This is a genomic window from Nostoc sp. (assembly GCF_036916975.1).
Classification (GTDB): domain Bacteria; phylum Cyanobacteriota; class Cyanobacteriia; order Cyanobacteriales; family Nostocaceae; genus Nostoc.
This window is the reverse complement of the sequence record NZ_JBALFF010000095.1, coordinates 1-42,385: the sequence shown is the minus strand read 5'-3', so window position 1 is coordinate 42,385 and position 42,385 is coordinate 1. Positions and strand designations below refer to the sequence as shown.

30 protein-coding genes and 3 pseudogenes are annotated in these 42,385 nt (G+C 41.5%); 15 read left to right on the top strand and 18 right to left on the bottom strand.

The window, feature by feature from the left end; all coding sequences use genetic code 11:
- Positions 1 to 358: 358 nt before the first annotated feature.
- Complete coding sequence (gene psaK, locus V7K73_RS24055) at positions 359 to 619, top strand: photosystem I reaction center subunit PsaK (protein ID WP_334883737.1); 261 nt, start codon at positions 359 to 361, stop codon at positions 617 to 619.
- 267 nt (positions 620 to 886) lie between these two features.
- Positions 887 to 1,573, top strand: a complete 687-nt coding sequence (locus V7K73_RS24050; protein ID WP_334883733.1) for a hypothetical protein — start codon at positions 887 to 889, stop codon at positions 1,571 to 1,573.
- A 548-nt stretch (positions 1,574 to 2,121) separates the two neighbouring features.
- On the opposite strand, the gene V7K73_RS24045 is transcribed toward V7K73_RS24050, so the two are convergent.
- The 4 genes and pseudogenes from V7K73_RS24045 to hemN form a co-directional block, all read right to left on the bottom strand.
- Positions 2,122 to 2,862, bottom strand: coding sequence for a DUF3891 family protein (locus tag V7K73_RS24045; RefSeq protein ID WP_334883731.1), 741 nt, complete (start codon positions 2,860 to 2,862; stop codon positions 2,122 to 2,124).
- Positions 2,863 to 3,255: 393 nt separating this feature from the next.
- Positions 3,256 to 3,948, bottom strand: a complete 693-nt coding sequence (locus tag V7K73_RS24040; RefSeq protein ID WP_334883729.1) for a manganese catalase family protein — start codon at positions 3,946 to 3,948, stop codon at positions 3,256 to 3,258.
- A gap of 172 nt (positions 3,949 to 4,120) precedes the next feature.
- Positions 4,121 to 4,421: pseudogene (locus V7K73_RS24035) on the bottom strand (GlsB/YeaQ/YmgE family stress response membrane protein).
- A gap of 666 nt (positions 4,422 to 5,087) precedes the next feature.
- Complete coding sequence (gene hemN / locus V7K73_RS24030; RefSeq protein ID WP_334883727.1) at positions 5,088 to 6,470, bottom strand: oxygen-independent coproporphyrinogen III oxidase; 1,383 nt, start codon at positions 6,468 to 6,470, stop codon at positions 5,088 to 5,090.
- Positions 6,471 to 6,939: 469 nt separating this feature from the next.
- On the opposite strand from hemN, the gene acsF reads away from it, so the two are divergent.
- Positions 6,940 to 8,034, top strand: a complete 1,095-nt coding sequence (gene acsF, locus V7K73_RS24025) for a magnesium-protoporphyrin IX monomethyl ester (oxidative) cyclase (protein WP_334883725.1) — start codon at positions 6,940 to 6,942, stop codon at positions 8,032 to 8,034.
- A gap of 202 nt (positions 8,035 to 8,236) precedes the next feature.
- On the opposite strand, the gene V7K73_RS24020 is transcribed toward acsF, so the two are convergent.
- The 5 genes and pseudogenes from V7K73_RS24020 to V7K73_RS24000 all read right to left on the bottom strand — a co-directional run bounded on the left by V7K73_RS24020 (position 8,237) and on the right by V7K73_RS24000 (position 15,524).
- Positions 8,237 to 9,730: a radical SAM family RiPP maturation amino acid epimerase gene (locus tag V7K73_RS24020; RefSeq protein ID WP_334883723.1), complete on the bottom strand. Its 1,494-nt coding sequence runs from the start codon at positions 9,728 to 9,730 to the stop codon at positions 8,237 to 8,239.
- A gap of 320 nt (positions 9,731 to 10,050) precedes the next feature.
- A complete protein-coding gene (locus tag V7K73_RS24015) occupies positions 10,051 to 10,536 on the bottom strand; it encodes an NHLP leader peptide family RiPP precursor (RefSeq protein ID WP_334883721.1) in 486 nt (161 codons plus the stop codon).
- A 415-nt stretch (positions 10,537 to 10,951) separates the two neighbouring features.
- Positions 10,952 to 11,299, bottom strand: a pseudogene (locus V7K73_RS24010) (magnesium transporter CorA family protein); the annotation flags it as partial.
- 61 nt (positions 11,300 to 11,360) lie between these two features.
- Positions 11,361 to 13,418, bottom strand: coding sequence for a tetratricopeptide repeat protein (locus V7K73_RS24005; RefSeq protein WP_334883719.1), 2,058 nt, complete (start codon positions 13,416 to 13,418; stop codon positions 11,361 to 11,363).
- Positions 13,419 to 13,682: 264 nt separating this feature from the next.
- Positions 13,683 to 15,524 carry an aspartate kinase gene (locus tag V7K73_RS24000; protein ID WP_334883717.1) on the bottom strand — a complete coding sequence of 614 codons (1,842 nt, stop codon included), beginning with the start codon at positions 15,522 to 15,524 and terminating at the stop codon, positions 13,683 to 13,685.
- Between the two features lie 59 nt (positions 15,525 to 15,583).
- Between V7K73_RS24000 and V7K73_RS23995 the strand changes: the two genes are divergently transcribed.
- The 5 genes from V7K73_RS23995 to V7K73_RS23975 all read left to right on the top strand — a co-directional run bounded on the left by V7K73_RS23995 (position 15,584) and on the right by V7K73_RS23975 (position 20,439).
- A complete protein-coding gene (locus tag V7K73_RS23995; RefSeq protein WP_334883715.1) occupies positions 15,584 to 15,742 on the top strand; it encodes a hypothetical protein in 159 nt (52 codons plus the stop codon).
- Between the two features lie 313 nt (positions 15,743 to 16,055).
- Positions 16,056 to 16,538, top strand: coding sequence for a tetratricopeptide repeat protein (locus tag V7K73_RS23990; protein ID WP_334883713.1), 483 nt, complete (start codon positions 16,056 to 16,058; stop codon positions 16,536 to 16,538).
- Positions 16,539 to 17,148: 610 nt separating this feature from the next.
- On the top strand, positions 17,149 to 18,201 hold the full coding sequence (gene rtcA, locus V7K73_RS23985; RefSeq protein ID WP_334883711.1) for an RNA 3'-terminal phosphate cyclase: 1,053 nt from the start codon (positions 17,149 to 17,151) through the stop codon (positions 18,199 to 18,201).
- A 271-nt stretch (positions 18,202 to 18,472) separates the two neighbouring features.
- Entirely contained in the window at positions 18,473 to 18,634 is a 162-nt protein-coding gene (locus V7K73_RS23980; RefSeq protein ID WP_334883709.1) for a hypothetical protein, read from the top strand.
- Between the two features lie 248 nt (positions 18,635 to 18,882).
- Positions 18,883 to 20,439, top strand: a complete 1,557-nt coding sequence (locus tag V7K73_RS23975; protein WP_334883708.1) for a hypothetical protein — start codon at positions 18,883 to 18,885, stop codon at positions 20,437 to 20,439.
- 318 nt (positions 20,440 to 20,757) lie between these two features.
- Here the strand turns inward: V7K73_RS23975 and V7K73_RS23970 are convergent, their stop codons facing one another.
- The gene (locus V7K73_RS23970) at positions 20,758 to 22,212 is read right to left on the bottom strand and encodes an MFS transporter (RefSeq protein WP_334883706.1); all 1,455 of its coding nucleotides are present in this window, start codon (positions 22,210 to 22,212) and stop codon (positions 20,758 to 20,760) included.
- Positions 22,213 to 22,365: 153 nt separating this feature from the next.
- Between V7K73_RS23970 and V7K73_RS23965 the strand changes: the two genes are divergently transcribed.
- On the top strand, positions 22,366 to 22,887 hold the full coding sequence (locus V7K73_RS23965; protein ID WP_334883704.1) for a phosphoribosyltransferase: 522 nt from the start codon (positions 22,366 to 22,368) through the stop codon (positions 22,885 to 22,887).
- Positions 22,888 to 23,068: 181 nt separating this feature from the next.
- Here V7K73_RS23965 and topA read toward each other — a convergent pair whose 3' ends face one another.
- The 3 genes from topA to ftsH form a co-directional block, all read right to left on the bottom strand.
- Positions 23,069 to 25,240, bottom strand: a complete 2,172-nt coding sequence (gene topA / locus V7K73_RS23960) for a type I DNA topoisomerase (protein WP_334883702.1) — start codon at positions 25,238 to 25,240, stop codon at positions 23,069 to 23,071.
- A 79-nt stretch (positions 25,241 to 25,319) separates the two neighbouring features.
- Positions 25,320 to 25,526, bottom strand: coding sequence for a type II toxin-antitoxin system HicB family antitoxin (locus V7K73_RS23955; protein ID WP_334883700.1), 207 nt, complete (start codon positions 25,524 to 25,526; stop codon positions 25,320 to 25,322).
- A 571-nt stretch (positions 25,527 to 26,097) separates the two neighbouring features.
- Entirely contained in the window at positions 26,098 to 27,987 is a 1,890-nt protein-coding gene (gene ftsH / locus V7K73_RS23950; protein ID WP_334883698.1) for an ATP-dependent zinc metalloprotease FtsH, read from the bottom strand.
- A 259-nt stretch (positions 27,988 to 28,246) separates the two neighbouring features.
- Here ftsH and V7K73_RS23945 point away from each other — a divergent pair, with 259 nt between their 5' ends.
- Positions 28,247 to 28,792, top strand: coding sequence for an NADPH-dependent FMN reductase (locus V7K73_RS23945; RefSeq protein ID WP_334883696.1), 546 nt, complete (start codon positions 28,247 to 28,249; stop codon positions 28,790 to 28,792).
- Positions 28,793 to 29,034: 242 nt separating this feature from the next.
- Here the strand turns inward: V7K73_RS23945 and V7K73_RS23940 are convergent, their stop codons facing one another.
- The 3 genes from V7K73_RS23940 to V7K73_RS23930 form a co-directional block, all read right to left on the bottom strand.
- Complete coding sequence (locus V7K73_RS23940; RefSeq protein ID WP_334883694.1) at positions 29,035 to 30,720, bottom strand: hypothetical protein; 1,686 nt, start codon at positions 30,718 to 30,720, stop codon at positions 29,035 to 29,037.
- Between the two features lie 266 nt (positions 30,721 to 30,986).
- Positions 30,987 to 32,396, bottom strand: coding sequence for a hypothetical protein (locus tag V7K73_RS23935; RefSeq protein ID WP_334883692.1), 1,410 nt, complete (start codon positions 32,394 to 32,396; stop codon positions 30,987 to 30,989).
- A 446-nt stretch (positions 32,397 to 32,842) separates the two neighbouring features.
- Positions 32,843 to 33,958, bottom strand: a complete 1,116-nt coding sequence (locus V7K73_RS23930; RefSeq protein WP_334883690.1) for a ferrochelatase — start codon at positions 33,956 to 33,958, stop codon at positions 32,843 to 32,845.
- A 392-nt stretch (positions 33,959 to 34,350) separates the two neighbouring features.
- On the opposite strand from V7K73_RS23930, the gene V7K73_RS23925 reads away from it, so the two are divergent.
- The 5 genes from V7K73_RS23925 to dacB all read left to right on the top strand — a co-directional run bounded on the left by V7K73_RS23925 (position 34,351) and on the right by dacB (position 41,493).
- Positions 34,351 to 34,962: a hypothetical protein gene (locus tag V7K73_RS23925; RefSeq protein ID WP_334883688.1), complete on the top strand. Its 612-nt coding sequence runs from the start codon at positions 34,351 to 34,353 to the stop codon at positions 34,960 to 34,962.
- A gap of 290 nt (positions 34,963 to 35,252) precedes the next feature.
- Positions 35,253 to 36,515 (top strand): MFS transporter, encoded by a 1,263-nt coding sequence (locus V7K73_RS23920; RefSeq protein ID WP_334883686.1) that lies wholly within the window; start codon positions 35,253 to 35,255, stop codon positions 36,513 to 36,515.
- A 133-nt stretch (positions 36,516 to 36,648) separates the two neighbouring features.
- The gene (gene ilvB, locus V7K73_RS23915; protein ID WP_334883685.1) at positions 36,649 to 38,562 is read left to right on the top strand and encodes a biosynthetic-type acetolactate synthase large subunit; all 1,914 of its coding nucleotides are present in this window, start codon (positions 36,649 to 36,651) and stop codon (positions 38,560 to 38,562) included.
- Positions 38,563 to 39,481: 919 nt separating this feature from the next.
- Positions 39,482 to 39,967: a tellurite resistance TerB family protein gene (locus V7K73_RS23910; RefSeq protein WP_334883684.1), complete on the top strand. Its 486-nt coding sequence runs from the start codon at positions 39,482 to 39,484 to the stop codon at positions 39,965 to 39,967.
- 62 nt (positions 39,968 to 40,029) lie between these two features.
- Positions 40,030 to 41,493 carry a D-alanyl-D-alanine carboxypeptidase/D-alanyl-D-alanine endopeptidase gene (gene dacB / locus V7K73_RS23905; protein WP_334883682.1) on the top strand — a complete coding sequence of 488 codons (1,464 nt, stop codon included), beginning with the start codon at positions 40,030 to 40,032 and terminating at the stop codon, positions 41,491 to 41,493.
- A 16-nt stretch (positions 41,494 to 41,509) separates the two neighbouring features.
- Here the strand turns inward: dacB and V7K73_RS23900 are convergent, their stop codons facing one another.
- Both V7K73_RS23900 and V7K73_RS23895 read right to left on the bottom strand, forming a co-directional pair.
- Positions 41,510 to 42,013, bottom strand: a complete 504-nt coding sequence (locus tag V7K73_RS23900; RefSeq protein WP_334883680.1) for a GNAT family N-acetyltransferase — start codon at positions 42,011 to 42,013, stop codon at positions 41,510 to 41,512.
- Between the two features lie 74 nt (positions 42,014 to 42,087).
- Positions 42,088 to 42,207, bottom strand: a pseudogene (locus V7K73_RS23895) (FAD-dependent oxidoreductase); the annotation flags it as partial.
- Positions 42,208 to 42,385: the final 178 nt, after the last annotated feature.

Below are 42,385 nucleotides of genomic sequence, written 5' to 3'. Positions count from 1 at the left end.
TTTGAGCAACTTACATTTGATGAGGTGATATCTATCTCATCTTATAACTTTATTTTAGAAGCTCTTTTCTATGCAGCTTCATATTAAATTGGTATAAGTCCTATACATGCATTAATGTTGAGTTGGACGAAGCGAAAAAGCAGGCGCACGCACAGCCTCTTTTAGAGAAAGTAGTTCGATAAATTAAGCTTTTTGGCGATTTTGCGTAAGTCCTAAATTAATCACGTTGAACTCACGTTGTATTAAGTAGTGAGAATAAGTGTTAAATATTGATGCAAAATCGGGTACTTTCTGGAATTTGCGTCGGAAAGTCTCAGATTATATTTGCAATCATTTATAAATTTCAGGAGCAAATCAGGTGTTTACTTCAACCTTACTCGCTGCTGCAACCACGCCTCTGCAATGGAGTCCCGCAGTTGCAGTCATTATCATTATTGCTAATATCGTTGCCATTGCCTTTGGTAAATCTACCATCAAATATCCCAACGCAGAACCAAAACTACCCTCACTCAATTTCTTAGGTGATTTTGGTTTACCAGCCCTTTTAGCAAGTACTGCCTTTGGTCATATCTTAGGAGTGGGCGTTGTCTTAGGGCTGCATAACCTGGGAAGAATTTAGGTTTTTAGCCAAATTAGGCTTTATTCGATAATTCTTTTGTCTCCAGCTTTGAGCCAGAAAGTTAGTTATCTGGCTCTTTTTTATTGAATAATAATAGCGTGGGGGAAAGAGGCTTTTCCGATTTTTGCACAGATGCGGTAATTATAAATGATTAAAGAAGTCGTTCGTCTGAAGTACAGTTTTGTAACGGGGATTTAGACCCCGCCTAACATACTTGCGTGATTTTGGAACTGGGGGACTTAAACCCACGTAACTTATTAACCGGACTTGATATTAACTGTTAGCTGTACTGGGATAGGTATCAGTAACAGTAAAAAACTCGATACCGGAGTCGGAGAAGACACGATCACTGGCACAGGTAACGGCGGCAACGGCGGTACTGGAATCGGTATCCAAAACACTAAAGACGCCACCATTACTACAGGGTTGGGCAACGACACGATTATCGGTTATGGCAACAGTTTAGGAAAAAATGCCACCACCTATGGCATCTTCAACGATGGAGTCATTGATCAGGGCAATGGTTCTGACAAAATTACTGGACAGGCATCTTCAACAATTGGTGGTACTGCATACGGCATTTATGGACAAGGAATCATCAACACTGGCGATGGGAATGACTCTCTTATCGCCACCAGTATTCTAGATGGTGTTCAACAAAAAGTCTCTATCGGTGGCGGTATCAAGGTTGATCTGGGTACTGGGGATGACTACTTCAAAGGATTTGGGGAAGCGAATGTTGATGGTGGTAAAGGTTTTGACACCCTGGATTTGAGCGCTTTCAAACGCTCCCAACTGATTGTATCTGGTGTTATTTCTGGCAATACCCTTGAAAGTGCCAACATCAGTTTCAACAACAATGGAAACTCCATTAGCTTGTCTACGACTGGCTTTGAGAAATTTATCTTTGCAGATAGCTCTTTCTGCTACAGCACTTTAGCAAACGGGGCATGAGGAGTGTTAAGGGACTTCCAAAGAATAATTAATCAACAAAAACCAAGAAACTCCGCTCAAACAATAATGATAATCATTAGAAGAGGGGGAGAAAGCGGTTGCCTCTGTCTTCCCCTTTCTCCCCCTGTTAAATATCTAAGAGAAGCTTTGCACTTTGTTTATAATTCATTCCTCGCAATCACCTTTTGTACATTTCTCAACAAACGGTATCATACAGTACTATTTTTTATCGATACCTTTGGTGAGCTTCGCTAACGCAAAAGTTTTCGGTCTACTTCAGTAGACTAAAGATTTTTGGCTATATTTAGTCATCTCTCAGATGACTTTCGCTATTAGTAAGGAACTTCAGTTCCTTGCGGGACATGGCTTTCACGTTAAGTTGACACAAGAAAGGCATTGCACCTAGCCCCTACACCTCGTGATGTAATGTTGTACCTTATCTGAATGGGAACCGCTATATTTATCGGTGGGTCTAAGTCTTCTAGCAACGCTACATGTAAGTAACTGATAACTGATAACTGATAACTGATTATGGCGGCGACAACTATCTAACTCTTAACGAATGTCCACTCTAGTACCTTGATGGGAGCTTCTTGTAGTGCTTGAGCTAGTTCAGCGCTGCTCTCAAATTTAACTTGGGAAAGGTCGCAGGCTTCGACGTTGACTGTAAATTTTTCGTCTTGGAAAGGCCAAGGTTTGACAACAACCAAGTTATCGCTGCGCTGCATGATGTCATAGCGCTGACCTTCAGGGCCTTTGCTAATTTCTAAAAACCGCTCATCCTCAGGTAGTTCTTGCTGACATAAGATCAGAGAAAGGCGATCGCACCATTGCATAAATGCATAGGCTGCATCAACTTCTTCTTTTTCGATACCTAGTTCTTTGCGCCAACGTTGCTGGTTTTGCAGTTGCTCATCTAATATTTTGTCTAGTTCTGGAAACTGACCCCGGCTTGGCTCATTTAAACGGCTGATGTGCATGGAAATTAGTAGAGCCACCCACCGTCCCCGGTAGCGAGCATTCTTTACCAAATCGGCTAATTTATTAATACCAATTTCTGCATCTTTTTTTGTGGCCAGGGTAAAGTCCAATGGCGCACCGGCTTCAGTCAGAATATCTTCTTCCCACTCTTTTTCTAGATCATCGTGATGAGAAATTGCAGCGATAGTTTCATATAACCTTGCTGGAGCATCTTTACGCCGCCACTGTCCCCCCAGTTGAGCTGCTAGCAAAGCATGAGCGCGGTGATAAATGACTTCCCAACCATTTGGAGTAGCGTTGACAATCACAAATTAATCTCCTGATTCTTAGTTTTGATTTTGAGTTGAATTAATTTCTGAATTCAGAAACATCGGGGTATAGATTGAAGAGGCGATCGCTCTGACTTCTTCAGTGTGGCTTAATATTTATAGCCATTTTCAATTGAGTCTAACTTAGTCCATTATTCATGGCGCTGAGATATATATCTAAAGCGCGTATTGCATCCAAATTAATATCAGCAAATACTGATCCGCTTAAATTCCCGACTTCTTTAAGAAATCGGGAATATTATAGATAAAGTTAAATTTTTGCTCACAAATCCCTGATGTAGACAAACAGTTTAACCATTGCTAAATAAAGTGGGCTGTTTGCCTACCTAACGATTGAGAGTTTTCAAGAAGCTCTAACTGCAATCTATGGAATTAAGAGTGCTTTTCTAACGGATTCGCAATGTATTTGAATGTTGGCTCAGAATTCCAAGGGCCACGCTCGTCTTTACCATCTCCGTCTGTAGATAAGTTGTAGTAGAGAGCAACAGTTTCATCTGGCTTAATATTACCAAAGAACGGATCTGTCAATTTACCCAGCGAATCTAGAGCTTTCATAAACATCTGGGTATGAGAAATTTCTCGTGTCAACAGATGGACTAAAGTTTCTTGGGTTCCTTTATCAGTTGCTAACTTAATCAGTTCTTCGTAAGTCTGACGAGCGCCAGCTTCTGCTGCAACGTTAGCTCTTAAATCACGTACTACATCTCCGCCTTCGTTCAAATAACTTGCAGTCCAAGCATTACCCTGGCTATCTAGAAAATGAGGCCCCATGCCTCGGACTGCAAATAGAGTACTCTTATAAGCCTCTGTTTGATCCGTATTCTTAGTATGAGCTTCAATGAGTTTACCAACCATTTCTAAATGGCTGAATTCCTCGATCGCAATGTCTTGGAGCATGTCTTTAATTCCAGCATTTTCGACATGGAATGATTGAACCCAATATTGAAGTGCTGCACTAAGTTCTCCAGTAGCTCCGCCAAACTGCTCTAAAAGCAACTGAGCAAAACGAGGGTTTGGTTCAGTTACGTTAACTGCATGAATAGGCTCTTTTTTGTGAAAAAACATAGATTTACACTTCCAAAAATTATGATGTTAGAGAATTGAAAAACTATTTTATTGTCTTTCAGCATCTTTCCAAATATAGCTAATTTGAGATTTAATAGCTTCTCAAACTGCTTCACTAAAAGACCAATAAAATAAAGTAGTCATGTCAGTTTTGATAACTGTCAATCAGCGATTAAGCATTGCTGCTTCTTCTGATTAATCCCCAGAGGTAAATAGCAACGATTGCGCCAACCACAGCCACTAAAATACCTGGAAGAGTTAAACCAGCGCCAGCCGCAGTAATTTGGAGATTTCCTGTTCGTAGTAAGGTAAACAGACTTCCACCGACGAAAGCCACAATAATACCCAAAATCATTGTGGAGAGAATTCCACCACCCTGATAACCAGGATGAATAGCTTTAGCGTAAGCATTGCCCGCCGTTAGGCATCGCACCTGCCAAAAAGCCTAAAACTACCCAAGCAAGAATACTCATAACTCCCTCAACAATCCCACTTGTATCTAAGTTATCAACTCTGATTCACAATTCTTTCTACCAGATGGGATAAATGCTAAATCCAAAAGTTAGACAAAAAACTTTACGTCAAGGTTCAGATGGAAATTGGAATTTTTATTTACACGATAAAAAGCCTAAACATAAGTTTTGTCAGATAAATCAGGAGTTATTGAATACACAAGTCTAGACGTTATTTGCTCTAGAATTCATTAAATAATCAATAATATATTTTTTATATCTATCTTAAGATGTAAAAAAATAATCTAACTTTTTGGAGATGCTTTAAAATAATTTGGAATTTGTAATTTATTTTGTAATTAGTTAAATCCCCTCAACCGTATTTTGGCTTAAATCTTTTCCCTCACCCCCAGCCCCTCTCCCAAATTTGGGAGAGGGGAGAAATAATTCTAGTTCGGCGAATCCTAAATGAAGGGATTCGGGGTTAGGGGATGAGGGCTATCAAGTTTTTTGCGCCTGACGGGATGCTCCCATAGTATGTAACCGTTACTTGTATAATTTATATCATAACTACAACTATTGATTACTTATTAAATCCGAATAATCCCTCCCCGCTTTTCGAGAGGCGATTAAGAGGAGCCAGTGCGGTTTTCTGGCTTGGCGCTAGTCTCTTATGCGGACATGGTATCAAATGGCGCGGGAGAATTTTGTATCTCGCATTCTTGTATGAGTATCAAAGATGACGGCAATATTTCTGACTAGTAATCTACCGATATCTGTAATCTGGATCTGATTTTTTGATATACTGACTAGACCATCGGCTTCTAGTGGTTTTAACGCCTCTAGTTCCTCAGAGAAATATTCATCAAAATTGATATCGTATTTGTTTTCAATATCTTGCTTATGCAATTGAAAATGAGACATAATGCCCATGATTACATCGCGTCGGATGATATCGTTTTGAGTAAGTTTAATACCTTTGCTAACAGGTAAAGCACTGGCTGCAACTGACTGATAATAATCCTTTAATTCCTTGTGATTTTGAGCATAAGCATCTTCTAGCATACTGATGGATGTAGAACCAAAACCAAATAGTTCTGTCTCAGCATGGGTAGTGTAGCCCTGGAAATTGCGTTTGAGAGTGCCATTGCGTTGAGCGATCGCTAGTTCATCATTAGTTTTAGCAAAATGATCCATCCCAATAAATAGATATTGGTTATTCGTTAATTCTTCAATGGTCATTTTGAGAATTTCTAACTTTTCCTCGGCTGGGGGTAGCGCCTCTTGAGGAATATTTTTTTGTGTAGGTTTGATCCAGGGTACATAAGCAAAGTTAAAGACAACAATTCGGTCAGGATCTAACTCAACAGTTTTTTTCAATGTCTCCCGAAATGTCTCGCGGGTTTGATAAGGTAAACCATAAATAAGGTCTACATTCACACTTTGAAACTTAGCTTCTTTAACCCAACTCATAACATCAAATAGCATTTCTTCTGGCTGGACACGATTTACAGCTACTTGAACTTGGGTATTAAAATCTTGAATGCCAAAACTTATACGGTTAAAGCCAATTTCTCTGAGAAAGAAAATGTAGTTTTTATCGATATAACGAGGATTAATCTCAATTGATATCTCTGCTTGTGGATCGATGTTGAAATGGCGATTGATCTTTTTCCATAAAAATTCTATTTGGTGACGATCCAAGTAATTAGGAGTACCGCCTCCCCAGTGGATTTGCAGCACTTTTCTATCTCGATCGATTAAAGCTGCGGTGTTTTTAATGTCTTGAGCTAAAGATTCTACGTAAGGTTTGGCAATATTCTTGTTGTTGGAAATTACCGTGTTACAGCCGCAGAAGTAGCAAGCACTTTGGCAAAAGGGGATATGGAAATATAAACTCATAGGAGTTTTGCGTTGATTCGAGGCTGCGATCGCGGCCTTAAAATCAGTTTCAGTAAATGTTTCGCTTAACTCTGTAGCGGGCGGGTAACTGGTGTATCTAGGTGCGCGAGTGTCGTACTTTTGAATCAGATCCAGATCAAACTTGACACCAGGTAATAGAAAAACCATTGAGTTGCTTTCCAGTGAAGAGGGGGATGAGGGGGATGAGGGGGATGAGGGAGCAGGGGAAGAGTAATAACTCCTAACTCCTAACTTTTAACTCCTAACTCCTAACTTTTAACTCCTAACTCCTAACTCCTAACTTTTAACTCCCATGTAGCGAGTGTAGGCATGACCTAGCAATAAGGCTGGTTCACTATCTAAATACTGCTGTATTTCTCCTAAGATTATTTAACTATTAATTTATATATAACTCTAAATTTATTAGTATTTATTTATATTTTTCTAATTTTCTCCCTTAGGCACTTCCCACTTAAATAGTAACAATACTGATTGTGGGATAGGCATTTAAACTCTCCTGAAACAACGCATAATAAGTTTATTTCTCACAATTTACTCTCAATAATTTAACTGATGTCTACAAAGAGCTATTTATGCTTATATAACTTTTAAAGGATGAAATAATCAAAGGATTCTTATGGTTAAGTCTTTAGAAACCCCCGAACCTGAGTTGCTAAAACCAGGTGTAAAAGCGCCTGTTCAAGAAACATTATTAACACCCCGGTTTTATACTACTGACTTTGAAGCTGCGGCGCAATTGGATATTTCGTCCCAGGAAGCTGAGTTACTGGCAATTGTAGAGGAATTACGAGCTGACTATAACCGTCATCACTTTGTCCGTGATGAAGAATTTCAGCAGTGTTGGGATCACATTGATGGAGAAACGCGCGTCGCCTTTATTGACTTTTTGGAACGTTCTTGCACTTCAGAGTTTTCTGGGTTTCTGCTGTTTAAAGAGTTATCACGCCGTCTGAAAAACCGCAATCCGATTTTGGCGGATGCTTTTAATTTTATGGCGCGGGATGAAGCACGCCATGCAGGATTTTTAAATAAGTCAATGGCAGATTTTAATCTTTCCCTCGACTTAAGTTATTTAACTAAAAATCGCACTTATACCTTCTTTCCGCCAGAGTGGATTATTTACGCAGTCTACCTATCTGAGAAAATTGGCTACTGGCGCTACATCTTGGTGTACCGCCACATGGAAAAACATCCAGAACACCAAATTTATCCTTTGTTTCGCAAGTTTGAAAGTTGGTGTCAGGATGAAAATCGACATGGAGATTTCTTTAAAGCGCTGCTGCGATCGCAACCTCAATTATGGAACAATTGGAGAGCTAGATTATGGGTGCGTTTCTTTTTACTGAGTGTTTTTGCTACTCATACCTTGACAGTATTTGAACGCGCTACGTTTTATCAATCCATTGGCATAGATCCGCGCGAATATAATACCAGAGTCATTCAAGAGACGAATAACACCGCCGCGCGGGCATTTCCTTTGATTTTGAATACAAATCATCCAGAGTTTTTCCGGCGGTTGGAGAAGTGTTCTGACCTTAATTTGAAATTAGCAGAGATTAACAACAGCGATGCCTACGGCGGCAAGCTACGCTCACTAGTTGTCAAATTCTGCCAAAAATTACCCTTGATAGTCTCCATTGTTGGGCATCTATTGCAGACTTACCTAATTAAACCCGTTGATGCTGAATCATTGAGAGGGACAGTTCATTGAAAAAGTCAGGAAGTTCTGCTTAATGGAGTTGGAACCCCCCAGATTTATTCGCAAGGAAGGTTAATTACCTTGAGTCTTAATGGGAAATAGCAATCCTATTTGATTTGCAAACAGCGACAGGCTCAGATCCCTGACTTGTTTAATAAGTCGGGGATGTTTTTGTTCATAACTCCTGCACGGATTGTTATAGCAACTTGCGTTATTATCCAATCTCTTTGTGTGGTGAATGCTCTATCATACTCTCCTGAAACATTTGGTTTAAGTAATACAACGTTTGAGTTAAATCAATTCCTTTTTCGCGTTCCAATAACAATGCCAGTTCTGCAACAGTTTGACACTTTCCGAACGCAAATTCTACTATTTCTTGAAGTTGTGGTGTGCCATCAAAGGTATGCTTCACCGATTGGGATGACAAGTGAATAGCATCTTCATCCTTCTCATATTTTAAATCCGGTCTAAAACTGATGTTATGTTGCAAGCTCAAGGTTAGTGGCATGTGCTTCTTAATCATTTGCTTTAGAACTATATGCAGTTCAGAAGCTGTATTGAAAGTAGCTTCATCGTAAACGCGATATCCTAAAGGCCATGTTTCATCGGCATTACATGGACTGATCAACTTAACAGTCAAGTCTACCATGTTTAACAAAAACCCAGAAACACAAGCAATGGTATCAGAAACGTAAGAACCATCATAAGTATGAAAATGATTGGACGCTTCTACCCGCTTGCGAAAACGCTCCTCACGCGCTCTCCCTGCGTAAGCTTTCGCGCCAAAAGCCTCATCATTTTGGCAGATAAGCTCAACAGACATCAATTCTTCAGCACTAAACTCCTGATGAACTTTATCAAACTCTTTGAGAGTCAAAAGCGAAAAACGTTCCACTACGCCGTTTTTTTCTTTAGACAATTTTAAGAGATTCTTAGTTCGTTGAGGATTCCTCATGGCTGATGCTGTAGTAGTCTGAGGAAGATTATTTAAGACTGCATGAAAGTCAATCAGGAAATGTTCATAATCAGGATTATCCAGAGGATCTGTCGCCCAATAACAAAATCCCTGACTCGCTCCTGGGCCAATTACTTCCCTGAGAACTTCTAGTACTTGACGCCAAAGACGAGCATTGTCTTCACTATAATAAAAAATACCTTCTAGACGCTGGGCTGCTACTCCACAAAACCAACATCCCACTGAACAGCCTTTAGAAAGCTCTATTGCGAAAGGGGCATGAACAATACTATGTGCTTTTTCAAAACCACATTCGCTAGATATACGACGGATTTGGCGCGATCGCCAGGCTTTAAATAATGGATCAAGTGGAACTCCTTCTTCCCGTACCTTGTCCCGGTATTCCAAGCTCTCACTGATATATGCGTCGTATTGTTTTACTTTGAGAGGGATTGGTCTATCTGGGTCATAAGTTTGGAGAAATTCGATGTCCCATAACAGCCTGATTTCTTCTGGATCTATATCAAGGTTATATTTACGCGTCATGCCATAAGGGTCAAATGGAAGAGTTTCCCGAAATTCACGATCGGCAGACCACCTTTCTAGAAATCGTTTAATCTTTGCTATGGTTGCAACATAGTCTGTATCAATATTTTGCTGATTGCCTAATAAGAGTTTTATATCCCCTGTTTTCAACCCTTCCTCAATAGAAATTGTTGTCATCTCCCAACTATTTTTTTCGGCGATTTGCATAGATTATTCCGTTTTTTTCTGTTAAATTTTTCAGTTATTGCACTTTTCTAGAGTGGCACAAGCAACATAGCTCATCAGTTAAAGGTTAAGCTTCTAAACAATTTGTCAATAAGTAATATAGGAATTAGGTTTGTTTGATTTTTTCAAAACTCTAAGTATCTGTAAGTAGGGCTATACCTTACAAAGCCCTGATATGTAAAACATACCATTTACTACGTGTATTTCAAAAATCAAATAGTAGCCTTATTAAGTAGTTGATTTACAAAATAATTACTATTCACAAGAATAATTTGGTCTTAACCTTTCACCGATGAAGATAGCTAACCTGTTACAGCAACTTTAGTTTTTGTTACTACAGCTGCGACAGTAGCTATAAGTACCTGTTTAGCAGCTACTAGCTGCGAACTTACAACCGATGGTATACCTCCGTGTATTGCTTCCAAGGTAGATTCAGTAAGAAAATCTTCATGAGGAATAGGTAAAATAATAAATTGCAAATTTTCAGTATTTTGAACAAGAACTATTTCTTGTTTTGGCTGGAGTGGCAGTAAATTTTGTATGCCTCCGATCAGATCATTATAGTCATTAGTAGAAACTTCTTGCGGAAAGACGATGTATTGACGTTGAGAAGTATTTTCTAGTACCTGAATTTCTATGGTTTCAGGAATGTTATCTACACCAGCTTCTCGCAAAATCCTTTTCGGTTCAGCAATGAACATTGATTTATATTGCGAATCATCCCAAGCCTTGGTAATTACATCTGCAACAATAAGTCGGTTTTTATCAATATTAAACCAAGCAACCATCTTCTACACCTACATTAAGTAACATTCATAAGTTAGATGATCATGCAAAATAATCAAATTTAAAATACAGTATTTTTAGTGATTAGTAACTTATTTTTCGCTTTTGCACAAAATATTATAGCGTTTCCTATTCGCACAGCCTTGTGATATCGTGTCCGGTTAAAGACTTATCATTAAGGCTGCAAGGGGGCAGTTCTTACTGTTCTTGCTGGGGGAAAGAGTTTGAGCCTTGTTTACTTTTATTCACACAGTTTGGTTTGATTGCGCCTACTTACTTATACCCTCTTAGGATGAGCAACAATAACCGATGCTCCAGAATTTATAATTACACACTCTTAATACCATGAAAAGTCAAGCTCAGATCGCCGACTTCTTCAAGAAGCCGGGGATGTTTTTGTTCATAACTTGAACAAAGCTACAACCAACGTTGTTTTTTAGCATAGATAATACTACCAATCACAATTAATGCCATCACGCAGATCACCGCAGGATAAGCCCAAGGTTCCTCTAATTCCGGCATATATTTGAAGTTCATGCCATAAAAACCAGACATGAAAGTGATTGGTAAAAATATAGTCGAGAGAATAGTCAAACGATTAATTCGTTCACCAGTTTTGCTAGCAATATTATCGCGTTGAATTTCCATTAATTCTGACATCCAGGCTCTCAAAGCTTGATATTATTGCCAGAGTTTATCAACGTGATGAACTAATTCTTGATTGAATAGTTCCTTCACTGGTTGGGTTATCCATTGGAAATTTTTACGTAAGTCCTATATTTAATTCACGTTCCTTAAAATGGTATTACTAGTATTGAGTCATAGCTCAATTTTTTTCTCTTTTACCAGATTTAGGGCGGGTAGTTGTCGCTGGTGCTGAATTATTTTGCAGAATTGCAATTTCCCTCTGTGCATCTTGATAACTATCTTGTTCCCCTTGCTGTTGGAATAGTTTTGCAGCTTTTTTGAAATCTGCGATCGCTCCCTGTTTATTTTTCTGTTTAGTGCGAATCACGCCGCGATTATAATAGGCTAAGGCATTGTTAGAATTAATTGCGATCGCTCGTGAATAATCTTGATTTGCAGCTTTTTTATTTCCCAGTTCGAGATAAGCATTACCACGGTTGTTGTAAGCCACTACATCATTAGAATCTAATTTTAGCGCTTCGGTGTAATCTTCAATAGCGCCTTTATAATCTCCGAAAGAAAAGCGGTGAATACCTCTATGGATGTAAGCTGCACTAAATTTAGGATCAATCTGTAAAATAGCGTTGTAATCTTCAGTAGCTTCGAGGTTATCTCCTATATCGCTGTAAATATCACCACGATTAAGATAAGCTTCTATGTATTTGGGATTGATGTTAATTGCGTCCGTATAATCTTTAATTGCTGCATCTTTTTGGTTATTAATAGATTGAGTTAAACCTCTTTGATAATAACCTTTAGCATCACTAGGATTAATCTTAATTACTGTATCAAAATCTTGGATTGCTTCAAGTCTTTGTTTGAGGCGACGGTGAATAATCCCTCGCTGCAAGTAAGCTTCGGTATACTGAGGTTTGAGAGCGATCGCTTTGCTAAAATCTTCAATTGCTCCTTTATTATCCTTCAGTTTAGTACGGGCTAACCCCCGGCCATAATAAGCATAAGCATCCTGAGAATTTAACTTAATCGCTTGGGTATAGTCTGCGATCGCTTCTTTGTACTTACCTAATTCAGACAAAGCAAATCCTCGGTCAAAATAGGCATTAGCATCTTGAGGATTGAGTAAAATAGCTTGGCTAGAATCTGCTTGTGCTTGCTCGTAGTCTCCTAATCGATAATAAGCATCGCCTCGCCTATTATAAGCCAAAGCATTTTTTGGATCTAATTCAATCGCCTGATTGAAATCTTCAATTGCTCCTTCATAGTTTCCTGCATCATATTTATTGACTCCCTCTTGATATAATGTCTGTTGAGCATTTGTTAGAAATTTTGGCAACCTCAGTTGCCACGCCCCAACACCAAGTGTGATACACCCAGCTACTCCAGTCAGAACTAGTAATAATTTTTTCTGATGCTGTTTTTCCCGATTGCGTTCAAGATTTGTTATCTTTTTCAGATCGTCTAAAACTTCGGTTGCATATTGGTAGCGCTTACGATAGTCAAAACGCACCATTCTATTAATAATTATTGCTAATTTTTTGTTAACTTTTAGATTTTTGTTTCGCCAAACTATTTCACCTGTTAGCCGATTTTTCTGAGTTCGTAAATTAGATATTTCGGTTCCAGATAAACCTAAAAGGGCTGCGATCGCAACCATACCTAAAGCATATATATCGCTGTTGTATTTCAGATTGCCGTTAACTTGTTCTATAGGCATATATTCGATATTTTCAATGGTATTAGTCATGGCTTCATTAATCCCAAAATTAACCAAAACTAATTTTTTGTCTGATTCACGGCGAATAATATTAGCTGGTTTAATATCCCGATGAATCACGCCATAGCTATGTACAATCACTAAAATTTCTAATATATCTGATAAAAGACTAATTACTTGGTCTTCCCTTAAAGGTTGTCCTTGAATAATTTCATCGGTTAAAGGATTCCCGGCGATCAATTCTTGGACTATATATAATTCTTGATTTTCTTCAAAATAAGCAATTAGCTTTTGAATTTTTTCGTGTTTCTGTCCTAGTTTTTCTAAAGTTGCTGCAAGACTGGCAAACAAATGGTGTAAAATTGTTAAATTTTGAGGATTGTTACTAGGAGGACATAATTGTTTTACTATAAATTGGCTGCCAGCAAGATTAACATCTTCAACTAGATAGGTTTTTCCCTTTTCACCATCATTGAGAACTTTAATTATTCGATAACGTTCATTTAGTAAATGACTATTCATCAATATAAATATAGTCTGATAAATTGTTTTATTATAGCTTAGAGGATGAATGAACAAGTTTTGGGCGAATAGAATTATACACAAACTTTCGTCCGCCTTTCCTTCGGAACGCCAGCCGAACGCGCACTAATACAAAATCAGCAATTTAAAACCCACGGAGGTGGGTTTCGTCTGTGTAGACGCGATTTCTAATCGCCCAGGTAAGTAACTTTATAATGTTCTATCGCAATAGATAATCAGCAATTCAAAATTCAAAATTTAGTTCTAGGCTGGGACGACAAATTTCTCACTACCAGCCAGTCCAAAAGCAGCATGAATAGCCTGCAAAGCTTTAACACCTTGCTCTTGTGCCACGACACAGCTAATTTTTATTTCTGAGGTAGCAATCATTTGAATATTAATTTGGTCTTCGGCTAGTGCTTCAAACATTTTAGCGGCTACACCTGGTTGTCCCACCATACCTGCACCTACAATACTGACTTTAGCGATCGCACTATCTAAAATAATTTCACCCCATCCTAATTCTGCTGCTACTTCGGTAAGCATTTCTTTTGCATTTTCCCCATCGATCCGCGACACTGTAAAGGCAATATCTCGTCTGGGAACACCATCAATTACCCGACAGCGCTGAGATTGGATAATCATATCAACGCTGATATTATGCTGCGCTAACAGTCCAAACAACTTCGCCGCCATCCCCGGCCGATCTGGTAATTGGCGAATCGCAAGACGCGCTTGATTCAAATCGAGAGCGACACCGCGAACGGGGGGTGGGGAGTGAGGAGTTAGGAGTGAGGAGTTAGGAGTGAGGAATTCTCCTCTGCTAAGAGCTTCCTGCTCCCCTGGCTCTATCTCAAAGGCGCTGCGGAGTGCGTTGACGGCGCGATCGCATTCGGCTGCATTGACTACGCAACTTACTTTGACTTCGCTGGTGGAAATCATCTGGATGTTCACGCCTGCTTCTGCTAGGGTAGCGAACATCTTCGCAGCTACACCAGGACGGCCAATCATTCCTGCGCCTGCGATGCTGACTTTGGCAATGTTATGTTCTACCATTACCTCGGCTTCGTCAGATTTGGGGTTAGATTGACTTCTCAGTGCTGGGGCGATCGCTGCTGTTACTGCTTCTGCCCGTTTTAATATTGGTGTGGTGACAGTAAAGGCAATGTCATTACTGTTACCTTCATGAACTGACTGAATAATCAAATCTACGTCTATTTTTTGCCGAGAAATTTCCCCAAATAACCTTGCTGCTATACCTGGTTTATCGGGTACGCGCAACAAAGCAACCTTTGCTTGGTTAGTGTCAAATTCTACAGCATCCACGGGGAGGGCAATTTCTAGATTGATTAGCGATCGCCCTTGGGGTTTGGCTGATGTTACCCAAGTACCGGGGGCATCCGTCCAGCTAGACCTAACTACTAAGGGGACACCATAGTTGCGGGCAATTTCCACAGCGCGGGGATGCAGCACTTTTGCCCCTAAGCTAGCTAATTCCAACATTTCATTGCAGGTGATGTCATCCATCAACTGGGCTTCGGGAACTAAACGGGGGTCTGTAGTTAAAATCCCTGGAACGTCTGTATAAATTTCACAAAAATTCGCTCGTAATGCGGCTGCGATCGCCACCGCCGAAGTGTCAGATCCACCACGCCCCAAAGTTGTAATTTCCATTTCTCCGGCGCTGGATGTCCCTTGAAAGCCCGCTACTACAACTACTTTTCCGGCATTTATGTGACGAATTAGGCGAGTAGTTTCAATATGTAAAATCCGAGCGCGGCTGTGTTCGGCTTCGGTAACAATTCCTACTTGAGCGCCAGTCATCGAAATTGCTGGTTGTCCGAGTTCCTGCAAAGCCATACTAAGTAAAGCGATGGTGACTTGTTCCCCAGTAGAAAGCAGCATATCCATTTCCCGGCGGTTAGGATTTGCAGAAATTTCATTAGCGAGTTTGACGAGTCCATCGGTGGTTTTGCCCATTGCCGAAACTACTATTACAAGCGAGTTTCCAGCTTTAACAGTTTTATAAATACGCCCTGCAACAGCTTGAATACGTTCGACTGAACCGACAGATGTACCACCGTATTTCTGAACTATGAGCGCCATAACTTTTATGCAATTCCCTTGTGTCTGCTTTGATCAATGCCCCGCCAGGTTAAAAAGCCTTGAAGACTTATCAGTTATATAGTTTACTAAATATCGTGCAGAATGCCCCATCTAATCTTCAGCCTTATGCACGAAATACATTTAAATGTGCAACAGCTTATACCTGGAAACGTCGTTTGCTTTGGCATGGTGATTATTTTTTGGGGATGCTTTCATAAGCTTTTAGTCATTAGGGATTTGTCAACTACCTTTAGTACTCCAAGTCACGCATTCACGCATAATTGTATTTTGAGCTTCTTGCGGCATTTTAAATGGTATATTTATATCCGCATTGCGGCACTAGTTAGTTTTTATTTTTATGACTCTAAATGTCGAGTGTGGTATTAGTCGTATACTGAACACAATAAATCATACAGAAAATTCATAATTAGCAATAAATTACCGCCAATTTAAAGATGACTTTAAAAATGATTTAATAGATATATTTTGTGAGAAAGTTAATACAAAGGTATATTCACTGATTTCAAATTCATGGATTCTTTATCAATCAATTCCTTACTTGAAGAGTTAAAAAACCCGGATGCCACAGTCCGCGAAAAAGCAACCAGAAAAATCTGGCGGATTTGGTTTCAGCAAAAGGGAATTTATGGGCTGGAAATAATTGATCGCAGTCAAAAGTTACTAGATGCGGGTGAAATTACCGAAGCCGAAACAGCGCTGACAGCACTAATCAAAGACCAGCCAGATTTTGCCGAAGCTTGGAACCGCCGTGCTTTTCTTTATTACAGTATTGGAGATTATCAAAAATCTTTGGCAGATTGTCAGATGGTTGTGCAGATAAATCCAATACATTTTGGAGCGCTTCATGGTATGGGTTTGTGCTATGCAGCACTAGGAGAGTATGGTGAAGCCATTAAAGCTTTTAAAAGTGCTTTAGAAATTCAGCCCTTTTCGCTAGTGAATCAAAAGTTGATTCTAGAGTGTACCTTTAGATTCAGCTACAACGGCAAATAGAAGAGAACATCATACTGTTTTATGAATCCGTCATTACCCTCATCAACAGCAATTCATCGCCTTAGCCTTCCCGACCTCAAAGACAACTGGGTTGGGTGTATTAATTTTTGTCGGCTTGAGTGCCTTATCTGACTTGATATTAAGTAAGTGAAAGTGCTGTGAAAGATGAGAATTAAGATTTTAAAACGCAAAGGTACGCAGAGGGAAGCGCAAAGGGGCGCAGAGGACTTAATTCTCTACGTTACTCTGCGTAAACCTTTGCGTACCTTTGCGTTAAAAAAAGGATATAGGGACTCACCCAGTATTTTTGATAGTTGCTGAATCGAGTTTGGAATTCTTACCCAGTTTGGTACAGCAATATGGCGGCCAGATCCTGAGCAGTTAAAATTTAAGAAAATAGTTGACCCATATCGGTTGATGAATCCCGGTAAAAGCAAGGTTCTTCAATTCCAAATTCAAAATTAGCAAACTACAAAAAACACACATCAGAATTTTTTCTGTATATTTGTGTAACTTCGCTTCAAAAAGCTAACTATTAGGCGTTTATAATTTGTGGTTTGATTTCAATACCCGTGGGGATAACCCAAAATCCAACATCCCAAAATCGCCCATGATTGAAATTGACGGTTCCTACGGAGAGGGAGGCGGACAAGTTCTTCGCACTTCCTTAAGTCTAGCGGCTATCACTGGCGAACCCATACGAATTTCAGGCATTCGCGCTGGACGCAAAAAGCCAGGATTAGCAGCACAACATTTAACAGCAGTTCGGGCTGCGGCGAGAATTTGCAATGCCCAACTACGCGGTGATGATTTGGGTTCAATGCTGCTGGAATTTATACCAGGTAGTGCTGTGCAAGCTGGAACTTATACCTTTGATGTTAGTAAAGCACAAGTTGGTGGTTCTGCGGGTGCGATCGCTCTAGTTTTACAGACAATTCTGTTACCTCTGGCCCTAGCATCTGGCAATTCCCAAGTAACTCTAAAGGGTGGAACTCATGTAAACTTTAGCCCGACAGTAACGTACATTGAGCAAGTTTATTTACCAATATTGCAACGCATGGGTGTAGAATCCCAAGTCAAGTTAGGCGCTTGGGGGTGGTTTCCCCAAGGTGGCGGAGAGGTAGAATTACAGGTGACTGGCGGTGGTAAACTCAACGGGATCAACTTGCTAGAACGGGGAAACTTACAACAGGTGCAAGGGCTAGCAGTGGTAACCGAATTGCCTTCGCATATTCCCCAACGAATGGCGAATCGTGCCGAGAGTTTGTTACGGTCAGCCCATTTAAAAGTTACTATACACGCTTTGCGAGAAAGAGGTGTAGCACCCGGGGCGGGTATTTTTTTAACTGCTGAGTATCAAAACAGCTTGACTGGCTTTGGTGGATTTGGGAGATTACGGTTGTCGGCGGAGACAGTTGCAGAAATTGCTTGTCAGCAACTGCTTGAGTTTCATCAAACCGGCGCAGCAGTGGATGAACACTTAGCAGACCAGTTATTATTACCGGCTGCTTTAGCTTCACAGGAAAGTCATTACCGGGTGGCTGAGGTGAGTAGACATTTAACGACGAATGCAGCAGTAATTGAACAATTTGGGTTAGCGCAGATTAGAGTAAATGAAGCTGAGAAAATCGTGTCGGTAATTCCTGTCTTGATGCAGATTTAATACTCACAATATTAAAGCTTTTCCCTAAAAGCGATCGCTAGTCACAAATGAAGCACAAGTTAATATACCAGGACTTACGCACAGGTAACGGAAAATCGAACCACAGAGACGCAGAGTCCACGGAGGAATAAGAGTTTGAGAGGTTTTTTGCGTAAGTCCTATATACTAGGTTAGGCAAAATACCTTGCAGTCGTAATACTTTACCCACATCCCCAATAACAAAATCACGTATGGGTACACAACTACATAGAAATTTGCCTCATTTCCAAGAGTGGAATGGCTGACATGGCTGAAAAAACAAGGAATTGATGATGCACTGATCCAACCTTACTCAGGACATTCGTCTCGTCAGTCGCTGGAAGTGTACTCACGGTTGTCAATAGGGGAAGCTCAAAAAGAATACGACGGGGTGATGGGAAAGTTTCCAGTTTAATACTTCTGTACTACTTTGCCCCTGGTGACAGCTTCCGTAACACTACCCCGATCGCTCATGTATAAAGGATAATAAGCGTGCGATGTCTGTTCGTCCAAGTGCGATCGCTAATTTTGTAGAGATTATCACTTATATAAGGTATCCAACAAAACAATGATGACTGGTTTTACCCAACTCAAACCCCAGTTCGTAACTCATTTAGGATTGCTATATCAAAAGTTTTATTTAATTTATTTGACTTGACTTGTATGAATATTAATCAGCCGCTTCAGTACATTCTCAAACTATGCCTTCTAGCAACAATTGTTAACAGTCTAGCTGTCAATGTTGTTGCTGCTGAAGTACAAACTTTTGGCCAAGATGGTAGACATGGGGTAGATGGTCGCTCTGGACGAGATGGGAACTCTACTACCGAGCAAATAATTCGCGCTAGCGAACAACTACAACCGATTGACCTCTCCGGTACAGATGGTGAAGCGGGAGAATCTGCTACCTCTGGTGAACAAGCTTCTGGATGCCAACAACCGCAGGATGTAACAGTGAATGTATGCGGTGCTAAAGGCGGTAATGGCGGTAATGGTGGTCATGGTGGTAATGGTGGTAATGGCGGTAATGCTACTGTTTACTTTGAGTCATTATCTCAACTCAAGAATGTGGTGTTACGTAATCGGGGCGGGAGGGCAGGTATTGCAGGAAAGGGCGGACAAGCAGGTAGTGGATGTAACTGTACTCAACCGCGCTGGACTGTAAACTATTGCACTTGGGCATTGATGGCGCAACAAATCAATGTAGCTAATCCCCAGTGGCAAGAAATTAACAGAGAATTATTTCGCTGTTCGGGTGATGCGTTCTATGACGAACAACAAAATCGACCCCAGCAGCTTCCAAATTTAGATCCAAACTACCGCTATGGCTGGAAATATATTGGTCTATCACAGCAGAGAGGTTTTACTTGTGAGAATGGCCTTATTGGTCAACCGGGACGCAACGGTAGAGATGGGGAACCTGGTAGTTACGGTCAAGTATTGTTAGTCAAGGGTACAGAAATTCCTCAAGAACAAATTAGTTATGGCAATCGCGTTAGCCTGTTAGTCGATCGAAGCATTGGGCTGATCAAGAAAAATTTGTCGAAAAAAACGGGGCTACGGAGTCTACTTGGTACTGGTTCGGATGTCCGAGATCGTTACCGTTTATTAGAAACCGTCCAAGGTTCTTTTAAAGTGTCTTGGCAAACTGTTAAACGCCCACAAGATTTAGGAGATCCTCTGCTCAAAGCTGAAATTACTGAATCGGGAAAATTGCAATTTTATATTCCAGGCACATTGGAATATAAACTCAATAATTTGCAAAACCAAACCGAAATTGCGATTACTGGAGGTATTCACCCTAAACGTTTAGGACGTTTTAAATTTAAAGGATTTGATCGCTTCCCCGATCCCCGCAATTTTACTCTTCTAGATGAAGGTAAGCTTCAGGGCGAGTTAAAAACGGTTAAATTGACAATTATTTTGTCCCAGAACAATTCCAAACTCAGCGAGATGTCTTACCCACTTGTTCCAAATCGGCTCTATCCTCACTGGGCCGATGCTTACCCTGTCAATTTGGGCGATCGCTTTGATTCTTGGCTTAAACCAGGGCAACCTGTTGAGTATGAAATTCGCATTGAACAAACTACCCGTTCTGGAGTCACCTATACATCTGGAATGAAAATTGGCTTCGTTGTAGATAAAGCTTCTCATTCTCCCGATATTCAATACTACTCAGGAAAGACACTAACAGATATTTTAAGGCTTATAAGTAACTAGGCAGGCAATACTTCTCGCTTAAAAACAAAAGCAAAGCAAGGTAAAGTGATAATTGTTCACTCACAAGTGTGTTCGGAAAAACTGGTGCGGCTAATTTAGGTTAAGTCAGTTTGCGATCGCAAATACAAGTCCCTCCCCTGCTTCCCCTGCTCCTTTAAGGAACTATGTTCAGTTTAGGTCCCCAGCAAGACAGGCAGCGCGAATTGAACGCCTAAATCTAAATCCCCCAAAGTAATGCGAGACCCAAACCGTCCCCACAACAGCACTCTTCGTCACAAAACGTAATTGCGAATTGCGAATTGCGAATTGCGAATTGTTTTAACTCCCCTTCTTCTCTTGCCGTTCTTTGAGTTTCAGCATAATTTCTGCGTGCATCTCGCGGGTAATTGGGTAAAAATACGTTAAAACTAAGCCACAAAGCAAACAAATTATAGGTAGAGGCCCAACAGCAATGCGAATCGCAAATAGTGCAGATTCAGGTTGGATGGGTGGTGGACTTCCGGCTACAGATGCTTTGAAACCGGCTACTTGCAAAGCATTTCCCACCAAAAACAGCCCGAAAGCTAAACCAAATTTTTGTAACAAAACCATGAAGCCATAAAAAATGCCTTCTCTGCGTTGTCCAGTTTGCAGTTCATCTAATTCAATCACATCTGGAATCATCGACCAGGGAATTAGATAAGCTGTGGAGACACCAATACCAGCCATAACAGCCATCACATACATCAAAACTATTTGACCTGGTTGTAGGAAAAATAGTCCGGCGACGGCTATTATCCATAAACTCATTCCTAGAAAATAAACAACTTTTTTCCCGATTTTTTTACTCAGCGCCTCCCAGACAAATAGCATCAGCAAGGCAGTTGCTTGCACTGTAATCAGCATTATCTGCCCATCTGATTCAAATTTGAGACCCATACAATAGACTACAAAATAGGGAATAATGCTAGCTGTAATCTGCACACCTAGCCAAGAAAAAAGATAGATACCAACAACAAATAGAAAAGGTCGGTTGCTAAAGACAATTTTTAGCTGTTCAAAGAACGAGAGAGACGCAGGTTCCTCAGTTTGGATGCGTTTCGACTCAAAAGCCAGGATGCGATCGCGGACTCCAAAAACGCACCAATATAATCCTAAAATCGAAATTACAGTACAAACTGCTGCTAAAACGAGATATGCTTGTTGGATATTTGCAATTTTGCTAAGAATAATTAGCCCTAAAATCAATGACAGAATGCTACCACCAATCGAAAATGTAAAGCGATAGCTGTTAAGGCTGGTACGTTCGTCATAATCTTGAGTTAATTCTGGAGTCATCGCCGTATAAGGCAAATTTACAACCGTGTAAAAGGACTGAGATAGCACCCCAATCACTACGTAATACCAGAATAACGGCCAAATATTATCACTCTGATTTGCACTAAAACGCGGTACAATCCACTGCAAGAAGAAGAAAATCCCAAACGGGATTGCTCCATAAAACATCCAAGGAAGACGACGACCCCAACGCCGAGATTTCGTTTTATCACTCAGGAACCCGACAAGCGGATCATTTACGCCATCCCAGATTTTGCCAATCATCAAAATACTGCCAGCTAAACCCGCAGGGATACCAGCGACATTGGTAAAGAAAATCAGCAGATGAAACAGGGAGATACTTGCAGTAATTGCTGGGCCTAAATCCCCTGCCCCATAAGCCAGCTTTATTTTCAGGTCAAGTTTTTTACTCTTAAAATCTCGTTGGCTATCGCCATCAGCAACAGAATCGTTCATAAAACTTTGCACTCATACTAAAATAAAAAGTCTGCAACGCCGAATAGCCCGTCGTAGACAGTTTGGCGTAAATCAAGCTACCATTTTAAAACTTGCAAAAGCCTTGATATACAAAACTTTTAACTTTTGACTTCCGCCACTCCCCTTAGACTTATGCCAGACCTTTATGTTTCTTGGTCAGATTATCACCAAAAAATTGAACAACTGGCTATTCAGATTTATGAATCCGGTTGGGAATTTAACCAGATTATCTGTCTTGCCAGAGGAGGACTACGAATTGGAGATATTCTTTGCCGTATATACCAGCAACCACTGGCAATTTTAGCAACCTCATCTTACAGTGGCGCTCTTACGCAAGCAAGAAGTAATTTAATTTTCTCCCAGCACTTGACAATGACTACCGAAAAGTTAGGTTCGCGTATTCTCCTAGTGGATGACTTAGTAGACTCTGGCATCACACTGGAACAAACTATACCTTGGCTGAAGCAAAATAATCATTCCCCAATTGAAGAAATTCGCACTGCCGTACTTTGGTATAAAGCCTGTTCTGTTCTAAAACCCGATTATTATGTTGATTACTTAGCTGACAATCCCTGGATTCACCAACCCTTTGAACACTACGAACAGATAAACCCCGCAGAACTAGCGGCTAAGGTAAATAAAGTTAGGAGTTAAGAGTGATGAGTGAGGAGTTATTAATTCCTAACTCCTAACTCCCAACTCCCAACTCCTAACTCCTAACTCCTAACTCCTAATTCCTAACTCCCAACTCCCAACTCCTAACTCCTAATTCCTAACTCCTAACTCCCAACTCCCAACTCCTAACTCCCAACTCCCAACTCCCAACTCCTAACTCCTAACTCCTAACTCCTAACTCCCCAAATTTAGGACTCCACCACCCTTTTGGTGTATTAAAATAAGCCACATCTTTATGTTTGGTATCTTTACGCGATCGCGGGTCAGAACATCGCAACATGGTCTTACTCTGACCCTCTTTGATATAACTGTATTCCTCTAAAGGTTTCTTACATACTGGACAGGGATATGCTGTAACCTTGTTGGGAGGCTTTTGTTGATTTTCAGCGTGGACTGCTTTAGTTTGTGGTGGCTGCCAAGTTTTGTTAAAGTCGCTCCAAAACAACACGACATTTTCACAACCTTTTGTGCATTTGAGGAAATATTTCTTTTTAACCTTAGTACTCGGAATTTTAGCGAGAAAATTGCTGCATTCAGGGCATCGCGTTTTGGAAGTTTCATATTTGCGCTCACTCATAACATGAGCTTTACCTGTTGAGGAACTTGCAACTACAGTTTTAGCTTTGGAAAGCGCTGGTATAAAGTAATTCTGATTCCAACTAGTTAAATAATGCTGCCAAGAGTTTTTTCCTTCAGAAATTGCATCAAGAGCATCCTCCATTTTCGCTGTGAATTCCGCCTCTAATAAATCCGGCAGTGCTTTCAGCAAAAAAGCATCAACTTCTAACCCTAACGCTGTTGGTTGAAGATGGTCTTTTTTCAACTCGACATAATTTCGTTTTTTTAAAGTAGCAACAGTCGGAGCATAAGTACTTGGGCGACCAATTCCTTTACGTTCCATTAGTTGCACTAATTTTGGTTCACTATAACGGGGTGGTGGCTGCGTCTGCTTCTGCTCATGTCCCGCATTCTCCAGTTTCAGCGCTTGTCCCTGCTGTAATGAAGGTAAAATACTATCCTTGCTGAGATTATTCCAGTACCGAGCATAACCGTAAAATTCAATCACTTGCCCTCTAGCTGACCACAGTAGAGAACCAGACCGAGTAATCACCTGAGTTTTACGCAATTGAGCAGCACGACACTGAGAGGCAATTGAGCGTTTCCAGATCATCACATACAAATTAAACTGATCGTCAGGAAGTTCTAAACGCAATTGAACTGAGGGACGAAACACATCCGTTGGACGAATCGCTTCATGTGCTTCTTGAGCCGATTTGCTACTACGATGCTTGGCTACTTGCTGCGGTACATTCTGCGGGTCATTTTGCTCTAACCATTGGCGGGCGCTGGCACAAAATTCTGGACTCAGCATTACTGAGTCTGTTCGCATATATGTAATCAACCCTGCCTCATAAAGCTTTTGGGCTACAATCATGGTTTTGTCGGGAGCAAACCTCAGTTTTGAACCGGCTGCTTGCTGAAGGCTGGAAGTTGTAAATGGTGGCGGTGGCTGGCGGTTAACAATTTTTCCTTCAAAATGAATCACCTGATGAGGATGTCGCTGTGCTTCTTCAACTAAACGTGTAGCCTCTGCTTCGGAAAGAACACGCTTAGACTCTGGTGTTTCTGGACTATTACCTACCTTCGCGTCATCATGAGTTTCAGTTTCTTGCTCTGCTGCATCTTTTGCAGAATCAACCGTCCCTTTGTAAAAAGCCCGAAATCCTTCAGCATAATCTACCCAAACACTCCAGTAATCTTGGGGGACAAACGCCAGAATTTCGTTTTCTCGCTGACAAATTAAGTGCAACGTGGCGCTTTGGACTCTACCAACACTCTTAGCGCCGTTATTCAATGCCCAAACTAAAGGGCTACCCTTATAACCTACCAACTTATCTAGGCAATCTCGGCACAGCCCTGCACCGATTAAGTTTTGGTCTAGTTTTCTAGGATTAGCGATCGCACTCTGCACCGCCGATGCTGTAATCTCAGTATAAATTACTCGTTTCGGTTCCCTTAAACCCAGCGTTTCTTTTAAATGCCAAGCGATTGTCTCACCTTCCCGGTCTGGGTCAGTTGCTAAAACAACTTCATCAACCTGCCTCACCGCAGACTTGAGTTTCTGAATTGTTTCCTTCGCTCGTTGGTCACGCGGAACGTAATTGCACCGCACATTACTACCGTCCATCACGAAGCCCAAGGAATCCTCTCCTTCATTGCTGAGTTCTCGGATATGGCCACAACTGGCTAGAACTTTCCAATCCGAACCCAGAATTTGACTGAGTTTTTTGACTTTTCCCGGAGATTCTACCACAAGCAGGCGTTTTATCATAGCAACTGCGTTCTAGATAACGATTCAAACACACGGACAACTTCACGCCCACTGAGAACCAGAAGGGCAGATGTCATGATTACGCTGTAACCTCTACTTGATGAGTCTCCACAGTCAGAGGTAAACCAAGTTCTGCACGAACTTGAAGACAACCTGCGATCGCGTCCTTGATACTTTCTAGGGCTTCTTCTCTTGTCTGACCTTGACTAACACAACCAGGTATACTGGGACACTCGACAATCCAAACCCCATCTTCATCACGATCGAGTATTACATTAAACTTCATATACTATTATTAGCAAGAGAGTTGTAATCCTTTCTGATTGTAACCTGCAACCATTTCATCCAAAAAAGCAATTATTTGGCATGATTACATCGTAAAACTTTTTGTTATTCCAAACCATTAGATTGTTAGTTTATTATCTCAAGTATTGTTGTATTCCCATGCGGAGCCTTTGCCCCCCTGAGAATATGGCGATCGCATAATTCATATTTCGTCAAAAACTATAGTATTTTTGTATTGTTAGTTTTTTGACCCACTTGCTGGTTAAAAAATGCTGCTTTCAATATAAAATCAGGCGATCCCATTCATCACCTTTCATCGCAATCGCACTTCCTGTTTCTCTACCAGGTTGACTTACAGCAGTAATTAGCGAGAATTGATCTCTTGTCCGCGCCAAGCTATTCTCATGGAGACGGTTTGCGATCGCACAAGTGACTTTTGTTCAAGAAAATTCCCGACTTTTTTAAAAAGTCGGGAATCTGAGTCTTTGGATTTTCACTAGTACAGCACAGGGTGAATCCTCTTGTTAAAGATAGGCAAACTTCCGCCACAACTAGGGAATGTCTTCTATTCCCTAATGACGTACAGCCACTTGTGCATCAACTACCTGGGTATTGTCAGCAACAATTTTGCGGAATGCATCACCTTCAATTGTTTCCTGTTCTACTAACAAATCTACTAAACGCTCTAAAACTATGCGGTTTTCCTGCAACAGTTCTATTGCTCTGATATAGCAATTGTTGACAATTTCGCGGACTTGTGAATCAATTTTGGCGGCAATTTCCTCAGAATAGTCTGATTTATTCATCCAGTCACGTCCCAAAAATACCTCTCCACTCTGATTTTCTAGTGACAATGGGCCTAATTCTGACATGCCGAAGCGTGTCACCATCTGCCGCGCCATTCCTGTAACTTGTTGCAGGTCATTGCCTGCACCTGTGGTCACTTCTGGCTTACCAAAAACAATTTCCTCGGCGGCGCGACCACCCAAAGTAGCAGTAATCCTGGCTTTGAGTTGAGAACGGGAAATTAACCCCTGTTCTTCGTTGGGAGTAAACCAAGTTAATCCTAGTGCTTGTCCCCGTGGGATGAGGGTAACTTTTTGCACAGGGTCATGGTCTTTGAGGAATGTGCCAACTAAAGCATGTCCAACTTCATGATAGGCAATCAATCGCTTGCTCTTGCTGTCTACTAAAGCGGTACCTTCCATACCTGCAACGACTCTATCCACAGCAGCATCAATTTCTAAAAGGGTGACAGCTTCTTTGCGCCTTCTAGCCGTGAGAATCGCAGCTTCGTTGAGTAAGTTGGCTAAGTCTGCGCCAGTAAAACCAGGAGTGCGACGAGCGATCGCTTCTAATGATACGCTAGGATCAATTTTCTTATTGCGCGCGTGGACTTTCAAAATTTCCAGTCGCCCTTTGAGATCCGGTGGATCGACCATCACTTGTCTGTCAAAGCGTCCCGGTCTGAGTAACGCTGTATCTAAAACATCTGGGCGGTTAGTGGCAGCAATAATAATAATGCCTGTGTTACCTTCAAAACCATCCATTTCCGTGAGCAGTTGGTTGAGGGTTTGTTCGCGCTCGTCGTTACCGCCACCGATACCAGCGCCCCGTTGTCTACCTACTGCGTCAATTTCATCGATAAATATTAGACAAGGGGCATTCTCTTTGGCTTTCTTGAAGAGGTCGCGCACGCGAGATGCACCTACACCAACAAACATTTCTACGAATTCTGAACCGGAAATACTGAAGAATGGTACACCAGCTTCACCTGCGATCGCTTTTGCTAGTAAAGTTTTACCAGTACCCGGAGGGCCAATTAACAATACTCCTTTGGGAATACGTGCGCCTACTGCGGTAAATCTTTCTGGCTGTTTCAGGAAAGTAACAACTTCTTCGAGGTCTTCTTTAGCTTCTTCAACCCCAGCTACATCTTCAAATTTTACTCCAGTTTTTGCCTCCATTTGGAAGCGAGCTTTAGATTTACCGAAATTCATCGCTTGGCTAGAAGCATTAGTAGAGCGACGCACGAACAATAGCATTAAAGCTACCAGTGGCAAAATCCACATGAGATTGATCAATAATCCAACAGCAGCCCGACTATTAGCAGAGGAAACTTCACCAAAATCAACATTCTTATCTTTGAGGATGTTAATTAACTCTGTGTTTTGTGCCAGAAGTCTCACCTGTTGCGGTGGTGTATCAGCCTTTTGCCCTTTGAGATAAACCTTTGCTAACTGTTCAGTTTCGTCAAGCTCTACTTTTTGGATTTCTCCCGCCTTCGCTTTCTTGATCAAGTCGCCATAATTTAAAGAGGTGCTATCTGCCTTTTGTGCCAAGACGGGAGTACTCCCGAAAATTCCTGGTAACATAATCAAACTAGCTGCGATAGCACCAACCCAAGCACCACGCTTTGACGACTGTCTTTTTATCAATGCTTTTTTTCCCAAATTTGTCATAATAATTACCCTTTGTCTGCTGGCACAAGTTGAGCGATGGTTTTATGCCTATTCTTCTACCAAAAATTGTAATAACTGGAAATTACACTTTTCTTATCTAGTCTAACTTCCACACAAAACCATTCCCAAGTTTCGTGTCCCCATGTAGATATTAATTTGACACATTCCGACACAAATCGCTAAGATAAGCATAGTCATAACGATTTCGCTTTTCAAAAAACCTGGTGATAGTAGTTAGTTAATAGTTTGTGGGTTAATTATGGTAAGAATTGTTGGCATAGGTGGGAGTTTAAGACCCAACTCCTATACTCAGCTTGCTTTAGAAATAGCAGTGCAAAGGGTTGAAGCTGTGGGTGCAGAGGTAGAAATTCTCGATTTACGGCAGTTGCAGCTACCGTTCTGCACTGGTGCAAAGGAGTATCCAGAATACCCAGATGTTCAGCGATTGCAAGATACAGTCAGCCGTGCCGATGGGTTAATTTTAGCGACACCTGAGTATCATGGTGGGGTTAGTGGTGTGCTGAAAAATGCTCTAGATTTGATGAGCTTTGAGCAACTGTCTGATAAAGTGACAGGATTAATCAGCGTATTAGGTGGTCAGTCTAATAGTAATGCTTTAAATGACCTACGGCTAATTGTCCGATGGGTGCATGGTTGGGTGATTCCAGAACAAATTGCGATCGGACAAGCTTGGGGTGCATTCAGTCCTGAAGGCAAGCTGGTAGATGAAAAACTTTCGCAAAGATTTGATCAATTTGCTCAGAGTTTAGTTGATAACACTCGCAAGCTGCGGGGTGTAAATTAGTTCTAGAGTAGCCAAGTTCTGTATAGCAGTGTGCGTAAGTCCTAGTACTAATAAACCTGACTTTTAAGTAAGTCGGCGCAATCATCGTTTGTAGTTGCGCTTTAGCGCATCTTTATCCGGATGCGAAGACAGCGCAACTACGAGCCAAACACAGAGATTTTACTTTTCGTTACATAGTTTGGTTTTTTCTCGCCGACCTACTTACGTAAAATTATGAGAAGCCAGGTTTCTCAGATTTGCAGTTAATTTAGTTTCTTTAAGGTGTCAACTAGAGTAACTACAGCTAAAAGCACCGCCTGAAGCTTCTTTGTGCGCTCAACTGAAGCTTGCTCAACTGTGTTGACAAACTGTTCTAGGGCTTGGATTAAGTTTGCCTGGGCTTGTCCAATTGCTAATGTATCAGATGCTTGGAGTATTGCAGGGACAGCAGGTAAATTCACTGATGAGATAACAGAGCGATCGCTTGTCTGATTGTCACCTACAACTAATTTAACTGCGGGGTCGCCAATAATGGCATAACTACGAGCATCATTGTTTGCCGTCCACATACTAGATAAATTGATCGGATCGGCGATCGCACCATATTTAATTTCTTCTAATTCTGTACTCAAATCAGAAGAAAGTTCAGCATAGCGCTCGTTGAAATACTCAACAGCTGACCCCACAGGATGACCATCTAGCAATCGCTTTAAGGTACTTTGAAAAACTGCCAATTGCTTACCGGTTTTTTCCCAAACGAAAGAGCAACCCCAAGCTCGTTCCACATGACCGATGACAGCCAAAGCACCGCCGTTGGGGTGGCTTAGGAGTCTGCGGGGTAAAGGTGCAATAAAGGCGTTAGGAGCGATCGCTAGTCTTTCATTAGAGCCTTTTGTATGGGCAAACTCATCAAATTTAGGTGTCCCAGCACCATAACAAGCAAAGTGAAAGGCAATTAGCCCTAGTAACTTAGCATCATCGCCAACATCGTCCGCAGAGAAGTAAAATTCTTCGGGAATTGCTTTATTACCCCACTTATCTTTGCCGGGCCAATCCTGACAGAGTAAAGCGCCCTGATGGCGTAGTTGCCGCTCATTCCCATTCGGAAAGCCCATACCATGACTAGCGGTGAACAGCAAAGCGGGTGTTTCTTCACCTCCTAAGAGTTTCCCTAAGCGTGCCTTGGTGGCTTCTTCTGCGAGTAAGGTTTGTACTATCCAACTATTCTCTTTTTGCTCATCAAGCATCCAATCAGCTAGGGGTTGAATCAAGCGATCGGCACTAAGTTCAGTGGCTGCATCACCCTTGGTACGTACCCCAAAAAAGCTAGCGCGACGAGGTAGATTTAAATTAGTAGTTTCAGCCTGTACGACACTGCGAGCATACTGAGCATATTCTTGGGGCGTATCAAAGTAAATCCGACCCACCGCATACTGCACATCAAGTTGGTACTGAAAACGATAGGGAATGGTTTCTGGATCGCCAACAATCAACAGATAATAAGGCATTTTATCTGGGTCAGCAGGGCCTGGGCCGACTCCATGACGCGACAAAAATTGATTTTTTGATTCCCCTCGACGATAACCTTTAGCGCCAGTGTATTCCTTATAATAATTCTCGTGATTTTTCGAGGCTTGTTTTTGCCGATGTTCTAACAGTTCCTTCAGCGCTTCTTTGATTGCTGGGTCGGCATTAAAAGCGAAAATAACTCCCCAACCTGTTTGTGCAAGGTCTTTAGGATCTACTCCCTCTATCGGGGCAAAGTCGGGTTCTAAACCTTTAACATGCAGATCCTTTTTCTTGAGTTCGCTGATTTCTATAGGATCAAACTCTTCGCCCTGAGCAATCTTAGCAAGCTTCTCAGGTGTCATTGGAGGCAACAAATAATCTCCTGATGCACCGTCAATTCCATTGAAATATAGCTCTTTTATCAGATGTTCTATGCTCATTTTACCTAATCCTTGTATTTGTAATTTACCGAACAAAGCTAAAGTAAAAAGTAAGGGATTCTCTTTTAGACTTTTTACCTTTTAAAGACACTAAGTAAGTGGGTCAAATTAAATATAAAACCTCACCCTGTATCCGGCTTCCCTCTCCTTGTTAAGGAGAGGGATTGAGGGTGAGGTTTGATCTTATATTTAATAGGACTTGGGCAAATCATGAATTGCCCCTACAGTAAATCAGGGCTTTCACTGCCTTTTTACCTAAGTCCTGATTAACTAGCAAGCGCAGCCGACCATAGAGCATGAGCTACTTCAGCTTTATCAATAGCGTTGTGAGCGCCCATAAAAAGGTCTAATCGGCTAGGAGGGACAACAATATATTTACTACTTTCCAAGTTGTAAATTTTACCTGGTTCAAAGTTGTAAGATTCTTCCAGGGGTAGCATACGTTTTTGATCATTAATAATTTCCAAACCATCACCCTGAATTCCATAACAACCAATACCACCGACACCGGGATATGTCTTCTCACTATTAGGATCAAAGTCTATATCTTGTCCTGCAAATATTCCTAGTGTTCCCGCCATCGGATAAGCATTTTTGACAGCTTTATCATACTGAGATTGGGTAGTAACAATCGGCCCTGTAACTTTGCGATCGCTAATAATGGAGCGGAAGTAACCAGGAATATTTTTTCTATGAGGGACATTTGAGCAGAAAGACCAGAGTGATAAAGCGCCTTGTATTAAGACAAGAGAATTAACTGGACGGGTTAATTTGTTATTTTGAGTCCCTGCTACGGTAGCTGAAACAAAAATACAGCCAAAACTGTGTCCCATCAAATGAAATCGCACAGTATTATCTGTCACCTCTTGAAGTCTGTTTAACAAATTGAAACCGCTAGTTTGACCGATTTTCCGAGCGCGGTCTTTCATTTTCCAGAAAGATAACAATCTGGGAATGTTCAAAAATGCATCTTTGGCTGATTTGACACTATCCCCAATTCCGAAGCTGACATCTTCGTTTTGTTCTGTCAGGGTAGCTTGATATACACTTTCAGGATCTAAATTTAATGATTCGTTTACGCTCCACGCATCTGCATCTTCTGCTTCACTACTCAAAGATGCTTCCTTAATCAAAACTTCATAAGCTTCACGCACCTGTGATGGTAATGTGTCAGGTGCAACGTTATATTCTCGCGCCGCTGCGAAAATTGTTCTAAGTGCTTCTCTAGTAGTTTCAGTATCAGCTATCCGATGAGCATACTGTTCAATTAACTCTTCTTGAGAATCATCTGTGGTGTCAAAAGACACAATTGTTTTGTCTGGCGACACTGCACTTAGGTCTTCATCTCCCCAAGGCTTACTAGGCCAATGTAGACCAATCAACAGGGGGTTAAATCCTGGCCGCACCTGTTGGATTTTTTCAATATCAGCCTGGTTTTTAGCCATAGCTGCAATCCATCTGTCATACTGCTCTTTTGCCGATGGAATGTCACCTTGCCATCCGTGACTCATCAAGAAAACATCTGTGATTGGTTTGTCAGACTTTTTGGCGCTGGATAAGATTTCTAATACCTTTTGGCTAATTAGCTCTCCATTGTTTTCGCGTTCTTTGCCATTAGCATCAAAAGCGATTAGATAGTAGTTCAAAGAAGTTCCGATTTTGGTTTCAATTAGCATCGTAAATCCTTGTGACTCAGAATTTGATTTCTATGTATAATCCGAAGTTCGCAGAAAAACAGTGTATTAATTCTACAAGAATGCTGACTGTTCGATAACAGCACGTAAACTTTTTTGCCTAAGTGTACTTTTAGGCAAATACTTTATCAAAAAATTCTTTTGGATACACTGTAACGCAGCGAACTTGGGAGCATCACAATTTTGGCTTAAATCTTTTCCCTCACCCCCAGCCCCTCTCCCGTAATATGGGAGAGGGGCTGGGGTGGATGTCAAACCTGTATTATTAAGATTGGTAAATACTAGGATGATCTGGCTTCCTGGCTTGCTTTCGCTTAACACCTAGTCAAGTCGATATCATTGCAGTGGCTACTATCTATAAAAAATCCCACCCCTTCAAGGGTGGGAGTGTCAACAGAATTCGTAGTTGTAATCAGTGCTTGCTCAACTTAATGATGGTGGTGGTGATGATGATCGTGTCCACCTAATTGGGGATTAACTGCCATTTCCTCTGACAACAACTCTGCAATATGAGCATCAGCCCATTGAGCCGCCATTGCCATAAATTCTGGATGATCGTTAACACAAGCCATTTGCACGTAGTTCGTACCAGGATGCTGTTTTTCCAAAGCATGGATGATATGGTGTACATCCAATAAAGTTTCGTGGTTTTCTGTGGCAAAGCCAATCGGCATAAAAATTACCACTTTTGCACCCAATTGAATCAGGTTATTTGCCGCTTGCTCTGCATTTGGCTGAGTCCAATCAATTAGGGGCGTGTCGTGATTAAGCCAACCCACCGAGATTAACGGATAGCGGTTAATCAACTTATCCCGAATTAAATCGTACATTGCTTCACTTTCGGCAATCCCAGAAGTAAAGCCTTTAGCTTTGTGGGGACAGCCGTGATTCATTAACACAATACCGATTTGAGAAGGTAGATAAGCTCCGGCTAATTCAGCAATTTTCTCTTCAACCAGATGAGCCATCAAATCGATGTAAGCTGGTTCGTTGAAGAAAGAAGGAATGTAACGCTGTGCTTTAACCCAGTGTTCTTCACCATCAGTCAACTCAACCAGAGCATTGTTAACTTGCTCGATCGCAATCCCACTAGTAAAGATAGAATCAACTACCAGCAGTGGGTAAATCAGCAGCTTCTCGAAGCCTTGGTTTTTGACTTCTGCTAAAACTTGATTAGGTAGAAAAGGGGCGCAGAAGTTAAAAGCTTTGAAAACTTGAACCTTATCACCCCATTTTTCTTGTAAATTCTTCTCAATCCCAGCCCGTTGCTGTTCAAAGATCGCATTGTGTGGGGAGATAAAATCGTGGTGTGTGTGTCCCCACTCGTGGCGGTCAAATAGCGCCAAAAGCTTTGCCAGGGGGGGATAAATCCAGGTTGGCACCGGTGCGAACTTTGCTGTCAGTAGATTTAAAGCCTGTTCGTTATAGTTGGCGAAATCTTCGTAGCTTTCGACTTCGCCGTAGCCCATAAGCAGTACGGCTACACGGTCTTTACCTGATAATTGCTCGTGAGTGTGTTGTACTTTTTCCGGCGTGGCAACCACAATTAGTTCCTCAATATAACCAAAGTGCAGAGAGATATGAAGTTAGAGAATAGTTTACACATTTTCCCTACTAGTAACATATTATCCCATCCAGGGGGATAGGATAGCTGCAAAAATGGAAATAATACATCAAAAGATATACGGGACTCAGTACTGTTGAGGAACGAAACCCAACATACTGCTTTCTTTTTAGGACTTACGCATTTCGTACCTAATGCGTAAGTCCTACTGATAGCTGTTGAGGGGTGTGCTTGCTGGCTATTTACGTTTATAATACAAAATGACAAACGACCTGTAGTGCTGATCGCGGATTTATCAGCACAAGTTTCAAAGCGTTATAAAATCTAGATTGCGGTTTTTCCGACTGGATCAAAAAATAACCGATGAAACAGATGAGTATAATTATTTGCCCTGGAATTCATGAGCCAGAGTTAACTGAAAGCTTTAGAGTAGGATTGTTAGATTTAGTTTCTCATAGCGCGATACCTGCGGTGAGCTACGCTAACGCACAAAATGCCGCAAATATACTGGTTTATCCGGGTAAAGATGTTTTAGTTTTATCAGCCTTGCACATTTTGCAGTTTTTGAGCGTTAGCGTAGCTCACCGCACGTATCAGACTGGCTCTTTAAAATCACCAATTATATTTATTAGTTTTAGTGCTGGCGTAGTCGGGGCAATAGGGGCAGCGCATTTGTGGCAACTATTGGGTGGTCATGTCAAAGCATTTATTGCTATAGATGGATGGGGAGTACCACTACAGGCTAATTTCCCCATTCACCGGATGAGTCATGATTATTTCACGCATTGGAGTTCTTGTTTGCTAGGTTGTGGGCAAAATAACTTTTATGCAGAGCCAGCAGTCGATCATTTGTCCATCTGGAAATCTCCCCAAATTGTACAAGGCTGCTGGGTAGATTCATCAATTGAAATTTATCCACCCAAAGGTCATCTGACAGCAGCTGAGTTTTTGCTTATGCTGTTAAAGCGCTATGAAGCAAATTAATCCGGACAACAGAATTATGAGTTAGGAGTTAGAGAGTTAGGAGTTAAGAGTTAGGAGTTAGGAGTTAGGAGTTAAGAGTTAGGAGTTAGGAGTTAGGAGTTAAGAGTTAGGAGTTAAGAGTTAAGAGTTAGGAGTTAGGAGTTAGGAGTTAGGAGTTAGGAGTTAGGAGTTAGGAGTTAGCATTTATTCTCCCTTCTGCCCAATCCGCAATCCTCAATCCTCAATCCTCAATCCTCAATCCCCAATCCCCAATCCCCAATCCCCCATCTACCCAAAAAAAAAAGTATCTAATGTTTCCAACTGAACCTGCTGCTGTTAATAACGGGTTTGGCGCACTGCTAAAAAACCGTGGTTTTATGCTCCTGTGGATTGGGCAAGTGTTGTCCCAGTTAGCAGATAAAGTCTTCTTCGTTTTGCTGATTGCTCTGTTGGAGAACTACCCGCCGCTTCCTGGTTTAGCACAAAACTCAATGTATTCAACTTTGATGCTATCGTTTACAATACCAGCAATTTTGTTCGGTTCTGCCGGTGGTATCTTTGTTGACCGCTTGCCAAAAAAACTGATTCTGGTCGGTTCAGATGTCGTGCGGGGAATATTAACGCTGTGTCTTCCCTTATTACCACGACACTTTCTGATTTTGTTAATCCTGACTTTTACCATTTCCACGGTGACACAATTTTTTGCACCAGCAGAACAAGCAGCGATTCCCTTGTTGGTGAAGCGAGAAAATTTGTTGGCAGCCAATGCCCTGTTTACTAGTACGATGATGGGAGCTTTAATTGTTGGCTTTGCGATCGGAGAGCCAATTTTGAGTTTGGCAAAAAGCTTGATGGGAGAAGAATATGGTCAAGAGCTTATAGTTGGTGGATTATACATCTTATCGGGTGCGCTAATCCAGCCGATTAAGTTTAAAGAACCCAAACTCTCAAAAGAATACCAGGCATCAAATAACCCTTGGACTGAATTCACCGAAAGCCTGCGCTATCTCAAGAAAAACCCTTTGATTTTGAATGCCATGCTGCAACTGACAACCTTATATTGTGTGTTTGCAGCCTTAACGGTGCTGACGATTCGATTAGCCGCAGAGTTTGGTCTCAAAGAAAAACAGTTTGGCTTTTTCTTAGCAGCAGCAGGGGTGGGTATGGTATTTGGGGCGGCGATTTTAGGTAACTGGGGTCAGAAATTGCATCGCAAGCCTTTACCTTTAATTGGATTTTTGATGATGGCAGTAGTTTTAGGAGTGTTCACTTTTACGCACAACTTATTGTTGGCGCTAGGACTCTGTGCAATTTTGGGTATAGGTGCTGCCTTAATTGGCGTACCCATGCAAACTTTAATTCAACAGCAAACACCATGTACCATGCACGGTAAAGTATTTGGCTTTCAAAATCATGCTGTTAACATCGCTCTGGCCTTACCTCTGGCGATTACTGGGCCATTAACTGATGCTCTGGGCTTGCGAACTGTGCTTGTGGGAATGAGTATTGTTGTCGTAGTTGTCGGTGTTTGGGCTTGGCAAAATACCCGCAAAGTCTTGCAAGACGTAATTTAATTAATGTACTCTAATAGTCGAGCTTTATATTTAATATATAAAATTCTCAGATTTTGATTGAATTTTTCAATTAAAATGAAATCCTAAATACAGAATTCAATATTAACTTTTAGCTATAGTTTGAGGTTTGACCGTGCGTTCACAAAGTGTCTCCGCAGGAGAATTGCTTTCCCAAATCAGTCTCCCACTAACCGAGAATCACAAACAGTCTCGGGCTTCTAGCCCGCCAGCCTTGCCCAAGCGTGCATCTGGTGGTTTTGCTCTGCTTGACAGCCTTCATCGCCACGGCGTTGATTATATCTTTGGTTATCCTGGTGGGGCAATTCTCCCAATTTACGACGACCTGTATAAGGTAGAAGCAACTGGTGCTATGAAGCACATTCTCGTGAGACACGAACAAGGCGCAGCCCACGCGGCTGATGGTTATGCTCGTGCAACTGGGAAGGTAGGAGTATGCTTTGGCACTTCTGGCCCAGGAGCAACTAACTTGGTGACTGGGATCGCTACAGCATACATGGATTCGATCCCGATGATTGTGGTGACAGGGCAGGTAGCACGTCCGTCGATTGGTACAGATGCGTTTCAGGAAACTGATATTTACGGGATTACCCTACCAATTGTCAAGCACTCTTATGTAGTGCGTGATCCCAAAGATATGGCGCGAATTGTTGCCGAAGCTTTCCACATCGCTAGCAGTGGGCGTCCGGGGCCAGTTTTGATTGATGTCCCCAAAGATGTAGCTTTAGAAGAATTTGACTATGTACCTGTGAAACCAGGTTCAGTGAAGTTACGCGGTTATCGTCCCACAGTCAAGGGAAATCCCCGGCAGATTAATGCAGCTATCCAGTTAATTACTGAAAGTCGCCGGCCGCTATTGTATGTCGGTGGTGGTGCGATCGCAGCTAGCGCCCATGAAGAAGTAAAAGAACTCGCTGAATTATTCAATATCCCTGTCACCACAACCTTAATGGGGATCGGTGCATTTGATGAACATCATCCCCTAGCTTTGGGAATGTTGGGGATGCACGGCACCGCTTACGCTAACTTCGCTGTGAGTGATTGTGACTTGCTGATTTGCGTTGGTGCGAGATTTGACGATCGCGTTACAGGCAAGTTAGCCGAATTCGCCTCCCGCGCCAAAGTCATTCACATCGATATCGATCCCGCAGAAGTCGGCAAAAACCGGATTCCCGAAGTCCCCATCGTCGGCGATGTGCGGAACGTCTTAGTAGACTTGTTGCGTCGCTGCAAAGAAACAGCCGCCAAAGCTACACCTAATCAAAACCAAGAGTGGTTAAATTTAGTTAACCGTTGGCGCGAAGAGTATCCCCTAATAGTGCCGCACCATGCCGACAGCATTTCACCCCAAGAAGTGATTGTAGAAGTTAATAGCCAAGCACCCAACGCTTTCTATACTACAGATGTGGGACAACATCAAATGTGGGCAGCACAATTCCTCAAGAATGGCCCAAGGCGCTGGATTTCTAGCGCTGGTTTGGGAACGATGGGTTTTGGCTTACCTGCGGCAATGGGCGCGAAAGTGGCGTTTCCTGATGAAGAAGTCATCTGTATTAGCGGTGATGCCAGTTTCCAAATGTGTTTACAGGAACTTGGTACAGTTGCACAATATGGGATAAATGTCAAGACATTAATTATTAATAACGGTTGGCAAGGGATGGTGCGCCAGTGGCAGCAAGCCTTCTATGGTGAGCGTTACTCATGTTCCAACATGGAAGTAGGGATGCCAGACGTAGAGTTATTGGCAAAAGCGTATGGGATTAAGGGTATGGTAATCAGCGATCGCAGTCAATTAAAAGATGCGATCGCCGAAATGCTAGCACACAAAGGCCCAGTGATCGTGAATGTCCACGTCACCAGAGACGAAAATTGCTATCCAATGGTAGCCCCTGGTAAAAGCAACGCTCAAATGATCGGTTTGCAGAAGCAAGCGCCGAAAGCCGCCGTCGAGCCAGTGTATTGTAGCCACTGCAACGCCAAAAATGCTCCCACGCACAACTTTTGTGCTGAGTGTGGGACGAAGTTGTAACGCTTTTTGCTTGCTTCTGACCAGAGAGGCCGGGGAGTAGGGGTGAAAGATGCTGTAATTCGCCAGAAATCAAGGGTTTTACAGCAAATAAATTTATTTATGGAGTTCTGCCCCTCCTCCTGTCCCCTTTCGTCTTGCTTATGGTCGCTTAATCTTGTACTTATCGTTTAAGTTGCACTGTTAGGCGGGTTGGTGGGGTGGCTATAATTCTTAGTTAAAGGTAAATGTTGTGTAAAACAGACTGGGGATTAGGTTTGTTGGCTTGCGTTAAAAAGCGGGACGCTTCTCTACAAGACGATACGCATCGCTAACATTACAACGTTGGTCATCAACATTACAACATTAAGAAGAAACATTACAACGTTGGTCATCAACATTACAACATTAAGAAGAAACATTACAACGTTGGTCATCAACATTGCAACATTAAGAAGAAACATTACAACGTTGGTCATCAACATTGCAACATTAAGAAGAAACATTACAACGTTGGTCATCAACATTGCAACATTAAGTTGATTTGTGACAAAGAATATACCCAGGTTGACGAGTTTCGACACTTCGACTACGCTCAACTCTCGATTCTTTAGTTGGTTGAGCGAAGTCGAAACCAAAGACGGATGGTGGAAGTTTGCCTGGGATTAAAAAGATACACCGAAGCAATAGAATATATTGAACGTAGCAAAACCCGAAATTTAGTAGACATCGCTCTTTAGAAAACACAATTCAAAGCAACTTAACCGTTTTTATACGCCGATGAATATATTATTTGCGTATTTTTTATGAAAAAAAGATTCATCCCAAAAAGATTCATCCCAATGTATATTTTGGCATTCTTTTGGGAATCCTAAATTTAGGGAGCATTATAAACCGCAAGGTATGACTTCCTGAAATATCACGTAACTTTTAGAGGATAATTATGTCTAAACGCAAATTGCCCAAAGGCCGTAGTATTAGTTCAGTTGCTCTAGAACCAGAAGTTGCGATCGCAATCCTTGGACTATTTTCAGCTGCGGCTGACGGTGAAGGTATTTCTTCAACAGAAGAATATGCTTTAAGTGAATTTCTCAGTCGGGTTGGCCTATTTGAAGATTATTCTGAAGAAGACTTTGAAGACTTAACCGAAAAAGTCGTCAGCTTGATTGAAGAAGAAGAACCAGAAGATTTAATCGCCCAGTCCATCGAATCCTTACCGAATAAAGGTTATCGTGAAGCTGCATACATCACCGCTATCTTAGTGGTAGGGATTGACGAAGAAGTACCCGAAAGCGAACAAGATTATATCTCTGAACTTCAGGAAGCCTTAAAGATTTCAGACGAACGCGCACAAGAACTTATAGATGGAGTGTTCGGCGAAGAAGAAGACGAAGACGAAGACGAAGACGAAGAAGAAGACGAAGAATAAGAGTATTAATTTACTCCCGTCGAACTAAGGTATTATCATCAAGTAGTTTTAAGAACTATCTGATGACTAGAAAAATTTCTCTTGGCTTGATGCTGCTGTTTCTGGGTACTCAAGTTGGTGTTACCCAGCCAGCAGCTAAAGCACAAACCCCAGTTGCACCAACAACTACCACAAAATCAATTTGCTCTACCCAACTGGGAACAGCTATAGATGCTGTAATCAATCGCCCTTTATTTAGTCGGGTGCGCTGGGGAATTTTGGTGCAACCTCTGTCAACGGGACCAATTCTTTACAGTCGGGATGCTCAGAAATATTTTACTCCCGCGTCTAACCTCAAATTGCTGACAACAGCAGCTGCATTGCAGCAATTGGGTGCTAATTTTCGGATTCGCACCTCTATTTATCAGAATAGTAATGGTGTTTTACGTGTTGTTGGTAGGGGAGATCCCAGCTTAAGTGATACTCAACTGCAAAAATTGGCACAGCAATTAAAACAGAAACGTATTACCCAAATTCAGCGATTGATAGCTGATGATAGTTATATTCAAGGAGATATTGTTAACCCCACCTGGCAATGGGAAGATGTGCAGTCAAGTGATGGCGCACCAGTCAGCAGCTTTATTCTGAATCAAAATATTTTTAGCTTCAAACTTGTACCCCAGGCTGTAGGTAAACCTTTACAAATAGTGTGGACTGATGCTGGCGAGGCGAAACAGTGGGGGATAATTAATCAGTCAGTAACCGTCGCTCAAAATCAACCAACCTACGTGAACGTTACCCGCGAATTATCAGGAACAGTATTAAGAATTCAAGGACAACTAACAACAAATTCTGAACCGTCTTTAATAGATTTGCCTGTAGTTGACCCTAATTATTACTTGTTGCGGCGTTTTCGTACTGCTTTGGCAACAGAAAAAATCTCTTTGAAACAAATATTAGTAGCAAATGGTGGTGTTAATCAAAACGAAATAGCATTTGTAGAGTCGCCACCTTTATCTGAATTAATCATGGAAACTCTTCAGAATAGTAATAATCTTTATGCTGAAGCTTTGCTGAGAGCATTAGCTGTGAAAAAAACCAGAGTGAAAAATCAGACTAGTGCTGATGTCGGTTTGGAAGTTGTCAAAGCAAGTTTAACTAAATTGGGAGTTGATCCAGCAAACTATATTTTAGTAGATGGTTCGGGTTTATCACGTCGTAACTTAGTGACACCAGAAGCTTTTGTACAAACTTTGCGAGCAATGGCCAGAACACCAGCAGCATATATCTATCGCGCATCTTTACCAGTGGCGGGTAAAAGTGGAACCTTAAAAAACCGTTTTCAAGATACACCTGCTGAGGGCATTGTCCAAGCAAAAACAGGTACGTTAACGGGTATAGTTTCTCTATCTGGATATATGAATACGCCTAAATATGAGCCATTGGTTTTTAGTATTCTCGTCAATCAATCAGAACAATCTGCAACAGTTGTGCGGCAGGCAATTGATGAAATTGTTGTGTTGTTAACACAGTTACAGCGTTGTTAATATTGTTGCCATCAAATTAAACAACAGGTTTAGTAATTCGGAGTCCCATGATTACTAAGTCCCGTTCAACGCTGTCAATTTCGGCAACTTTAGGTAAATGTCCCCAAGGTTGAAAACCAAATGTTTCAAAAAGTTTTAAACTGGGTTGATTGTGGGCAAAAATAAAGCATAGTAGAGTCTTTAAACCCAAACTAGGACTTTCACTAATTGCTTGTGCTAATAGTTGCCGTCCCAAACCACACCGATAAAAGCCAGGGGCTATGTAAATACTAATTTCGGCAGTCGTATTATAGGCGGGCCGCCCGTAAAAAGATTGGAAACTCAACCATCCAGCAATTACTCCCTCTACTTCGATTACCCAAAGTGGGCGTTGTGAAGGCGATCGCGCCTTAAACCAAGTCAGGCGACTTTCCACAGATACAGGCTCTAAATCAGCAGTTGCCATGCCACTAGGAATTGCGGCATTATAAATTGCCACAATTGCAGGCAAGTCAGTTTCAGTCGCATGGCGAATAGTCATTGCTAGCGTCTCGGAAAAAATATTGAGAAAATATTTAAAAATAATACAGCCTTACGGAAGCTGTAATCCTATCTCACCAGAATAGTTTTAGCTTCCCATCGCGCCGCTTGGATAGCAGCCGCAGTGACTCCGATCCCACCACCGACAACTAAGACATCAGCTGTATATGTTTGATATCGTTTTTTATGAAAGATTCTAAAAACTACTCGAAGTCAAAAAGTCAGTTTATTACTTATCTCCCTTCTGAGTATTTAGTTTAAACTATAGTAATCCAACTTGCAGGGCTATTTCATTCTATTTTTACGGCAGTTTTTAGGAATCTTTTTCAGAAAAATAAGAATTTAAACGCGATTTAAGTTGAGAACCGTAGTT

Bases quoted from the DNA above. Each gene is read 5' to 3' on its own strand.
- V7K73_RS23935 (WP_334883692.1), bottom strand. From the start codon at position 32,396: ATGCTAATTGAAACCAAAATCGGAACTTCTTTGAACTACTATCTAATC.
- V7K73_RS24040 (WP_334883729.1), bottom strand. From the start codon at position 3,948: ATGTTTTTTCACAAAAAAGAGCCTATTCATGCAGTTAACGTAACTGAA.
- V7K73_RS23945 (WP_334883696.1), top strand. From the start codon at position 28,247: ATGGTAAGAATTGTTGGCATAGGTGGGAGTTTAAGACCCAACTCCTAT.
- V7K73_RS23965 (WP_334883704.1), top strand. From the start codon at position 22,366: ATGCCAGACCTTTATGTTTCTTGGTCAGATTATCACCAAAAAATTGAA.
- V7K73_RS24015 (WP_334883721.1), bottom strand. From the start codon at position 10,536: ATGGTTGCTTGGTTTAATATTGATAAAAACCGACTTATTGTTGCAGAT.
- ftsH (WP_334883698.1), bottom strand. From the start codon at position 27,987: ATGACAAATTTGGGAAAAAAAGCATTGATAAAAAGACAGTCGTCAAAG.
- V7K73_RS23975 (WP_334883708.1), top strand. From the start codon at position 18,883: ATGAATATTAATCAGCCGCTTCAGTACATTCTCAAACTATGCCTTCTA.
- V7K73_RS23925 (WP_334883688.1), top strand. From the start codon at position 34,351: ATGAGTATAATTATTTGCCCTGGAATTCATGAGCCAGAGTTAACTGAA.
- V7K73_RS23955 (WP_334883700.1), bottom strand. From the start codon at position 25,526: ATGAAGTTTAATGTAATACTCGATCGTGATGAAGATGGGGTTTGGATT.
- V7K73_RS23990 (WP_334883713.1), top strand. From the start codon at position 16,056: ATGGATTCTTTATCAATCAATTCCTTACTTGAAGAGTTAAAAAACCCG.
- V7K73_RS23970 (WP_334883706.1), bottom strand. From the start codon at position 22,212: ATGAACGATTCTGTTGCTGATGGCGATAGCCAACGAGATTTTAAGAGT.
- acsF (WP_334883725.1), top strand. From the start codon at position 6,940: ATGGTTAAGTCTTTAGAAACCCCCGAACCTGAGTTGCTAAAACCAGGT.
- V7K73_RS23920 (WP_334883686.1), top strand. From the start codon at position 35,253: ATGTTTCCAACTGAACCTGCTGCTGTTAATAACGGGTTTGGCGCACTG.
- dacB (WP_334883682.1), top strand. From the start codon at position 40,030: ATGACTAGAAAAATTTCTCTTGGCTTGATGCTGCTGTTTCTGGGTACT.
- rtcA (WP_334883711.1), top strand. From the start codon at position 17,149: ATGATTGAAATTGACGGTTCCTACGGAGAGGGAGGCGGACAAGTTCTT.
- V7K73_RS23900 (WP_334883680.1), bottom strand. From the start codon at position 42,013: ATGACTATTCGCCATGCGACTGAAACTGACTTGCCTGCAATTGTGGCA.
- V7K73_RS24000 (WP_334883717.1), bottom strand. From the start codon at position 15,524: ATGGCGCTCATAGTTCAGAAATACGGTGGTACATCTGTCGGTTCAGTC.
- hemN (WP_334883727.1), bottom strand. From the start codon at position 6,470: ATGGTTTTTCTATTACCTGGTGTCAAGTTTGATCTGGATCTGATTCAA.
- V7K73_RS24005 (WP_334883719.1), bottom strand. From the start codon at position 13,418: ATGAATAGTCATTTACTAAATGAACGTTATCGAATAATTAAAGTTCTC.
- V7K73_RS23940 (WP_334883694.1), bottom strand. From the start codon at position 30,720: ATGAGCATAGAACATCTGATAAAAGAGCTATATTTCAATGGAATTGAC.
- V7K73_RS24020 (WP_334883723.1), bottom strand. From the start codon at position 9,730: ATGCAAATCGCCGAAAAAAATAGTTGGGAGATGACAACAATTTCTATT.
- V7K73_RS23910 (WP_334883684.1), top strand. From the start codon at position 39,482: ATGTCTAAACGCAAATTGCCCAAAGGCCGTAGTATTAGTTCAGTTGCT.
- topA (WP_334883702.1), bottom strand. From the start codon at position 25,240: ATGATAAAACGCCTGCTTGTGGTAGAATCTCCGGGAAAAGTCAAAAAA.